The organism is Blattabacterium cuenoti, from assembly GCF_014251795.1.
In the GTDB taxonomy this organism is placed as follows: Bacteria; Bacteroidota; Bacteroidia; order Flavobacteriales; family Blattabacteriaceae; genus Blattabacterium; species Blattabacterium cuenoti_AB.
This window is the reverse complement of the sequence record NZ_CP059201.1, coordinates 575,986-626,488: the sequence shown is the minus strand read 5'-3', so window position 1 is coordinate 626,488 and position 50,503 is coordinate 575,986. Positions and strand designations below refer to the sequence as shown.

General features: G+C 24.6%; 49 protein-coding genes and 4 tRNA genes (1 of these 53 cut by a window edge). 35 read left to right on the top strand and 18 right to left on the bottom strand.

Annotated features, from left to right (window positions below):
• Positions 1–169 precede the first annotated feature (169 nt).
• From H0H55_RS03085 to H0H55_RS03015, 15 genes are all read left to right on the top strand, one after another.
• Positions 170–1,462: a mechanosensitive ion channel family protein gene (locus tag H0H55_RS03085; protein WP_185861272.1), complete on the top strand. Its 1,293-nt coding sequence runs from the start codon at positions 170–172 to the stop codon at positions 1,460–1,462.
• The gene (locus H0H55_RS03080) at positions 1,456–2,178 is read left to right on the top strand and encodes a pyridoxine 5'-phosphate synthase (protein ID WP_185861271.1); all 723 of its coding nucleotides are present in this window, start codon (positions 1,456–1,458) and stop codon (positions 2,176–2,178) included. The genes H0H55_RS03085 and H0H55_RS03080 overlap by 7 nt, the downstream gene beginning before the upstream one ends.
• A gap of 20 nt (positions 2,179–2,198) precedes the next feature.
• The gene (locus tag H0H55_RS03075) at positions 2,199–2,969 is read left to right on the top strand and encodes an alpha/beta fold hydrolase (protein ID WP_185861270.1); all 771 of its coding nucleotides are present in this window, start codon (positions 2,199–2,201) and stop codon (positions 2,967–2,969) included.
• Positions 2,970–2,996: 27 nt separating this feature from the next.
• A complete protein-coding gene (locus H0H55_RS03070; protein ID WP_185861269.1) occupies positions 2,997–5,243 on the top strand; it encodes an aconitate hydratase in 2,247 nt (748 codons plus the stop codon).
• A gap of 30 nt (positions 5,244–5,273) precedes the next feature.
• Positions 5,274–5,495, top strand: a complete 222-nt coding sequence (yidD, locus tag H0H55_RS03065) for a membrane protein insertion efficiency factor YidD (RefSeq protein ID WP_185861268.1) — start codon at positions 5,274–5,276, stop codon at positions 5,493–5,495.
• Positions 5,496–5,501: 6 nt separating this feature from the next.
• Positions 5,502–6,392: a prolipoprotein diacylglyceryl transferase gene (gene lgt, locus H0H55_RS03060; RefSeq protein WP_185861267.1), complete on the top strand. Its 891-nt coding sequence runs from the start codon at positions 5,502–5,504 to the stop codon at positions 6,390–6,392.
• Positions 6,393–6,430: 38 nt separating this feature from the next.
• Entirely contained in the window at positions 6,431–6,919 is a 489-nt protein-coding gene (locus tag H0H55_RS03055) for a DUF192 domain-containing protein (protein ID WP_238784160.1), read from the top strand.
• Between the two features lie 49 nt (positions 6,920–6,968).
• On the top strand, positions 6,969–7,298 hold the full coding sequence (locus H0H55_RS03050; RefSeq protein WP_185861265.1) for a HesB/IscA family protein: 330 nt from the start codon (positions 6,969–6,971) through the stop codon (positions 7,296–7,298).
• Complete coding sequence (gene sufB / locus H0H55_RS03045) at positions 7,298–8,740, top strand: Fe-S cluster assembly protein SufB (RefSeq protein WP_185861264.1); 1,443 nt, start codon at positions 7,298–7,300, stop codon at positions 8,738–8,740. Before H0H55_RS03050 ends, sufB begins: the two co-directional genes overlap by 1 nt.
• Before the next feature lie 11 nt (positions 8,741–8,751).
• Positions 8,752–9,504: a Fe-S cluster assembly ATPase SufC gene (gene sufC / locus H0H55_RS03040; RefSeq protein WP_185861263.1), complete on the top strand. Its 753-nt coding sequence runs from the start codon at positions 8,752–8,754 to the stop codon at positions 9,502–9,504.
• Positions 9,505–9,531: 27 nt separating this feature from the next.
• Positions 9,532–10,842, top strand: a complete 1,311-nt coding sequence (gene sufD / locus H0H55_RS03035; protein WP_185861262.1) for a Fe-S cluster assembly protein SufD — start codon at positions 9,532–9,534, stop codon at positions 10,840–10,842.
• A gap of 7 nt (positions 10,843–10,849) precedes the next feature.
• Positions 10,850–12,085 (top strand): SufS family cysteine desulfurase, encoded by a 1,236-nt coding sequence (locus H0H55_RS03030; protein ID WP_185861261.1) that lies wholly within the window; start codon positions 10,850–10,852, stop codon positions 12,083–12,085.
• Between the two features lie 2 nt (positions 12,086–12,087).
• A complete protein-coding gene (gene rplU, locus H0H55_RS03025) occupies positions 12,088–12,423 on the top strand; it encodes a 50S ribosomal protein L21 (protein WP_185861260.1) in 336 nt (111 codons plus the stop codon).
• A 1-nt stretch (position 12,424) separates the two neighbouring features.
• Positions 12,425–12,694: a 50S ribosomal protein L27 gene (gene rpmA / locus H0H55_RS03020; RefSeq protein ID WP_185861259.1), complete on the top strand. Its 270-nt coding sequence runs from the start codon at positions 12,425–12,427 to the stop codon at positions 12,692–12,694.
• Positions 12,685–12,759 (top strand) — tRNA-Arg (locus tag H0H55_RS03015). Before rpmA ends, H0H55_RS03015 begins: the two co-directional genes overlap by 10 nt.
• Before the next feature lie 14 nt (positions 12,760–12,773).
• Here the strand turns inward: H0H55_RS03015 and H0H55_RS03010 are convergent.
• Positions 12,774–12,847: transfer RNA gene (locus tag H0H55_RS03010), tRNA-Ile, on the bottom strand.
• Between the two features lie 109 nt (positions 12,848–12,956).
• Here H0H55_RS03010 and H0H55_RS03005 point away from each other — a divergent pair.
• The gene (locus tag H0H55_RS03005; RefSeq protein ID WP_185861258.1) at positions 12,957–13,280 is read left to right on the top strand and encodes a ribosome-binding factor A; all 324 of its coding nucleotides are present in this window, start codon (positions 12,957–12,959) and stop codon (positions 13,278–13,280) included.
• A 3-nt stretch (positions 13,281–13,283) separates the two neighbouring features.
• A complete protein-coding gene (locus tag H0H55_RS03000; RefSeq protein ID WP_185861257.1) occupies positions 13,284–14,477 on the top strand; it encodes an ABC transporter permease in 1,194 nt (397 codons plus the stop codon).
• Here H0H55_RS03000 and H0H55_RS02995 read toward each other — a convergent pair.
• Positions 14,468–15,385, bottom strand: coding sequence for a ribonuclease Z (locus tag H0H55_RS02995; protein WP_185861586.1), 918 nt, complete (start codon positions 15,383–15,385; stop codon positions 14,468–14,470). The two genes, H0H55_RS03000 and H0H55_RS02995, sit on opposite strands and share 10 nt — an antisense overlap.
• Before the next feature lie 25 nt (positions 15,386–15,410).
• Positions 15,411–16,217: a CPBP family intramembrane glutamic endopeptidase gene (locus H0H55_RS02990; RefSeq protein WP_185861256.1), complete on the bottom strand. Its 807-nt coding sequence runs from the start codon at positions 16,215–16,217 to the stop codon at positions 15,411–15,413.
• 159 nt (positions 16,218–16,376) lie between these two features.
• On the opposite strand from H0H55_RS02990, the gene H0H55_RS02985 reads away from it, so the two are divergent.
• A complete protein-coding gene (locus H0H55_RS02985) occupies positions 16,377–17,549 on the top strand; it encodes a M14 family zinc carboxypeptidase (protein ID WP_185861255.1) in 1,173 nt (390 codons plus the stop codon).
• Between the two features lie 6 nt (positions 17,550–17,555).
• Here the strand turns inward: H0H55_RS02985 and rpmH are convergent, their stop codons facing one another.
• Positions 17,556–17,705 (bottom strand): 50S ribosomal protein L34, encoded by a 150-nt coding sequence (gene rpmH, locus H0H55_RS02980; protein ID WP_185861254.1) that lies wholly within the window; start codon positions 17,703–17,705, stop codon positions 17,556–17,558.
• Between the two features lie 535 nt (positions 17,706–18,240).
• Between rpmH and fabZ the strand changes: the two genes are divergently transcribed.
• From fabZ to gap, 8 genes are all read left to right on the top strand, one after another.
• The gene (gene fabZ, locus H0H55_RS02975; RefSeq protein ID WP_185861253.1) at positions 18,241–18,741 is read left to right on the top strand and encodes a 3-hydroxyacyl-ACP dehydratase FabZ; all 501 of its coding nucleotides are present in this window, start codon (positions 18,241–18,243) and stop codon (positions 18,739–18,741) included.
• Positions 18,742–18,762: 21 nt separating this feature from the next.
• Positions 18,763–19,002 carry a hypothetical protein gene (locus H0H55_RS03120; protein WP_238784159.1) on the top strand — a complete coding sequence of 80 codons (240 nt, stop codon included), beginning with the start codon at positions 18,763–18,765 and terminating at the stop codon, positions 19,000–19,002.
• Entirely contained in the window at positions 18,995–19,345 is a 351-nt protein-coding gene (locus tag H0H55_RS03115) for a hypothetical protein (RefSeq protein WP_238784158.1), read from the top strand. Before H0H55_RS03120 ends, H0H55_RS03115 begins: the two co-directional genes overlap by 8 nt.
• A gap of 5 nt (positions 19,346–19,350) precedes the next feature.
• Complete coding sequence (sucD, locus tag H0H55_RS02965; RefSeq protein WP_185861252.1) at positions 19,351–20,226, top strand: succinate--CoA ligase subunit alpha; 876 nt, start codon at positions 19,351–19,353, stop codon at positions 20,224–20,226.
• Entirely contained in the window at positions 20,227–20,808 is a 582-nt protein-coding gene (gene pth / locus H0H55_RS02960) for an aminoacyl-tRNA hydrolase (RefSeq protein WP_185861251.1), read from the top strand.
• A gap of 49 nt (positions 20,809–20,857) precedes the next feature.
• Positions 20,858–20,930 (top strand) — tRNA-Arg (locus H0H55_RS02955).
• 30 nt (positions 20,931–20,960) lie between these two features.
• Positions 20,961–22,751, top strand: coding sequence for a translation elongation factor 4 (gene lepA, locus H0H55_RS02950; RefSeq protein ID WP_185861585.1), 1,791 nt, complete (start codon positions 20,961–20,963; stop codon positions 22,749–22,751).
• Between the two features lie 25 nt (positions 22,752–22,776).
• Positions 22,777–23,781, top strand: coding sequence for a type I glyceraldehyde-3-phosphate dehydrogenase (gene gap / locus H0H55_RS02945; protein ID WP_185861250.1), 1,005 nt, complete (start codon positions 22,777–22,779; stop codon positions 23,779–23,781).
• 5 nt (positions 23,782–23,786) lie between these two features.
• Here the strand turns inward: gap and H0H55_RS02940 are convergent, their stop codons facing one another.
• On the bottom strand, positions 23,787–24,221 hold the full coding sequence (locus tag H0H55_RS02940; RefSeq protein WP_185861249.1) for a type I restriction enzyme HsdR N-terminal domain-containing protein: 435 nt from the start codon (positions 24,219–24,221) through the stop codon (positions 23,787–23,789).
• Between the two features lie 64 nt (positions 24,222–24,285).
• Between H0H55_RS02940 and trxB the strand changes: the two genes are divergently transcribed.
• Complete coding sequence (trxB, locus tag H0H55_RS02935; protein WP_185861248.1) at positions 24,286–25,239, top strand: thioredoxin-disulfide reductase; 954 nt, start codon at positions 24,286–24,288, stop codon at positions 25,237–25,239.
• Positions 25,240–25,251: 12 nt separating this feature from the next.
• A complete protein-coding gene (locus H0H55_RS02930; protein WP_185861247.1) occupies positions 25,252–26,694 on the top strand; it encodes a glycine--tRNA ligase in 1,443 nt (480 codons plus the stop codon).
• 2 nt (positions 26,695–26,696) lie between these two features.
• On the opposite strand, the gene pheT is transcribed toward H0H55_RS02930, so the two are convergent.
• The 3 genes from pheT to H0H55_RS02915 all read right to left on the bottom strand — a co-directional run bounded on the left by pheT (position 26,697) and on the right by H0H55_RS02915 (position 29,975).
• Entirely contained in the window at positions 26,697–28,763 is a 2,067-nt protein-coding gene (gene pheT, locus H0H55_RS02925; RefSeq protein ID WP_185861246.1) for a phenylalanine--tRNA ligase subunit beta, read from the bottom strand.
• Complete coding sequence (locus tag H0H55_RS02920) at positions 28,760–29,884, bottom strand: DNA polymerase III subunit beta (RefSeq protein WP_185861245.1); 1,125 nt, start codon at positions 29,882–29,884, stop codon at positions 28,760–28,762. The genes pheT and H0H55_RS02920 overlap by 4 nt, the downstream gene beginning before the upstream one ends.
• Before the next feature lie 17 nt (positions 29,885–29,901).
• A tRNA-Met gene (locus H0H55_RS02915) sits at positions 29,902–29,975 on the bottom strand.
• 52 nt (positions 29,976–30,027) lie between these two features.
• Between H0H55_RS02915 and pdxH the strand changes: the two genes are divergently transcribed.
• Positions 30,028–30,684, top strand: coding sequence for a pyridoxamine 5'-phosphate oxidase (pdxH, locus tag H0H55_RS02910; RefSeq protein ID WP_185861244.1), 657 nt, complete (start codon positions 30,028–30,030; stop codon positions 30,682–30,684).
• A gap of 47 nt (positions 30,685–30,731) precedes the next feature.
• Here the strand turns inward: pdxH and H0H55_RS02905 are convergent, their stop codons facing one another.
• Both H0H55_RS02905 and fmt read right to left on the bottom strand, forming a co-directional pair.
• Positions 30,732–30,998 (bottom strand): HU family DNA-binding protein, encoded by a 267-nt coding sequence (locus H0H55_RS02905; protein WP_185861243.1) that lies wholly within the window; start codon positions 30,996–30,998, stop codon positions 30,732–30,734.
• Positions 30,999–31,086: 88 nt separating this feature from the next.
• A complete protein-coding gene (gene fmt, locus H0H55_RS02900) occupies positions 31,087–32,160 on the bottom strand; it encodes a methionyl-tRNA formyltransferase (protein WP_238784157.1) in 1,074 nt (357 codons plus the stop codon).
• A gap of 26 nt (positions 32,161–32,186) precedes the next feature.
• On the opposite strand from fmt, the gene H0H55_RS02895 reads away from it, so the two are divergent.
• The 3 genes from H0H55_RS02895 to H0H55_RS02885 all read left to right on the top strand — a co-directional run bounded on the left by H0H55_RS02895 (position 32,187) and on the right by H0H55_RS02885 (position 36,380).
• Positions 32,187–32,420 (top strand): DUF2795 domain-containing protein, encoded by a 234-nt coding sequence (locus H0H55_RS02895; protein ID WP_185856722.1) that lies wholly within the window; start codon positions 32,187–32,189, stop codon positions 32,418–32,420.
• A gap of 69 nt (positions 32,421–32,489) precedes the next feature.
• Positions 32,490–35,774, top strand: coding sequence for a preprotein translocase subunit SecA (gene secA / locus H0H55_RS02890; RefSeq protein WP_185861242.1), 3,285 nt, complete (start codon positions 32,490–32,492; stop codon positions 35,772–35,774).
• A 90-nt stretch (positions 35,775–35,864) separates the two neighbouring features.
• Complete coding sequence (locus H0H55_RS02885) at positions 35,865–36,380, top strand: SanA/YdcF family protein (protein WP_238784156.1); 516 nt, start codon at positions 35,865–35,867, stop codon at positions 36,378–36,380.
• 11 nt (positions 36,381–36,391) lie between these two features.
• On the opposite strand, the gene menD is transcribed toward H0H55_RS02885, so the two are convergent.
• The 6 genes from menD to prfB are packed head-to-tail and all read right to left on the bottom strand — an operon-like array spanning position 36,392 to position 42,898.
• On the bottom strand, positions 36,392–38,074 hold the full coding sequence (menD, locus tag H0H55_RS02880) for a 2-succinyl-5-enolpyruvyl-6-hydroxy-3-cyclohexene-1-carboxylic-acid synthase (protein ID WP_185861241.1): 1,683 nt from the start codon (positions 38,072–38,074) through the stop codon (positions 36,392–36,394).
• A 17-nt stretch (positions 38,075–38,091) separates the two neighbouring features.
• Complete coding sequence (fabG, locus tag H0H55_RS02875) at positions 38,092–38,826, bottom strand: 3-oxoacyl-[acyl-carrier-protein] reductase (protein WP_185861240.1); 735 nt, start codon at positions 38,824–38,826, stop codon at positions 38,092–38,094.
• Positions 38,823–39,524, bottom strand: a complete 702-nt coding sequence (gene cmk / locus H0H55_RS02870; protein ID WP_185861239.1) for a (d)CMP kinase — start codon at positions 39,522–39,524, stop codon at positions 38,823–38,825. The genes fabG and cmk overlap by 4 nt, the downstream gene beginning before the upstream one ends.
• Complete coding sequence (speB, locus tag H0H55_RS02865; RefSeq protein WP_185861238.1) at positions 39,517–40,398, bottom strand: agmatinase; 882 nt, start codon at positions 40,396–40,398, stop codon at positions 39,517–39,519. The genes cmk and speB overlap by 8 nt, the downstream gene beginning before the upstream one ends.
• Positions 40,395–41,786 carry a type III PLP-dependent enzyme domain-containing protein gene (locus H0H55_RS02860; protein WP_185861237.1) on the bottom strand — a complete coding sequence of 464 codons (1,392 nt, stop codon included), beginning with the start codon at positions 41,784–41,786 and terminating at the stop codon, positions 40,395–40,397. The genes speB and H0H55_RS02860 overlap by 4 nt, the downstream gene beginning before the upstream one ends.
• 14 nt (positions 41,787–41,800) lie before the next feature.
• Positions 41,801–42,898, bottom strand: a complete 1,098-nt coding sequence (prfB, locus tag H0H55_RS02855) for a peptide chain release factor 2 (RefSeq protein ID WP_185861236.1) — start codon at positions 42,896–42,898, stop codon at positions 41,801–41,803.
• A 94-nt stretch (positions 42,899–42,992) separates the two neighbouring features.
• On the opposite strand from prfB, the gene clpB reads away from it, so the two are divergent.
• Complete coding sequence (gene clpB, locus H0H55_RS02850; RefSeq protein ID WP_185861235.1) at positions 42,993–45,617, top strand: ATP-dependent chaperone ClpB; 2,625 nt, start codon at positions 42,993–42,995, stop codon at positions 45,615–45,617.
• A 12-nt stretch (positions 45,618–45,629) separates the two neighbouring features.
• Positions 45,630–46,520: a GTPase Era gene (gene era, locus H0H55_RS02845; protein WP_238784155.1), complete on the top strand. Its 891-nt coding sequence runs from the start codon at positions 45,630–45,632 to the stop codon at positions 46,518–46,520.
• A 2-nt stretch (positions 46,521–46,522) separates the two neighbouring features.
• Here era and tyrS read toward each other — a convergent pair whose 3' ends face one another.
• Both tyrS and H0H55_RS02835 read right to left on the bottom strand, forming a co-directional pair.
• Positions 46,523–47,797: a tyrosine--tRNA ligase gene (gene tyrS / locus H0H55_RS02840; RefSeq protein WP_185861234.1), complete on the bottom strand. Its 1,275-nt coding sequence runs from the start codon at positions 47,795–47,797 to the stop codon at positions 46,523–46,525.
• Positions 47,798–48,222: 425 nt separating this feature from the next.
• Positions 48,223–49,632 carry a hypothetical protein gene (locus tag H0H55_RS02835; protein ID WP_394798760.1) on the bottom strand — a complete coding sequence of 470 codons (1,410 nt, stop codon included), beginning with the start codon at positions 49,630–49,632 and terminating at the stop codon, positions 48,223–48,225.
• Between the two features lie 280 nt (positions 49,633–49,912).
• Here H0H55_RS02835 and H0H55_RS02830 point away from each other — a divergent pair, with 280 nt between their 5' ends.
• Positions 49,913–50,503 carry the start of a 2-isopropylmalate synthase gene (locus tag H0H55_RS02830; protein WP_185861232.1) on the top strand. Its footprint extends 630 nt past the window's final position, so the window shows 591 of its 1,221 coding nt (coding positions 1–591); its start codon is at positions 49,913–49,915; the stop codon falls past the right edge of the window.

Below are 50,503 nucleotides of genomic sequence, written 5' to 3'. Positions count from 1 at the left end.
AAATATAAAATTTAAAAAATTGAATCAAAATTTTTATCTTATCTTTCTAAATAGATTCAATATCTATTATATTATTCAATCTACAAAAGAAAAAACAAAAATTTTAAAATTGAAAATAACTCAAAATACAGTTAATTATTCAATTTGATAAAGGAGAATTCTGGTTTTTATGGAATTATTATTAATATTTTTAAAAGAAATAGGAACAATTATCTTTCATATTCAAGTTCAAAAAATATATGAACTTATGTATAATTTAGATCTCAAAAAATGGGGAACTGTAACTCTTATTATAATTGGAAAAATATTATTTTTTACTATACTATTAATAGTTCTAAAATTTATTTTTAATAGAGGAGTTCGTTTTATAGGTAGAAGGATCGTAAGTTCGACTCATTTTGTTTGGGATGATATTTTGTATGAAAATAAAGTTTTTGATAGTTTAGCTCATTTTTTTCCATTATCTATTGGGTTAATACTAATCGAACCATTTTTTAATGGCTATCATACTATCATCATTTATTTAAAAAAAATATTTGATATATTATTTGTTCTAATTGTTTTACAATTTTGGATTAGAATCGTGAATTCTATTATGAGAATAGCTACAAGTGAAAATAATCATCAAACAATAGCAGTTCGTTCTTTTTCAGAATTATTAAAAATTATATCCATCATATTTTGTATTTTAGTTATTATTGCTATTTTAACAAAAAATGATCTTATCACTATTTTAACCAGTTTAGGAGCTATAACGGCATTTGTAATCTTAGTATTTAGAGATACAATACTAGGATTTGTTTCAGGAGTACAAATGGCATCTACTAAAATGATAAAAGTAGGAGACTGGATCAGAATTCCTAAATATAGTATAGAAGGAACAGTTATTGAAATTAATTTAACTTCAGCTAAAATAGAAAATTTTGATAAAACTATAACTAGTGTTCCTACTTACGATTTAATTTCTACAGCTGTTACTAATTTTGAATTCATGCGTGAAAAAAATATACGTAGAATTAAAAGATCTATTTTATTCAACATACAATCTTTTCATTTTTGTAATTCAGATCAATTAAACAAATTTCAACATGTTTATTTAATAAAAAATTATGTACAAAAAAAACAAAAAGAAATAGATCTTTTTAATCAAGAAAAAAACATTGATATAAGTATTAATATTAATGGAAGAAGATTAACAAATATTGGTTTGTTTCGTCAATATGCATTAGAATATTTATCACAACATCCAAAAATATCACAATCAGAAACTTTAATGGTTAGACATTTAGAACCAACTCCTTATGGTTTACCTGTAGAATTATATTGTTTTACAAACACATCTGAATCTATCAAATATGAACAAATACAAGCTAGTGTTTTTGATCATTTATTAACAGTTTCTAAAGAATTTGATTTAGAAGTAACACAAGTAACTAAAAAAGAAATCATAAAAAAATGGTAAAATTAAGTGTTAATTTAAATAAGATAGCAACATTAAGAAATGCAAGAGGAGGGAATATCCCTAATGTTTTACAGGTCGCAATAGATGTTCAAAAATTTGGATGCAATGGAATAACTATACATCCTCGTCCTGATGAAAGACATATTACATATAAAGATGTTTATGATATTAATTCGGTAATAACTACCGAATTAAATATTGAGGGAAATCCTATTGAAAAATTTATGAAATTAGTATTAGAAGTCAAACCTTCACAAGTAACTTTAGTTCCTGATTCTGAATATGCAATAACGTCTAATTGTGGATGGAATACTTTTTTATATCAAGATTTATTGACTCATAAAATTAATAAGTTGAAAGATTGCGGAATTCGTACTTCCATTTTTTTAGATCCGAAACCGGAATTAGTTTCATATGCCGCTAAAACAGGAGCAGATAGAATAGAATTATATACTGGATATTTTGCTATAGGATATGCTAATAAAAAATGGAATTGTATTGATCCTTACATTAATACAGCAAAAATGATTGTTAAAAATCATATGTTGATTAATGCAGGACATGATTTGAATTTAGATAATATTTCTTTTTTGATAAGAAAAATACCAAACATATCAGAAGTGTCAGTTGGACATGCTCTAATTCATGAATCACTATATATGGGATTAGAAAATACAATACAAAGTTATTTAAAAAAAATTCATCAAAATAAGTAAAAGTAAATTTTAAAATTAAAATGATATTGAATTCTAATATTTACGGGTCCGGTTATCCTATTTTGGTTTTTCATGGTTTATTTGGAAGTGGAAAAAATTGGGTTTCTTTTGCTAAAGAATTTGCAAGTATTTATCAAATTCATTTGTTAGATATTAGAAATCATGGAAATAGTTTCTATTCCGATAAAATGAATTATGAAATCATATCAGAAGATATATTAGAATATATTAATTATTATAAATTAAATCATCCTATATTATTAGGACATTCTATGGGAGGTCGGGCAGTTATGAAATTTTCGATTAAGTATCCTATCATTCCAAAAAAAATAATAATTGTGGATATAAGTCCTAAAGCTTATTCTAACACAGATCAAGAAAAAATAATTCGTATTTTAAAAAAAGTTGATTTCAATATTATTAACACTAGAAAAGATCTTGATTTTTTTTTAAAAACATGGATTTATGATTTAAAGATTAGATCATTTTTCTCTAAGTGTACTAATAGACAAAAAAATGGAAAATTATGTTTTTATTTTTCTTTATCGAATATTGAGAAAAATTATAATTTTTTAATTAATCAAGAAATAAAAAATGGTTTATACCATGGACCTGCACTTTTTTTGCGAGGAGAATATTCAAATTATCTTTCTTATGAAGATTGCAATGACATACGAAAGTTATTTCCAAAATTTAAAATTTGTACTATTAAAAAATCTGATCATTGGATTCATATAGATAATCCTTATGAATTTTACAAAAAAATAAATGTCTTTTTAAAAAAAACATAATTTATGTATATTATTTAAAAAATCAATATGGTTTTTGATCTTGATATGATTCGGAATTTTTATTCAAATTTTTTACATAAAATTGAAAAAATAAGAAAAGTGATAGATCGTCCTATGACTTATTCTGAAAAAATTTTATATTCTCATTTAGTCGGAGATTTAAAAAGGAATTTTAGAAATTCTTATATAGATTTTTTACCTGATCGTATTATAATGCAAGATGCAACAGCTCAAATGACTTTGCTTCAATTTATGCAAACTAAAAAATATAAAACGGCCATTCCTACTTCTATTCATTGCGATCATCTCATATTGGCTAAAAATGGTTCTTATTTAGATTTAAAAAATGCTACGAAACAAAATAAAGAAATTTATACTTTTTTGAGATCTGCATCTCATAAATATGGAATAGACTTTTGGGGTCCTGGATCAGGTATTATCCATCAGGTTTTTTTAGAAAATTATGCATTTCCTGGAGGAATGATTATAGGAACAGATTCTCATACACCTAACGCCGGAGGTTTGGGGATGCTCGCAATAGGAATTGGAGGATCAGATGCAGCTGAAGTTATGTCTGGATCATTACTTGAGCTGAAATTTCCTAAAATAATTGGAGTCTATTTAAAAGGAAAAATTAGTGGATGGACTTCTCCCAAAGATGTCATACTAAAATTATCTGGAATGATTGGAGTTTCAGGAGCTACAAATCATATTATTGAATATTTTGGAAAAGGAACAAATAGCATTTCTTGTGTTGGTAAAGCTACCATATGTAATATGGGAGCAGAAATAGGAGCTACTGCGTCTTTATTCCCTTATGATATTAATATGAAAAATTTTTTGAATAAAAATGGAAGGGATCAGATATCTGATATGGCAGAAAAAATAAAATATTTTTTAAAAGCAGATCCAGAAGTTTATCAAAAACCATGCAATTATTATGATAAAGTAATAACAATAGATTTAGATATTTTAGAACCATATATTAATGGACCTTTTACTCCAGATAAAGCAACACCTATTTCTAAAATGAAAAAAGAAGCATATAAAAATAATTGGCCAACTAAAATTGAAGTAGGATTAATTGGTTCATGTACAAATTCTTCTTATGAAGATTTTTCAAAGGCAATCTCAATCATTCAACAAGCAAAAAAGAAGAAATTGAAAATTAATTCAGAATATATGATTTCACCTGGATCCAAAAGAGTTCTTTCTCTTATAAAAAAAAAAGGTTTTTTATCTCTCTTTAAAGAAATTGGAGCTAAAATTTTTTCTAATGCTTGTGGGCCTTGCATAGGACAATGGATTAGAAAAGAAAATAAAAAAAATTCAGAAAATACAATAGTTCATACTTTCAATAGAAATTTCTCATCTCGTAATGATGGAAATCCAAAAACACATGCTTTTATAGCTTCTCCAGAAATTGTTACCGCTTTAGTTTTTTCTGGAAATTTAACATTTGATCCTAGAAAAGATATGTTAAAAAATGAAATAGGCGAATATGTAAAATTCGAAGAACCTAAATCAATGGAAACTCCTACGAGTAATTTTGATATGAAAAAATTAGGATATGAAAAATTTTCAAAAAAAGAAAATATATCCGTTATTATAAAAAAAAATTCTAAACGATTACAGATTTTACCAAAATTTTTTCCATGGGATGGGAATCATTTTATGAACATTAGACTTTTAATAAAAACTAAAGGAAAATGTACGACCGATCATATTTCTATGGCTGGATCATGGTTAAAATATAGAGGAAATCTTAAAAAGATTTCCGAAAATTTGTTAATGGGAGCTGTGAATGCCTTTAATAATGAAAAAAATAAAATAAAAAATATTATAACAGGGAATTATGAAACAATCTATAATGTGGCTAAATTTTATAATTCAAAAAACATACAAACCCTGATTGTAGGAGAAGATAATTATGGAGAAGGTTCTTCAAGAGAACATGCAGCAATGGAACCTCGTTTTTTAGGAGTACGTGTTGTTCTTGTTAAATCTTTTTCTCGAATACATGAAACGAATTTAAAAAAACAAGGAATTTTAGCTTTAACTTTTTTAAATTCTGATGATTATTATAAAATACAGGAAGAAGATTCATTTCATTTTTATATAAAAAATATATGTTATAACAATGAAAATATAGAAGTAGAATTAATTCACAAAAATAAATTTCAAGAAAAAATTATAGTTTGTCATTCTTATAATAAGAGACAAATTCAATGGTTCAAAGCCGGATCTTCCTTAAATTTTATTAAAAACCATTAAACTAAACTAAAATTGATACAAACAATAGTTATGAAAACTATAAAAATATTTTTGATAAAAATTATAAGATTATACCAAATAGGTATATCTCCATGGATAGGGAATAACTGTAGATATATACCAACTTGTTCAAGTTATATGATTTCATCATTAAAAAAATGGAATCTTTTCAAAGCAATTTTTATAAGTATGATAAGAATTTTCAAATGTAACCCTTGGGGCCCATCAGACTATTATTCTAAAAAATCATAACATATAATGAAAACATTAGAATATATTAACTGGGATCCAGTTTCCAAATTTAATTTATGGAAAGGTTTTTCTATTCATATTTATAGTCTAATGTTTATAATTTCTTTTTCATTAGGATGGTATATTATGAAATATATTTATAACAATGATAATGTACATAAAAAATATTTAGATTCTTTATTTGTCTATACTTTTTTTGGTTCTTTTTTAGGAGCAAGGGTCGGTCAAATTTTTTTTTATGATTTATCATATTTTTCAGATCATTGGATTGAAGCTTTTCTTCCGATTAGACATAATAAACATAATATTTTGTTAGGATTTATAAAAGGTTATGAATTTGTTGGTTACAGAGGATTATCTAGTCATGGAGCAACTGTAGGAATTATTTTATCTAGTTTCTTTTACAGTAAGAAAATACTAAACAAAAAATCTTTTATTTGGTTATGTGATCGATTATGCATTCCTGTATCAATATCTGCAGTTTTTATTAGAATCGGAAATTTTTTTAATTCTGAAATAGTAGGAAAACCATGTAGTGATCAACTCCTTTGGGGGGTCAAATTTTCAAAAATGGATACAGAATATGGTGAAATTGTTCCTAGGCATCCTGCACAAATTTATGAATCTATTGGTTATTTATCAATTTTTTTATTGATTTGGTATTTATATGAAAATCGAAGAAAAAAGTATGAATATGATGGATTCTTATCTGGAATTTTTTTTATTTTACTATGGTCTGTACGTTTTTTAATAGAATTTATAAAAGAACCACAAGGAGAAGAAGTTATTAATTTTTTATCTCTGAATACAGGACAATGGTTGAGTATACCTTTTATTATTTTTGGATTTTTACTTTTTAATTTGTCAAAAATTAGAAAATATTTTTTCTTTTTATGAAAAAAATTAACGTTTTTTTTTATTTGATAATAATAATTATGTGTTTTTTCATAAATTCTTCTGAGAGAATTCCTTACGATTCTGATCTTTTTTTAGATATTGGAAATTTATTAGAGATAAAATTTATTAAAGATGGAGAATTGTATTTTACAAATAATAATTATATCATAAAAAAAATAGATGTGGAATTGGCACATCGAGATACAGATAGAAGAAATGGATTGAAGTATAGATCTATTTTAAAAAAAAACAGAGGAATGTTGTTTTTATTAAAAAATAAAGAGGAATATAAAAAAATAAATATGAAAGATGTTCGAATTCCTTTAGATTTTGTATATATCAATCAATTTGATACTGTTATTTATTTGGATAAATACGTGAGTCCTATGAAAGATATAGAAATAATAAACTTTCCTTCAACTATAAATATAAAATACATTTTAGAGATTAATGCTGGAATGTCTAATGAATGGGGAATAAAAGAAGGAATAACAAAAATTGCTTGTTTTTTTAAATTGAACAATTAATTATGTAAAAAAACTATCTTTATTGTGTAATTAAAAAATTGTGAATATTATGATTTTTATATCTGAAAAAGCTAAAAATAAGTTAATTTCTCTCATGAAAAAAGAAGGACTTTCTCATAATGTTTCTTTCGTGAGATTTGGAGTTAAAACTGGAGGTTGTTCAGGAATGTCTTATGAATTAACTTTCGATAAAAAAAAACAAGAAGGAGATCGTCTTTTTCAACAGAAAGAAATGAAAATACTTATAGATCAAAATAGTATTCCTTATTTAGAAGGAACAACATTAGAATATTCAGATGGATTAAATGGAAAAGGATTTTATTTTAATAATCCTAAAGCGAAACACACTTGTGGATGCGGAAAAAGTTTTTCATCATAATGAAAAAAAATAATAAAATACTGGAAAATTTTACAAATTCTGAATATAAATACGGATTTTATACTCCAATAGAATCAGATAAAATTCCAATTGGTTTGAATGAAGACGTTATTCGTAAGATAACAGAAAAAAAAAAAGAACCTAAATGGATGCTAGATTGGAGGTTGGAATCTTTTTATATATGGAAAAAAATGGAAACCCCAAAATGGGCAAATATCAAATATCAGGTTCCAGATTTTCAAAAAATAAGTTATTATTCTGCTCCAAAAAAAAAAATAGATTTAAATAATTTGGAAGAAGTAGACCCAGAATTAATAGAAACGTTCAATAAATTAGGAATACCTATAGAAGAAAGAAAAATTTTTTCAGGTATAGCAACAGATATAGTGCTAGATTCTGTTTCTTTAGTTACTACATTTCAGAAAAAATTAAAAGATAAAGGGATTATATTTTGTTCTATCAACGATGCTTTAAAAAAATATCCAGATATTGTCAAAAAATATTTAGGTTCAGTTGTATCAAAAAAAGATAATTTTTATGCAGCTCTAAATTCAGCTGTTTTTTCAGATGGTTCTTTTTGTTATATTCCAAAAGGGGTTCGTTGTCCCATGGAATTATCCACATATTTTCGTATTAATGAAAATAATACAGGACAATTTGAAAGGACTTTAATTATCGCTGATCGAGATTCCTATGTTAGTTATTTAGAAGGATGCACAGCTCCACAAAGAAAAGAAAATCAATTACATGCAGCTGTAGTCGAAATTATAGCTTTAGAAAAAGCTGAAATTAAATATTCTACGGTTCAAAATTGGTTTCCTGGAAATAAAAAGGGTATAGGAGGTGTTTTTAATTTTGTAACAAAACGTGGTTTATGTGAAAAAGAAGCAAAAATATCTTGGATACAAGTTGAAACAGGTTCTTCAATTACCTGGAAATATCCATCTTGCATTCTGAAAGGAGATTTCTCTATAGGAAAATTTTATTCTTTAGCTTTAACAAAAAATTTTCAACAAGCAGATACGGGAACTAAAATGATACATATAGGAAAACATACTAAGAGTGTTATTATATCAAAAGGGATATCTGCTGGGAAAGCTCAAAATAATTATAGAGGATTAGTTAAGATAGCTTCTCAAGCAATTCATTCTAGAAATTTTTCTCAATGTGATTCTTTATTAATTGGAAATCAATGTGGAGCTCATACTTTTCCATATATTCATGTGTATAATTCTAATTCAAAAGTTGAACATGAAGCAACAACTTCAAAAATAGGAGAAGATCAGATTTTTTATTGTAATCAAAGAGGAATAAATACAGAAAAAGCAATTTCTATAATTGTACATGGCTTTAGTCATGAAATATTAAAAAAACTTCCTATGGAATTTGCAGTGGAAGCAAAAAAACTTTTGGAAATTTCTTTAGAAGGATCTGTAGGATAATCAAAAAAATTATGTTAAGTATAGAAAATTTACATGCGTCTATAGCAAATAAAAAGGTCCTCAGAGGAATTAATTTAGAAATAAAAGAAGGTGAAAATCATGTGATTATGGGTCCTAATGGTTCAGGAAAAAGTACTCTTGCGTCTATCATAGCAGGTAAAAAAGAATATCAAATAACTGAAGGAAATATTTATTTTTTTAATCAAAATTTAAAAGATTTTTCACCAGAAGAACGAGCCCATTTGGGAATTTTTCTCTCTTTTCAACACCCAATAGAAATATCAGGAGTTACTATTGTAAATTTTATTAAAACAGCAATCAATTCAATTTTTGAAGCAAAAAATATAAAAAAAATGTCTTCTAAAGATATTTTATTAAAAATAAAAAAAATATCTTCTTTATTAAATATTGAAAAAGATTTTTTTTATCGTTTTTTGAATGAAGGATTTTCGGGTGGAGAAAAAAAACGTAATGAAATATTTCAAATGATGATGTTAGATCCCTTACTATCTATTCTAGATGAAGTTGATTCAGGTTTAGATATAGATGCTTTACGTGTAGTAGCCAAAGGAATTAACACTTTTAGAAATGATAAAAATTCTATTTTAATTATTACTCACTATAAAAGATTATTAGATCATATTTTTTCAGACTATGTTATACATATTTTATATGATGGAAAAATAGTTCAATCAGGAGATAAAAAATTAGCTGAAAAATTAGAAAAGGAAGGATATGATTGGATAGTGAAAAATCAAGTATAAAAAAGAATTATTTAACTTTATAATTAAATGCAGTTAAGAGAAAAAATAACTTTATTAATTAATAAATTTTCTTCTGCATCTGCAAAAGAAAAAACAGAAGATTCTTATATATCTTTTTTACAAAAGCAACATTCCTCTTTTTTATATAAAAGAGGTTTTCCTACTTCTATAAATGAAGAATGGAAACATACGAATATAGAATCAATTATTGATAAAGATTATAATATTTTTTGCGAAAATTTAAAAGAAAAAAGGATAGAATTTGAAAAAATCAGAAAATTAGTTTTTTTAAAAAAAAAAGAATCTTATGTTTTAATTTTCATAGATGGGAAATATCATTCTGATTTATCTTATATTGATGCAAGCAATGTTATTATATCAAACATAATATCATTAGAAGAAAATGAAATTAAAAATTATTATGGAAAATTATCATATCAATATGATGCATTTTATACTTTAAATACAATCTTGTCAAAAGATGGTGCATATATTTATATTCCTGATCATGTAATTTTAGAAAAACCCATAGAAATATTACATATTTCTACAGGAATAGAATCTAAAATTATGTTAAATAATAGGAATTTGATTATAGTAGGAGAACATTCCCGTGTTAAAATTATAGAACATTATAAATCTTTAAAACACCATTTTGTTTTTATGAATTCTGTTAGTGAAGTTTATGCTATGAGTCATAGTATCATTGAGTACTATAAAGTACAAAATGATTTAGAAGAAACTTCTATAATAGATAATACATTATTCAAACAAAAAAATAATAGTAAATGCACTGTTTACACTTTTTCTATTCAAGGAAATTTTATAAGAAATAATTTAAAATTTTATTCTGATGGAAAGAAAGCTTATTCTTATTTATATGGAATTTCTCTATTATCAGGAAAACAATTAGTAGATCATCATACTATGATAAATCATTTATGTTCGAATTCTTATAGTTTTCAATTATATAAAAATATTTTATGTGAAAAATCTAAAGGAATTTTTAATGGAAGAATCATTGTGAACGAGTTGATAAAAGAAATAAATGCTTTTCAAAAAAATAACAATATAATTCTTTCTAACGAAGCATGTATATATACTAAACCTCAGTTAGAAATTTATTCTGAATATGTAAAATGTTCACATGGTTGTACCGTAGGTAATATTCAAGATTCTGAGTTATTTTATCTACAATCAAGAGGGATTACTGAAAAAGAAGCGAAAATGTTATTGTTATTATCTTTTTTAGAAGAAATATTGATTCCTATCCATATTTTTGAATTAAAAAAATTTATACGTAGAAAAATAAATAAAAAATTATATAAACATTTGTGATATATATATGTTTTCAGAAAAAGAAATACAAAAAATAAGAAGTCAATTTCCTATTTTGAAAAAAAAAATATATTCTAATTATTTAGTATATATGGATAATGCAGCTACGACTCAAAAACCCTTGCAAGTCATTCAAGCTTCACAAAATTATTATTCGACTATGAATTCTAATATTCATAGAGGATTACATTATCTCAGTCATCAAGCTACTTTGTGTGTAGAAAACGTTAGAAAAAAAATTCAAAAATTTATTCATGCAAAATATTCTTCTGAAATTATATTTACAAAAGGAACTACAGAATCAATTAACTTGGTAGCTTCTAGTATAGAAGCTATTATAAAAAAAGGAGATGAAATTATCATTTCTTGTGTTGAACATCATTCAAATATTGTTCCATGGCAGATTCTTTGTAAAAAAAAAGGTGCTGTTTTAAAAATCATATCCATTTATGAAAATGGTTTTTTTCAATTAAAAAATTTTGAATCTTTTTTTTCAGAAAGGACAAAAATCGTATCTATTAGTCATATATCTAATGTTTTAGGAATTATTAATCCGGTTAAGTCTATTATACAAATAGCTCATAAATATGATGCTTTAGTTTTAATTGATGGGGCTCAAGTTCCTTCTAATCTCGATCTAAATGTGCAAGATTTAAATGTTGATTTTTATGTTTTTTCTGCACATAAAATGTATGGTCCTACTGGAATTGGAATTTTATATGGAAAAAAGAAAATATTAGAAAAGTTAGATCCTTATCAATTTGGAGGAGAAATGATTAAAAATGTAAGTTTTGATCGAACAACTTATTCAGATTTACCGTTAAAATTTGAAGCAGGAACCCCAAATATAGAAGGGATTATTGTATGGGGATCCGCCATAGATTTTGTCAAAAAAATGGGGATATCAAATATTCAATCTTATAAAAAGAAACTTTTAATGTATGCTGTAAAACATTTAAATTCAATAGACGGAATTCAATTGTATGGAGATATTATGGACTTTTCTAAAAAATCCAGTATTATTTCTTTTAATTTAGATGAATTACATTGCTTTGATGTTGGTTGTATTTTAGATCGTTTGGGAATTGCAGTTAGAACTGGACATTTATGTGCACAACCTCTTATGAATTTTTTCAAAGTTTCAGGAATGATTCGTGTTAGTTTTTCTGTATATAATACTTTTCAAGAAATAGATTATTTACTAGAAGGAATTTTAAAAGCAAAAAAGATATTATTAAAATAATTATGACATATGCTATTGTTAATATAAAAAATAAACAATTTAAACTTGTTCAAAATAAATATATTTATGTTCCTCATATTTCAGAAAATATAGGAAAAAAAATATTGTTGGATCAAGTTTTTTTGTTTTATAAAGAAGGAGTTCTTTTTTTAGGAAGTCCTTTTTTAGAAAAAATTAATGTTGAAATTGAAATTATGCAACATATAAAAGGAAAAAAAATTCTTATTTTTAAGAAAAAAAGAAGAAAAGGATATAAAGTTAAAAATGGATTTAGACCTTTGTTTTCGAAAATAAAAATAATTTCTTTTATAGAAAAGAATATTAAAAACTTAGATTAATATGGCTCATAAGAAAGGTTCTGGAAGTTCTAGAAATGGGAGAGATTCAATAGGAAGAAGGTTAGGCATTAAAATATATGGAAATCAGTATGTAAATTCTGGTAATATCATAATTCGTCAACGAGGTACGAAACATCATCCTGGAAAAAATGTAAGAATAGGAAAAGATCATACTTTATATGCAATTAAAAACGGTTATGTTTGTTTTAAAAAAGTAAAGAAAAATAAATCAATTGTTTCCGTTGTGGATACGAAGATTAAGACTGGGTAGTTCAAATAGGATAGAACAACAGTTTCCTAAACTGTGAGTTGTGGGTTCGAATCCCTCCCCGGTTACAAAAAAAATAAAATGGTCCCAGCTGGACTTGAACCAGCGACTACCTGATTATGAGTCAGGTGCTCTAACCAACTGAGCTATGGGACCTATAAAAATAAATGTGGACTGTGCAAGTTTACAATATTATTTTACCTATTACAAATTTTTGTTCAGGTTTTTTTCATTTTTTATTTTAAATAAATTAATGAATACAATTATGAAAGAAATAAACTTAATTAAAAATGAAAAATTATCTTCGATATTTTTTATAGAAATAGCAAAAATATTTAATGAGGAGATTCATCACAATAAAAGTAAGAATAAATTTTTAGTTACTTTGATTAAAGTATGCGTGACTCATGATATGAATTTAATAAAAGTGTATATCAATATTTATCCTTTTTTAAACAAAAATATATTGAAATCTATTCGTTCTAAATCTAAATTTTATAGAAAGTTGCTTTCTAAGAGACTTAGATATCGTGTCAAAAAAATTCCTAAATTGGATTTTTATTCAGCTGAACAAAATTTAATAGTTTAATTTTTGATAACTTCATTTTATATATCTGTACGTTATTTTTTTTCTAAAAAAAGAATTAACGTTGTTAATATTATTGTATTTTTGTCAATTTTATCTATTGGAGTTTCCACATTTTCTTTATCTACAATTTTATTTGTTTTTTCTGGATTAGAAGATTTAAATAAAAAATTTTATCGAATTCATTATCCAGATATTACTATTTCTTATGGAAATCAGAAAGATTTTATTATTGATGATAATATTTTAATAAAAAAAATAAAATATATACAAGGAATTGTGGCTTATTCTAAAACTATGGAAAAAAAAGTTTTTTTTCATTATAATAATCACGAATATTTTATTTTTTTAAAAGGAGTAGACACAGAATATGAGAAAGTTATGAAAAAATTTAAAAGAATAAATTTAAAAGATAAAAAATTTGATTCTTTAAATATATATGTCGGATGGTTTTCTATAATTTCATACTTTCCAGTATTACTATCTCATATCAAAAATATTCCTTTACAAATACTTATTTTAGATTGTAAAAAAAATAATTCAGATTCGTTTTTTATGAGAAAAAAAGTTTTTGTAAAAGGAATTTTTCATTTTAGTTATCAAATGGATAAACAGTATTTATTTTGTGATTTGCACGAACTTCAAAAGATAATGAAAAACAAAATTTTCCATACATTAGAAATTAAGATTCATGATGAAGCGAACATTCAAAATTTAAAAAACATTTTAGTCAATAAGTTAGGACCAAAATTTAGTATAATAACACGAACAGAAAGAGAAAAATTTTTTTATCAGGTTTTAAATACAGAAAAAGTATTTTTATATTTTTTATTTATACTAATGATACTAATCACTGGATTTAACTTATTTAGTGCTATTTTCATTTTACAATTAGATAAAATTAAAGAACTTTTTATATTATGGAGTCTGGGTTTTTCTTTATATAGAATTAAGATGATATTTTTCTATATGGGATTGATGATGACTTTATTTGGTTGTTTGAGTGGCTTATTTTTTTCTTATGTTATTTCTTTGATACAAGAAAAATATAAAATATTTCAAATTACAAAAAAAATCCCTTTTCCTGTAAAAATTACAGGAATGGATCTGTATATAATCGTATGTGTTATTCTAATAACAGGATCAATTATATCTTTTTATTCTTTAAAAAGAATTAATAATATGATTTATTATAAATAATACGTTCTTAGAGGGACTGAAGCTTCTACATTCAAAAATATTTCTTTTGCTTCATTTTCAAATTCTTTAATATTCGGAAATCTATTAGAATAATGTCCTAATAATAACTTTTTTACTTTTGCTTTTTTAGCTATATATGCGGCTTGGTTTGCTGTTGAATGACCTGTATTAATAGCTCTATTTTCTTCTATTTTTAGAAATGTAGATTCATGGTATAGTAAATCTACATATTTGATATGATCAACTATTGGTAAATAAAAAGAAGTATCTGAACAAAAAGCATAAGATAGTATTTTAGGAGGATCAAATGTTAATTGATAATTAGGAATAATTTTTCCATCATGAGTTTGAAAATCTTTTCCTAATTTCAAATTAGGATAATCTACTATTTTAATATCGGGTATTTTTTTAATTTCTTCCATATTTAATTTTCTTTTACTAGGTTTCTCTTTAAACAGAAATCCATTTGCATAAATTCTATGTTTCAATGGAATGGAAAAGATTTCTATTTTTTCATTTTCCATAATTTTTTCTAACTTTTTTGATGATAATTCTATATGATCTATACAATATTTTAATCTTGTGTAAGACCATTTAAAATGAACATCTATGATTTCTTTTAATCCTTTTGGCGCGTAAATACTTACTGATTTCTCTCTACCTAATAAATGGAATGTAGATAACAATCCAATTAATCCAAAAAAATGATCCCCATGCAAATGAGATATGAATATATGTATTATTTTGTTAAATTTTATTTTTGCTTTTCTTAATTGAACTTGTGTTCCTTCTCCACAATCAATAAGAAAATAAAAACCTTTCATTTCTAATATTTGAGCGGTAGGATGGAACCTATTTGTAGGTATAGAAGAATGACATCCCAAAATGGTTAATGAAGGTTTTCTCATCATACAAAGTTTTAAAAAAATTGAATTATATTTCTTTTCTTTTTTTTTTTAAAAGGAAAATACCACCACTAATTATTATAGTCAAAGCTATTGTTAATATGAATATGGATTCAATATTCATCTCAACTTCTTTTGATAGGATAGGTATTTCATTTTTCATAAAGAAGAACATGCTAAATACAGCAAAAGCATTATTAAATATATGTAATAATATGCAATCTATAATCGAACAAGTTATGAAATAAACAAATCCTATGAAACTTCCAATGATTAGACCTCCTATAAATTGCCAAGGATTCATATGAGTTAATCCAAATAAAAATGAAGAAAATAGAATCGCTTTAATGGGATGTATTTTATTTTTTAACATTCCATTTAAAATAATGCCTCTAAAAAGAACTTCTTCACATATAGGAGCTAGTAATACTGTAGTAGAAAAAAAAGGAATTGGATTTTTTATTTCTTCTTTTAGAAATTCTTCAATTTCTTTATACATATTTCCTAATATTGGCCCTTCTATTGGAACTAGTGAAGAAATATATTCATTGATAATGATCATACAAAACATCATGAAAAAAATAATAAAATAAATATACCATGAAGATAATTTCATGGATAAATCTATGGTAAGATTTTTTTTTTGTGCTTGATGAGAAATAAAAATAAATAAAAAAATAAAAGGGATAGTGTATGATATTGAGAATATCATACTTTCTGGTAATTTAATAAGAATCAACGATTTTTTAATAATGATATTGAAAAAATTTAAAGCAGTAAATCCCACTATTAATAAAATCGATTCGATATAATTTATTTTGAAATAATTCTTCATATGTTAAAAATTCGTCTTTAATTTGATATTTTATAATTGTTTTCTTAATTTCATGTTCATAATTTTTCAATGAAAATCTGTTACATCTGTTACAAAAGATAAAAACAATTTTATTAAAATAATAAATTTCTTTTATTGTAAGATAAAATTAAAATTATTATGTTTTTTTTCGATATTTTATATTTGTTTCGTAATTATGAATCATTTAAAGATGGGAGCATTGGTCATTCAAAAGTTTTTAAATATTCTGATTTATTGAAGATTATAAATAAATATAAAGATATATGCACTATTGTTCCTATAGGATTATCTATAGAAAAAAGAAAAATTTTTAAAATCACATGGGGGATCGGAAAAATAAAAATATTGGTATGGTCTCAAATGCATGGAAATGAAACTACAGGGACAAAATCGATGTTTGATATTTTTCATTTTTTTTTAATGGAAAAAAATTGTGATTTAGTTAAATTTTTAAAGAAAAATTTAACCATTTCATTTATTCCTATGTTAAATCCTGATGGATCAGAAATATTTCAAAGAAGAAATGCTATCAACATAGATTTAAATCGGGATGCTATTCGTTTACAATCTCCAGAAATACAGACTTTATTTCAAGAGATAGAAAAAAGTAAGCCTAATATTTTATTTAATTTACATGATCAAAGAAGCATTTTCAATGTTGAAAATAAAATTTTTAATCCTGCTATTCTATCTTTTTTATCTCCTTCGATATCTATGAAAAAAAATATTGCTTCTATAAGCAGGAAACAATCTATGGGAATTATAAATTTTATTGTAAAAGAACTTTATAAAATTTTACCTAATATTGGATCAATAGGAAGATTTTCTGATGAATTATATCCTACTGCAACTGGAGATAGGTTACAAAAATTAGGTTATCCTTGTATTCTAATCGAGTCAGGAAATTATCCTAAAGATTTTCAAAAAAAAATTATTAGAAAATATAGTGTATTATCTATTTTTGCGGGAATTTATTTCATTTCTTATAATAAAGGAGAAAATCTTGAAAAAAATTACGAATCTTATTTTTCCATTCCAGAAAATAAAAATATATTATTAGACAAAATATATAGAAAAATACAAATACAAAGAAATCAAAATAAATTTTTAGTAGACATAGGACTAATGAATTTTGAAAAGTTTGATTTCATTAAAAATGATCTTTTTATTTTTTCTAAAATAGTAGATGTAGGAGATTTATCCTATCTTTTTGCATATGAAGAATTTTTTGTTTTAGGTAAAAAATTTTATGGCAAAAAAGGAGAAAGTTTTCCGGAAATTGGAAATACAGAATGTTTTAAAATTTTATAAATCATTTTATTTTTTGAAATTAGATACTGCAAGTTTTTTTCGTCCTTTTTTTCTTCTTCTAGATATAATTATGCGTCCAGTTTTTGTACTCATTCGTTTCATAAATCCATGAACATTTACTTTTTTTCTATTTGAAGGTTGATATGTTCTTTTCATATGATAATCAAATCGTTTATTTTTTTAAAATGAGAAAAATATTTTTTTTCTTTTATTATTTTTTTATTTTTAAGATTCAGTAATTTTCTTTGAAAGTTGTAGGAAAAAAGAAATAATATTATAATACCTACAATAAAACCTGTGAAAAATAAAATCATACGTTTTGATAAACTCATGATATAATAAAAATTATACATTTCGAACAAAAATTACATAAAATTTTCTATTTTTCTTGTATTTTATTTCACAATAAATTTGTATTCAAAATGATTTATAAATAAATTAACTACTTGACTATTGTCAAAAAATTTTTTTTAGGATCCTAAAAAAAAGGAATTGTAATTTTCAAAATGGATAAGATTTATCCATAACTTTATGATAAGTTTTAAATATTTTTTGTAGTATGATTCAAAATTTTGAATAAAAAAGCGGAATAACGAGCGAAATAAATGAATATTTGATCATAGGTTTGAGACTATTAATTTAACGAGAACTAAATTAAAAGGTAAATTCATTTTTTATAATCCAAATTTTAATGAATAAAATTAAAAAATTTAAAAAAAATGACATTCCTAAATTTGATTTAAAAAAGAAACCTATTTTGGACATAAAAAACATTATGAAGATTTTACCTCATAAACCTCCATTTCTCTTAGTTGATAAAATAATAGATTTGACACAAAATAGTATCGTAGGAATTAAAAATGTAACAATCAATGAATCTTTTTTTATAGGACATTTTCCTAGAGAACCGATTATGCCCGGAGTATTGCAAATAGAAGCTATAGCACAAGTTGGAGGTTTATTAGTATTAAATAAATTAAGTAATCCTGAATTATATTCTACTTATTTTTTAAAAATAGATAAAGTGAAATTTAAATATAAAATAGTTCCTGGAGATGTGGTTATTTTTCAAGTTTATTTGTTAAAATCTATGAAAAGGGGAATTGTTCATATGCAAGGAAAAGGTTATGTTGGTAATAAACTTGTAGTAGAAGCAGATGTCATTGCAAAAATAGTTAAGAACTCGTTATAATATATAATAAATTATAAATAAATGAATATTAGAAAAGGTTTGCATATAGAATGGAATAAAGAAATATACAAAATTATTGATTTTATTCATGTTAAACCAGGAAAAGGTTATGCTTTTTTGAGGACTAAATTAAAAAATTTAATAACAGGACATGTTTTAGAAAATAATTTTTCAAAAAAACAAAAATTAAAAGAAGTTAAAATAGAATCGAATTCATATCGGTATTTATATAAAGAAAGAAAGATTTTTTTTTATGAGTGAAATTACTTATGATCAGATACAAATAGAAGAAAAATTAATAAAAAACAAAAATATAGAATTATTAAAAGAAGGGATGAAGATCAACATTTTTTTTCATGTTAAAAATAGAAAAGAAAAAAATTTTCTATTTTTAAAAATTCCTACTACATTGATTTTAAAAGTGGAAAAAACAGAATCTGTTAAAAAAGGAGATACAATTAATAATACTAATAAAATTGCGGTTTTAGAAACTGGAACTAAATTGTTAGTTCCTTCTTTTATTAAGATAGGAGAATTTGTGAAAATAAATACGGAAAATAGATCTTATATAGAAAGAATCAGAAAATATAATTCAAATTTTTAAAAATCATGAGTATTTTGATAGATCAAAACATTAAAGTTCTTGTGCAAGGATTAACTGGAAAAGAAGGACTATTTCATACTGAACAAATGATAGATTATGGAACTCCTATAGTAGGAGGAATCACACCAGGAAAAGGTGGTTATATCCATTTAGGTATTCCTATTTTTAATACTGTAGAAGAAGCAGTTAATCATACAGGAGGAAATGTAAGTGTGATCTTTGTTCCTGCCACTTTTGCTTCTGATGCTATTTTAGAATCTATTTACATGAATATACAAGTTATTGTCTGTATAACAGAAGGAATTCCTGTTTCAGATATGATTCGAGTTAAGCATTTTTTAAAGGGTAAAAAATCTTGTTTAGTAGGACCTAATTGTCCTGGTATTATTTCTCCAGAAAAGTCTAAAGTGGGAATTATGCCAAATTCAGTATTTAAAAAAAAAGGAAATGTAGGTATTATTTCCAGATCAGGTACTCTAACTTATGAAGCAGCAGATCAAATTGTAAAATTTGGTTATGGAATTTCCACTGCTATTGGTATAGGGGGCGACTCTATTATTGGAATTGATATGAAGGAAGTTATTAGGTTATTTTTTCATGATCCTGATACAGAGTGTATTGTTATGATCGGAGAAATAGGAGGACAATTAGAAATTGAAGCTTCTGAATGGATGAAAAAACTAGATAATAAAAAGCCTGTGATTGGTTTTATAGCAGGACAAACAGCGCCAGAAGGAAAAACAATGGGTCATGCTGGAGCTATTATAGAAAAAAAAATAGAAACAGCACAAGAAAAAATGAAAATAATGGAAAAAAACGGGATATATGTTGTCCAATCTCCAGCAAATATAGGGAAAGCTGTATATGAAGTTTTTCATTAGATGAGTATAAGTGAAGAGAAATTTTTGATAATTGGACTAGGAAATCCAGGTTTTTTATATAAAAAAACTAGACATAATTTAGGATTCCTAATTTTAGATCAAATATCTAAAAAATATTTTTTTTCTTTTTCAAAAAAAAAACTAGGTTTTATTTCTAAATTTATGTATGAGAATAAATTACTTTTTTTTTTAAAACCTTCTACTTATATGAATCGTAGTGGAATAGCAGTTAAATATTGGATGATAAAAGAAAAAATTATGTTAAAAAATATTCTTATAATATCTGATGATATTTATTTGAATTTTGGTAATTTTCGTATTAGAGGTAAAGGAGGAAGTGGAGGCCATAATGGCTTAAAAAATATAGAAAAAGAAATAGGGACATCTCATTATGCACGTCTTCGTTTTGGTATTAAACAAAACTTTTTTAATAAGAAAATAGATACTTATGTATTAGAAAATTGGAAAAATGAAGAAATAGAGGATCTATTTTTAAAAATAAATATAGGCATCAAAATAATATTTTCATTTGTAAAAAATGGATTAGAAAAAACAATGAATTTGTTTAATCATTATCCATAAATATAATATTTTAGTAATAAATCAAGCAGTCAAAATTTTATGTAAAAATAGCCTTGTAGTTTAATAGGAAAGAATATAGGATTCCGATTCCTATGGTATGGGTTCGATTCCCTTCAAGGTTATTTGATTATTTTTCAAACCAATTAATTATGATTCATTATATTCGTAATTTTTGTATTATTGCACATATAGATCACGGAAAAAGTACATTAGCTGATCGTTTATTAGAATTTACAAAAACAATTTCAGAAGGAGAGCGGACCCAACTATTGGATGATATGGATTTAGAAAGAGAACGTGGAATTACTATTAAGAGTCATGCTGTACAAATGGAATATAAATATAATAGTCGAACATATATTTTGAATTTAATAGACACCCCAGGACACGTTGATTTTTCATATGAAGTATCACGTTCTATTGCTGCTTGTGAAGGTGCTTTACTTGTAGTTGATTGTACAAAAAGTGTTCAAGCACAAACGATATCTAATCTTTCTTTAGCATTAAAGAATAATTTGGTTATTATTCCAATTTTAAACAAAATTGATTTGTGGGAAGTCATTCCGGAAAATGTTATAAAAGAAATAATAGAATTAGTAAAATGTAAAATGGAAGATATTATTCCTGTTAGTGCAAAAAACGGATTAGGAATTAATGATGTTTTAAATCAAATAATAACACGTATTCCTGCTCCAAAAGGAGATCCAAAAGCACCTTTACAAGCTATTATTTTTGATTCTTCATATAATCCATTTAGAGGAATTGAAGTTTTGTTTAGAATTAAAAATGGTTGTATACGAAAAGGACAAAAATTGCAGTTTATGTCAACAGGAAGAATATATTCGGCATATGAAATAGGAACTTTGAAAATCAAACATATTTCAAAAAATCAAATCAACACAGGAGATGTAGGTTATGTAATTTCTGGAATCAAAAATACAAATGAAGTCAAGGTAGGAGATACCATAACAGACGCAAAAAATCCAGCAGAAAAAGCAATACAAAAATTTAAAGAATTTAAACCCATGGTTTTTGCGAGTATTTATCCAGTAAGTACTGATCAATATGAAGAATTACGGTCTTCTATGGAAAAATTACAGTTAAATGATGCAGCGCTTTCTTTCAGTCCTGAATCTTCTACAGCATTAGGATTTGGATTTCGTTGTGGATTCCTGGGTTTTCTTCATATGGAAGTAGTAAAAGATCGTCTGGATCGTGAGTATGGGATTTCTGTCATCCTTACTATTCCTAATGTTTCTTATAGAGTTTATATGAAAAATGATCAAAATATTTTGATCAATAATCCTTCAGACTTTCCGGAAACGGAAAAGTTAAAAAGAATAGAAGAACCATACGTTTTAGTTTCTATTTTTACAAAAGTCATCTATATAGGAAATGTTATAACATTATGTATAGAAAAACGAGGAGTTATGATTGAGAATCAGAATTATCAAACAGAAGAAAGAATCGAGATGATATTTGAAATGCCTTTATCAGAAATTATATTTGATTTTTATGATAAATTAAAGACTATTTCTAATGGATACGCTTCTTTTGATTATAAATTTATTGGTTATAGAAATTCAGATTTGAAAAAAATTACTGTGTTAATTAATTACGAAAAAATAGAACCTTTATCTCTATTAGTTCATAAAACTAAAGCTTTTTTTTTGGCAAAAAAAATATGTCAAGAATTATCTATGTTAATTCCAAAACATCAGTTCAGTATTCCTATTCAAGTTTCTATATCTGGAAAAATTATAGCAAGAGAAACAATTAAAGCTTTAAGAAAAAATGTTACAGATAAATGTTATGGAGGTGATATTTCTAGGAAAAAAAAACTTTTGGAAAAACAAAAAAAAGGAAAGAAAAAAATGCGTCAAATAGGAAAAGTTGAAATACCATCATCTGCTTTTATTACTTTTTTAAAAGTTAAAAATTAATATAAAAAAATAAAAATTTTTGAATATGTCTATAAAAATAGGAATTAATGGGATTGGCAGAATAGGAAAGTTAGTTTTATTATCTGCTTTAAATAGAGGTAATTTTAAAGTAGTATCTATTAATGATTTAGCATCTATAGAATATTTAGCTTATATGTTAAAACATGATTCTGTTCATGGTTCTTTTAAAGGAAATATTCGTATTGAAGATCAAAATTATTTAATTTTAAATGAAAAACGGATTCAAGTTACCAATGAAAAAAATCCTGAAAAACTGAATTGGGGTAAATTAAATGTAGAATGTGTTGTTGAGTCTACTGGACTTTTTCTAACAAAAAATTTAGCTAGTGCTCATTTAAAATCAGGTGCTAAAAAAGTGATTTTATCAGCACCTCCTAAAGATGATATTCCTATGTTTGTTATGGGAGTTAATCATAAAAATATAAAAAAAGATCAAGATATTGTTTCTAATGCATCTTGTACTACAAATTGTCTTTCTCCAATTGTTAAAGTTTTAAATGATAATTTTGGAATATCTGAAGGATTAATGACAACTATACATGCTACTACTGCAACTCAGAAAGTTGTTGATTCTATTTCTTCTAGAGATTGGAGAGGTGGAAGATCTGCATTGGTTAATATTATACCGACATCGACAGGTGCAGCTAATGCAGTAGGTCACATCATTCCCAGTTTAAATGGTAAATTAACAGGAATGGCTTTTAGAGTACCAATATCAAATGTATCTGTATTGGATTTTACGGTCTCTTTAAAGAAGAGTACTAATTTTGATAAAATCAAATATTGCATGAGTCAGGCTTCTAAAACTACATTAAAAAACATATTAGGATACACAGAAGATGCTGTTGTTTCATCTGATTTTATAGGAGATGAAAGAATTTCTATTTTTGATGCAAATTCTAGTATTATGTTGAATTCAAATTTTTTAAAAATAATTTCTTGGTATGACAATGAAGTTGGTTTTTCTGTAAAATTGTTAGATATTATTAATTATATGCATTCTTTATAATTATTTTATGGAATATTTTTTAAAAATAGAAAATTTTTTTTATACTTATTTACTTGAAAAATGAAATTTTTGATTCCATTACTAATCATTAAAAATGGAGCATTTATGCTTTGATTGTACATGGAAATTTGATCGAAAGTTTTTTGTGTTATAGATATTTTTGGTATTTTACATTCAACAATGATATGAGGTCTTTTATTTAAATGAACTAAAATATCTAATCGTTTGTTTAACTTGTTTATTTGAAAAGGGTATTCTACCCATATATTGGAGTTTTTATAATTTTTTATTTTCTTTAATAAAAAAATTATATATTGACGTATCATTTCTTCTTGAGTCAGGATATAAAATTTTTTTCTGATTACGCAAAATATATGGATTTTATTTTTTATTTTTTTTAAATGCAAATGATTTTTGATAAAAAAATTGAAATGGGGCATAACTTTGTTAAGTATGTTTAATTTAAGAACATTAATGTAAAATAAAATAAATTATGTTTTTAATATGTTTTTAAAATTAAAAAAAAAACAAATACAGGATTGTATTATTATTGGATCTGGACCTGCTGGATATTCTGCTGCTATATATGCATCAAGAGCAGACATGAATCCTATTATTTTTACTGGTTCTCTACCGGGAGGACAATTAACTACTACTACTGATGTAGACAATTATCTTGGATTTCCAGAAGGAATTAATGGAAATGATTTTATGAAAAATTGTAAAAAACAAGCAGAACGTTTTAATACTAAAATAATTCATCAATCAGTGACTCGTGTGATTCTATCCAATCAAAAAGGAGGAATTCATCGTATTTTTTTAGATAACAAAAAATGTATAGAGAGTAGAGGGGTGATTATTGCTACGGGTTCTCGTCCTAAATTTTTAGGAATTAATAAAGAAAGAAAATTCATGGGTTTAGGAGTTTCTTTTTGTGCTACTTGTGATGGTTTTTTTCATAAGGAAAAAGATGTAGCAGTGATAGGAGGTGGAGATTCTGCTTTAGAAGAAGCTAACTATTTATCAAAAATTTGTCAAAAAGTATATTTGATAATTAGAAAAGATTATTTTAGAGCTTCTAAAATTTTACAAGATAATATTTCAAAAAAAAATAATATTCATATTTTATTTGATTCTAATGTAACGGAAATTATTGGAAATAATTTTTTAGAAGGTATTAAGATTTTCAATCATAAAAATAAAACTAATAAAACTATTTTCATTAGTGGTTTATTTATTGCAATAGGTCATATTCCTAATACGGAAATTTTTTTAAATGAACTCGATTTAAATGATCGAGGATATATTATGGTAAAAAAAGGAAAAACCATAACTAGTAAACCTGGAGTGTTTGCATCAGGAGATGTTCAAGATCCTGATTATCGTCAGGCTATTACTTCTGCTGGAACTGGATGTATGGCAGCACTTGATTTGGAAAAGTATTATCTATCTTTATAATCAATATGAAAAATGAGTAATCATTTTTTTGAATTTTTAATTTCTCATGCAAAAGTTTATGGTTTCATTTTTCCTTCTAGTGAAATTTACGGAGGATTAAATGCTACTTATGATTATGGACCACATGGAGTGGAATTAAAAAATAATATTAAAGAATTTTGGTGGAAATCTATGACTCTACTTCATGAAAATATAGTAGGAGTCGATTCTTCTATTCTTATGCATCCTGATATTTGGAATGCATCCGGTCACATTGATAAATTTAACGAATTATTAATTGACAATAGAGATTCTAAAAAAAGATATCGTCCTGAAATTTTAATTCAAGAATATGTAGAAAAAAAATTTCTAAATAATTCAGAAAAAAAAGAAAAAATATTATCTCGTTTATCTCAATCTTTGAAAAAAAATGATTTAATTGATGTCAAAGCGTTAATTGATGAATTATGTATTTGTGATCCCATTGAAAAAACAAAAAATTGGACAGATATTCGTCATTTTAATATGATGTTTAAAATTAAAAATGAAAGTGAAAAAGATTTATATCTTAGACCTGAAACAGCTCAAGGAATATTTTCTAATTTTCAGAATATTAGAAAGTCGAATAGGATGAAAATCCCATTTGGGATTGCACAAATAGGAAAATCATTTAGAAATGAAATTTTTGCAAGAAAATTTATATTTAGAATGCGAGAATTTGAACAAATGGAAATGCAATTTTTTATTCTTCCTGAAGAAGAAATCAAATGGTATGAATATTGGAGAAAAATACGATTCAAATGGCATTTAGAATTAAACTTAGAATATAAAAAATATTATAAACTATCTGACCATGATAGTTTATCTCATTATGAAAGTGCAGGATCAGATATAGAATTTTATTTTCCTTTTGGATTTCAAGAAATAGAAGGAATTCATTCTAGAAGAGATTTTGATTTAAAAAATCATGAGTTTTTTTCGAAAAAAAAATTCAGAATTTTTGAATATAAAAAAAATTATATACCCTATGTTATAGAAACATCATTAGGGTTAGATCGTCTTTTTTTAGCTCTATTATCTTCATCTTTAAAAAAGGAAAAATTAAAAAATGGAAAAATACGTATCGTGTTAAAACTTCCCTATTATTTATCTCCAATTAAAGGAGCTATATTTCCATTAGTACAAAAAGATGGATTACCGGAAATCGCAAAAAAGATATTTAATGAGATAAAAATTCATCATCGATTAGTTTATGATCAAAAAGAGTCTATTGGGAAATTATATCGAAGACAAGATGCTATAGGAACACCATTTTGTTTTACGGTAGATTATGATACGATAAAGACAGATACAGTTACCATGAGAAATAGAGATACAATGAAACAAAAAAGAATTCATATAAAAGAAATATCAAGAATTATAGAACAAGAAACTGGATTAAAAAAAATTTTATTGAAATTATCTTGTTTTACATAATTTTATTTTTTTCTTATTTCAGCTTTTAATTCTTTTTTTAAAAAAAATTCAATCTCTTTCATTGAATCATTAATTATTTCTTCAGTTAATGTTTCTTTTTTGCTTTCAAAAAAGAAACTTATTGTGTAAGATTTTTTTGATGTAGGGAAATTTATCCCTTTATATAAATCATATATTTCAACTTTTTTAATGATATGATTTTCTCTTTTTTTAATTAATTGATTTATTTTTTCGAAAGAAATCGTTTGATCTACGAATAAAGATAAATCTCTTTTTGAAGTAGGATATTTAGATAATGGAATATAAATTATTTTTTTTTCTTTAATAATAGATATTAAATACTTCCAATCAATTTCTGCATAAAAAATTTCATTTTTTTTTAAAATAGTTCTTTTAAACTTTCCTATTTCAATTAAATTTTTGTGATTATATAATATAGAAATTCCATTTTCTAACAATGGATGTTCAGAAAGTATTTGAGTATAATTGTATATTCCACTTTTTTGCAAAATTTGTTCAATAATTCCTTTTAAATAAAAGAAAGAATAATAATTATATTCAGTTTTTTCTTTTTTTGATATTGCTATAGCTATTCCAAGATAGGGTTTTTCTAAAAATTTATCATTCTTTTTATAGTATATTTTTCCTAATTCAAAAAACTTTATATAAGATTTTATTCGATTATTTTTATAATTATATTCAATACAATCTATCATGCTAAATAATAAACTAGATCTCATAAACTTATAACTTTGATTAACTGGATTCATAACCTGAATCTCTTTCCTTTTCAAGAAAGAATTGAAAAAATAAGAGTATTTTTTTTCATTTATCATGGTAGATGAAATAATTTCTTGAAAACCATAATTAATCAATTGTTCAAAAAGTATTTTTTGTATCTCATATTCTGTTTTTTCAAAAAACTTGATATGTGTAGAAATTTTTACTTGATTATTATATATCGGTATTTTATGTATACCATAAATTCGTAATATTTCTTCTATAACATCTATTTCTCTTTTAACATCTGTTCTATAAGAAGGAACTTCAATAAATAAATATTTTTGATTTTCATAATCAATTTTCATTTCTAATAATGACAAAATTTTTTTTATGTTTTTTATTGATATTTTTTTCCCTAAAATATTTATAATTTTATTGTAACGAAGTTTTATTTTTGAAAAATATATAGGATTAGGATAAAAATCTATTACATTCGAACATACTATTTTATTTCTTATGATTTCTTTTATGAGAAAAGCTATTCTTTGTAAAGCGTATACAGTTTGATTAGGATCTATATCTTTTTCAAAAAAATAAGGATATTGTGTTTTTATTTTTTTTGAATATTTTTTTTTTATATTTCGTATAATTGTAGAATGCCAACAAGCACTTCCTACAAAAATATTTGTAGTTTTAACATTTATGTTAGATTCAACATGATTAATTATCCCCCCTATAGATAATGGATGTGCATTATCATAAATAACTAAATCTTCTTTATCAAGTTTGATTTTAATATTATCTGAATATTGAAAATGTGTATTATTTTCTGCATTTTTTATTACAATTTTAACATCCTTTATTTGATTCATGTTAAAAATATGAACTGGTTGACCCAATTCATACATGACAAAATGCATTATATCTATAATATTATTTATAGATCGGATTCCTATAGATTCTAATTGAGAAATTAGCCAATATGGAGATTTTTCTATTTTTATTCCTGAAATAAATATTCCAGAATATCTTATACATTTATCATATTCTTGAACAAAAATTTTTATATGTGACTGATAACAATAATCTTCATTTATTTTTGGTTTGAGCAAATGAACTTTATATCCACGAAATCTTAAAACAGCATATAAATCACGTGCTATTCCATAATGACTCATGGCATCTGTACGATTAGGTGTGATTTCTATATCTAAAATAAAATCATTATTTACGTTATTAATAGCTTTTACTGTTAATCCAATATCAGTTAATATGTTTGATATTTGATTTTGATTCATATTAATAGGAAACACATATTTTTTAATCCAGTTTAATGATACTTTCATATTTTTATTGTAGACATAATCAATATAAAAATTGATTCTTCTTTTTTTAAGGATTTTAAAATACCCATTTTATCATAGAATTCGAAATAAATAAAATCTTCCAAAGAAGATAAGATTTCAATTAAAAATTGAGAATCAAAACCTATTTTCATTCTTTTAATATTGTTGATCACAATTTTACATTGAATTTCTGAAGTAGGAATATTAATCGTTTTTTGATTACAGATTTTTAGTTTATTATTGTTAAAATGGAAATCAATAAAATTATTTTTTTTTTCAGAAAAAAGAAAAATTCTTTTAATAGTATTTAATAATAATAATTTATTGATTATGATAGAAATTTTACATTTTTTATGAGGAATAATATAATGATAATTTGGATATTTTTCATTGATTAATTGACATAATAAAATATGATTTTTAAGACGAAAAATTATATTTTTTTGATCATAATATTCAATAACAATATGACTTTTTTCTTTTTCCTCTTTAAGAATTTCTTTAATTATGTTGAGATATTTTCTAGATATAATAAATTGTACATTTTTATTGATTTGAAAATTTTTGATTGTATATTTTACTAGTCTATAAGTATCTGTTGATATAAAATTCGCTTCATGAGAAAGAAATTGAAACAAAACTCCATTTAACACAGGTTTCAATTTTTCTCTTACAGACATAAATAAAGTTTTGTTTAATATTTTTAATAGTATATCTGAAGATAAATCAATTTTTATAAAATGACCTTTACATATTTGAATAAAACTTTTATAATTTTGATTTGAATCAAAACAAATAGGGATTTCATAAATCCCATACTGGGAATAAATATTAAGTGTATTTTTTTCCTTTTTTATAAAAAGATTTTCATTTGAAAACGTAGTTAAAACATCTATTATGAATTTGATAGATATGGTTATTTTTTCTTTAGTGTATTTCTTTACATTGATTTTCATGTATGTCTGAATTAGATTTTTTGAATCTAATCCCCATGTAATTTGTAATTGATTTTTTTTATCGATTTCAAAAATAATCAAATTCGATAAACCATGAATATCTATAATTTTATATAAAGCATGTAATTTTCTTAATAAAAAAGAACTAAAAATAGAAAAATACATATTCTATAATTTTTAGGTAGCGTGAGGGGGATTTGAACCCCCGACCTCTGGGTTATGAATCCAACGCTCTAACCAACTAAGCTATCACGCCATATATATTGATAAAGTTAGTATATTTTATATTAATTATAATATTACATGTTATGACTGTTGACTTGAGTAATTTAAGAAAAAATTATACAAAAAATCCTTTGTTGGAATCTCAAGTTCCAAAAAAACCTTTTCTTTTATTTGACAATTGGTTTCAACAAGAAAAATCTTTTCATAGCGAAAAAGATAACGAAGAGATTAACGCTATGTCTATTTCTACTATAGGAAAAGATGGAGGACCAGAAACTAGAATTGTTTTATTAAAAGAATATTCAGAGGATGGATTTATTTTTTATACAAATTATTATAGTTTTAAAGGAAGAGCAATTCAAAATATTCCAAAAGTATGTATTTCTTTCTATTGGAAAAAAATGGAAAGACAAATTATTATTAAAGGAATAACATCAAAAATTAAGAAAAAAAAGTCAGATGAATATTTTCGGAATAGACCTAGAGGAAATCAAATTGGTAGTTGGGTTTCTAGACAAAGTCTGATTATTTCGTCAAAAGAATATTTATTAAAAAAGTACGAAAAATGGAAAAAATTTTTTCAAAAAAGAACTATAGAACGGCCTTTTGATTGGGGAGGCTATATTGTAAAACCATATAGGATGGAATTTTGGCAAGGTCAACCTAATAGACTTCATGATAGACTAACTTATATCTTGGAAAAAGATAAAAAATGGATTTTGTATAGATTATCTCCATAAAAAAAAAGATAAAGTTTGCAGGCGATAAACTTTATCTTTTTTTTAAATCACAATTTTGTTAATTCTGCTCCTATTTTAAATTTAGCTACTTTTTTTCCTGGAATATGTATTTTTTTTCCTGTTCTAGGATTTACTCCATTTCTAGGATGTCTTTCGACTACAGAAAAGGTTCCAAATCCTACTAGAGTTACTTTATCTCCTTTTTTTAAAGACTCAATCACGGTTTCAATAAATGCATCTGTAATGTTTTTAACTTTTATTTTTGTTATTCCAGTTTTTTCAGCTATTGAATTAACCAATTCTGTTTTGTTCATGAATAATTAATTTAATTTTAGTTAATTATAAAATAAATCATTTTATAATTCACGATAGCAAATATATAATATAAATAAGTAAATTTTTTTATCGAACAAAAAGATTTTCTCTTATTTTCAATCCGTTAATTAAATTTTTAATATGCATTTTTTTTTTCCCCTCTATTTGTCCTTCAATAATAGATATAAAACCTTCTTTAACAGAAATATTCATTTCACAAGATGAGACAATGAATATCAAACCGGGAGAAAACATATGTGTTTTTTTTATTTTTTTCACGATAAAAATTTTAAATCTAACAAATTTATTCTTATTAAAAAATAAAAAAGTCCATGCTGTCGGATAAGGGCTTAATCCTCTGATTTTATTATAAATAGATTCTATAGAAGGATTTTCCCATTGTATTCTACAATCTTGAGTAGATATTTTTGGAGCATATTTTAATAAAGAAGAATGAATCCTATTTTGAGAAATAGGTTTTATTTTATGATTAATAATATTTTCTAAAGTTTTAATGAGTATAGGAGTACTCATTATTTTTAATCTTTTTTCTAATTCTCCTGAAGTTTCTTCTTTTCTTATTTTTATTTTTTCTTGTAAAATAATTTCTCCAGAATCTATTTTATCTTTTATAAAAAAAGTAGTCAATCCTGTTTTATTTTCTCCATTAATAATTGCCCAATGAATAGGAGCAGCGCCTCTGTATTGAGGAAGAAGAGACGCATGTAAATTTACAGATCCCATTTTAGGAAAATTCCATACTTCTTTAGGAAGCATTCGGAATGATACAACAATTTGTATATCTGCATTCCATAATCTTATGGTTTCTAAAAACGAATAATCTAAAAGATTTTTAGGTTGCAAAAAGGGAATATTATTTTCTAATGCATATATTTTAACAGGAGTAAAAGCTTTTTTTCCCTTTTTTTTTAAAAATGAATTATCAGGACTTGTAATTATTCCAATGATATTATATTGTTTGATATGCAATTCTTTTAAAGTATAAAGAGAAAAATGATTTGAACCTATGAATACAATCTTTGGAAACTTTTTCATATAATTTATTTGTAATTTAAATCCACTAATTTTATCTTGTGACTTTATATGAAAAAGTTCATTGATTTTCAAAATCAAATATAAAAATAAAATATCATTTATCATTTTTTTTTAAATATCAATAATATATTATGTATTGGACTTTAGAATTAGCTTCTCATTTAGAAGATGCACCATGGCCCGCAACAAAGGAAGAATTGATTGATTTTGCTATTCGTACTGGAGCTCCTTTAGAAGTTGTTGAGAATCTTCAACAATTGGAAAATGGAGATGGAGAAGTTTTTGAATCTATAGAAGATATATGGGCAGATTATCCACGAGACGATGAAGATTTTTATTGGAATAGAGATGAATATGAACTTTAAATTGTTTATTTTTCTTACTTATGATTCCATTCCATAATAATATATACTTTAATAATATATACTTTTTTCATGAGTTTTATCAGAAAAATTTTAAATAAATTATTAGTAAATAAAAATGATAAGGACCTTAAAGAGATTCAAAAATTTTTATTTCAAATTAAAAAAGAAGAAAAAAAAATATTTTTATTATCTGATGAAGAATTAAGAAATCAAACTAAACATTTAAAAAATATTGTCAAAAAATCGACAAATAAATTTCATGATAAAGAAAAGAAACTTTTCAAAAAAATACAGGAAAAATTTTGTTCTATTAGTGTCTTAGAAAAAATATACTCAAGTATAGAAAACATTCAAGAAGAATGTTATCAAATGGAACAAAAAGTATTAATAAATATTTTACCTCAAGCTTTTTCTATAATTAAAGAAACAGCTAAACGTTTAACAGAAAACAAAAAACTCATTGTTACTTCTACTCCTTTTGATGAAGAATTATCAAAAATCAAGTCTTATGTCCATTTAAAGGGAAATCAAGCAATTTGGAAAAATGAATGGAATGCATATGGAAAAAGTATAATTTGGGATATGATTCATTATGATGTTCAGTTAATGGGAGGAGTTGTTTTACATCAAGGAAAAATAGCGGAAATGGCTACAGGAGAAGGTAAAACTTTTGTAGCAACTTTATCAGCTTATTTAAATGCATTACCTGGAAGAGGAGTACACATTGTTACAGTAAACAATTATTTATCTAAAAGAGATACAAGTTGGATGGCTCCTTTAATGGAATTTCATGGATTGAAAGTTGATTGTATTGATAACTATTTGTCTTCTGATGTGTATATGCGAAAAAAAGCTTATCAAGCAGATATTACTTATGGGACAAACAATGAATTTGGTTTTGATTATTTACGTGATAATATGGCTTCTTCCAAAGAAGAATTAGTTCAAAGAGAATTGAATTATGCTATTATAGATGAAATAGACTCTGTATTAATAGATGAAGCACGTACTCCTTTAATTATATCAGGGCCTGTTGATTCTAAAAAAGATAATAAAGAGGAATTTGAATTATTTCAAAATAAAGTCAAAACTTTAGTTAGCAAACAAAACGTAATAGTTAATAATTTTTTGCAAGAAGCAAAGAATTTAATACGAAATGGAGATAAAAAATTAGGTGGATTCAAATTATTTCAATCGTATCGTGGATTGCCAAAAAAAAAATCTTTAATTAAGTTTTTAAGTGAAAAAAATATTCGTTTGATTTTACAAAAAATTGAAAGTCAATATTTTCAAGATTATGGTAGAGAAATATATAAAGTAGATAAAGATCTTTATTTTGTTATTGATGAAAAAAATAATACTGTAGAATTAACAGATAGAGGAATTGAATTTTTATCAAAAAATGTAGAAGATATAGGTTTTTTTGTTTTACCAGATGTTAATCTGGAATTAACTGAAATCGAGAAAAAAAATTTTTCAAAAGAAAAAGAAATAAAAGAAAAAGAAAAAATTTTGAAAAATTTTTCTATAAAAACCCAAAGAATTCATACTATTAATCAACTACTTAAAGCTTTTACTTTATTTGAAAGAGATGTAGATTATGTGGTTATGGAAGGTAAAGTCAAAATAGTAGATGAACAAACTGGTCGTATAATGGAAGGAAGACGTTATTCTGATGGTTTACATCAAGCTATAGAAGCTAAAGAAAATGTTCAAATAGAATCTTCCAGTCAAACTTTTGCTACAATAACCTTACAAAATTATTTTAGAATGTATAGAAAAATATCTGGAATGACAGGAACTGCAGAAACTGAGGCGGGAGAATTTTGGCATATTTATAAATTAGATGTAGTAGTAATTCCTACACATAAGAAGGTACAAAGAAAAGACTTACAAGATCTTGTTTTTAAAACTAAACGAGAAAAATATAATGCGATTATAGAAAAGATTATTTTTTTATCTAAAAATGAAAAACGTCCTGTTCTTGTTGGAACAACTTCTGTTGAAGTTTCAGAATTTCTAAGTAGAGCTTTAAAATTTATAAAAATATCACATAATGTATTGAATGCTAAATTACATGAAAAAGAAGCTGAAATTATAGCAAAAGCAGGATATCCTAGTTCTGTTACTATAGCAACGAATATGGCTGGTAGAGGAACGGATATTAAACTATCAGAAGAAGTTATTCAAAACGGAGGATTAGCTGTTTTAGGAACTGAACGGCATGATTCTAGAAGGGTGGATAATCAGTTAAGAGGAAGATCAGGTCGTCAAGGAGATCCTGGTAGTTCTCAATTTTATGTATCTCTAGAAGATAATTTGATTCGTTTATTTATTGATTCTGAAAGACTTTCTAAACTTATGGATAGATTTGGACATAAAGAAGGAGACATAATACAACATCCTTTATTGACTAAATCTATTGAAAAAGCACAAAAAAAAATAGAGGATAACAATTTCAGTATACGAAAACGTTTGTTAGACTATGATGATGTGATTAATAAACAAAGAGAATTTATTTATAAAAAACGAAGAAATGCATTATGTGGAACTGAATTAAGTTTAGATATTTCTAATATGGTCTATATTTTGTTAGATTTCATGATAACTATAAATAAATCTCTGAATGATTTCAAAAGTTTGGAATATGAATTTTTCCAAATTTTTGGAATTAAATTTCCGATACAAGAAAACGAATTTCTATCTTATAAAGAACGTGATTGCGTAAACAAGCTTCATGATATAATTATTGATTTTTACGAGAAAAAAAAAGAGAAAATGATTCATCATGATATCAAATCCATCATATCTAATATTGTAGATAAAAATTATGAGTATTATCAAATACGGGTTGTTTTAACAGATGGATATCAGAATATAATTTCTGTATCAGACTTAAGAGAATTTTATGATACAAAAGGGAAATCTTTATTATCCATGTTTGAAAAAAAGACTATATTATGTTTCATGGATGAAAAATGGAAAGAACATTTACGTGAAATGGATAGTTTACGTTATTCTGTACAAAATGCTGTTTTTGAGCAAAAAGATCCTCTGATTGTTTATAAACAAAATGCTTTTAATTTATTTCAAGAAAGAGTTTATGATATAAACAAAAAAATTATTTCTTTTTTACTTAAGTCTACTATCCTGAGAGGAGATATTTTGTTCTTTCCAAAAAAAAATTTAAAAAAAAATCATTTGATGAAAGTAAAAGATAAAAAAAAACTAGGGAGAAATAATAGAATTAATATTCGTCATTTAATTACGGGAGAAACTAAAAATATTAAATTTAAACAAATTGAATTTTTTTTGAAAAAAGGAGAATGGGTAATAGAGAATGATTCCGTTTAGATTTTTTTGTGTTAATTAACAATAAAACGTATACTCTCTTTTTTTATTTTATTCATTATATTTTGTTATTCTGGAATCAGTTTATGGTCAGTGAAAAAGAGCTATGATGACGATTCTATCAATTATATTCCATATAATACATTTGGTGTAGTTTTGGGAACTTCTAAATATTTGTATGGAGGGGGAATTAACGCTTATTTTAAGTATCGAATAGATGCAGCTTGTTCTCTTTTTTTTCATAATAAAATACGTTATATCATTGTAAGTGGAGATAATAGAGAAAAAAATTATAATGAACCAAAAATGATGAAAAAAGAATTAATAAAAAAAGGGGTTCCTCCTAATTTTATATATGAAGATTTTTATGGAATTAATACTTTATATTCTATTATTAGGGTTAACAAAATTTTCAATCAAAAAAAATTTACGATTATATCTCAAAAATTTCATAATGAAAGAGCTATTTTTATTGGTAATTGTTTAGGATTAGATGTAATTGGATTCAATGCCAAGAGTCTGACTTTTGATAGCAAAACACAATTTAGAGAAATTTTCGCAAGAATTAAAGCTTTATGGGATATTATTTTATCTTTTCAGGTTTTATGATCTAATAAAAATCAGGATAGATAATCTAAATATTTTTTTAGAATTTCAGCATTATTATATTTTTTAGTGTTTATTTCTAATAAATAAGGTTGATTCGATTTTTTCCAAAAAAATGATAAACTATTTTTTAAAACATATTGATTGGATACTTTTTTGTATTTCCAATTATGCATTTTACATATATTTTTTGCAGAAAAAATATGTTTTGTTTCGAAAAAATTGAATGTTTTTTCTGGTAACTTTTTTTCTGAAATAAATCTAAAAATATTTCCTCCTCCGTTATTAATAAGTATTATACGAAAATTTTTTGGAATATAATCATTCCATAAAGCATTACTATCATAAAAAAAACTGATATCTCCAATAATCAATGTCACAATTTTTTTCCTTACTGTAGCGCAACCTACAGCTGTTGAAACACATCCATCTATTCCTGAAGTTCCACGATTACAATAAGATTTAATAGAATATTTTTTTTCATAAAAAAGTTGATAATATCTTATTATCATGCTATTTCCTAATTGTAATATAGTATTATTAGGAATAGTTTGAAAAACAAAAAATAAAACTTTTAAATCTGAAAAACTTTTTTCTTTTTTTAAAAAAGATTTATGTTTTTTTATTTTTTCTTCTCTTAATTTTTCCCATTTATTTCTATAATCTGAAACTAAAATATTATTAGAATTATCATGAAGAAAAATTTGAAAAAATGATTCTGGATTGATAGGCCAATAAGTGGTTAATTTATAATAAGTATCCGGATAACTTTCATAATGTTCCCCTATATGCCAATGATATGTTGGTGGATCTTTTCTCAAAAGAAATTTGATTTTTTTAGATATAATATTTATTCCAACGGTTAATAAAATATGAGGTTTAAAAATTTTCCAATTTTTATAATTCATATTAAAAATAAGTTGGTCTATACTTGAAAAAAAAAGTTTTCCATATATATGAGATGTTGTTTCTGTAAAAATTACAATAGAGGAATCTAAACTTAATTTCCTTAAAATTTTTTCCATATTTTTTTCTGGATAATGTAATCCGAACAGAATCATTTTTTTTTCACATTTTTTCCATATATATTGTTCTTTTTTATAAGTTTTAATATATTTTTTAACAGGTATAGTTTTTATAATTTTAGGTCTGACTTGTAAATGATTTGTAGTATTATAAAGTGGTTCTGAAAATGGTATATTAATGTGTATCGGTTTATTTTTTAAAATACACTTGTTTATTGATTCATTTATAAGTTTGTCATTATACCATATACCAGATTCGGATTCATCTTCTATCAATTGGATAGAAGTTTCTACATGTTTTTGAAAAATATTCTCTTGATAAATTGATTGTCCTTCAAATACATCTATAATTTTTTTTGGTCTATCTGCAGTTAGTAAAATAAGTGGAATATTTTGATAAAAAGCCTCAGTCACTGCAGGATAAAAATTTACAACTGCAGATCCAGAAGTGCAACTAATAACTACAGGTTTTCTAATTTGTTGAGCTATTCCTAAAGCAAAGAACCCTGCACATCGTTCATCTACAATACTGTAAGTATGAAACATCTTTTGTTGAGTAAAATTTATAATGATTGGAGCATTTCTAGATCCTGGAGATATGATAATATGAAATATAGATTTTGCTTTTAAAATTTCACCAAAACTTTGTACAACTTTTTTACTTGAATACATTGATAATTTAAGATAATTTAAATTAATCCTCCATTTACATTTAATACACAACCAGTAATATAATTTGATAAATCTGAAGCAAGAAATAAAGTTGAGTTTGCTATATCTTCAGGAGTTCCTGCTCTTTTTAATGGAATGTTTTTTATCCAATTTTCTTGAACTTGAGATTTCAAGTGAGAGTTCATTTTTGTTATGATATATCCAGGAGCTATAACATTGCAACGTATATTTCTTTTTCCTAATTCTCTCGATATTGATTTTGTGAAACCAATAATTCCTGCTTTAGATGCAGCATAATTAGATTGTCCAATATTTCCCGTTAATCCTACAACAGAACTCATATTAATAATACTTCCTTTTTTTTTTTTCATCATAGGATGAATAGCATGTTTTGTCAAATTAAATATAGAATATAAATTAGTTTTAATCACATTATCCCAATCATTTTTCGAGATTTTTAGTAAAAAATTATCTTTTATAATACCTGCATTATTTACTAATATATCCAAAGTTCCATATTTTTTTATAACTTTTTGTACTAAATTTTTTGATGATTGAAAATCTGAAAGATCTATTTCATATGCTTCTACAAAATTTTTATATTTCAATTCTAATTCTTGTGCTTTTTTTTTTGATGAAAAAAATGTAAAAATCACATTGGCTCCATGTTGTACAAAAGTTTTAACTATAGATTGACCTATATCACCTGAACCTCCTGTAACTATAGCTATTTTTCCATTTAATAGTTTCATGATAATGATGTAGTTATTTTTTTGTTGATTAATTTAAAAATGAGATTTAGTTGTTCTTCTATATTTAAAAATGTATTATCTATTTCTATAGAATCTGTAGATTTTTTAAGTGGAGATATATCCCGTGAAATATCCATCATATCTCTATAAATTATATTTTTTTTGACTTTCTCATAAGAAATCTCGTTTCCTCTTTTTTTTAGCTCTTGATATCTTCTGTAAGAACGAATTTCTATAGATCCTTTCATAAATATTTTTAACTCTGATCTTGGAAACACATGATTTCCTATATCTCTTCCATCTATAACTATTCCTTTATTTTTTCCAATATTTCTTTGCATAATGGTTAATTTCTCTCTAATTTCTGGAATTTGAGCTATTAAACTTACTTTATTTGATACTTTTTCCGATCTAATCTTGTCTTGAATATTTTCTCCATTTAAAAAGATATCCGTTTGATTATATTTTTTATTCCATTTTAATTTTAAATTGATTTCTTTCAAAACAGGGATAAAATTTTTTGTATTATAAAAATGACTATCAAAAATTTTTTTTCTGATTGCAAACAAGGCTATACATCTATACATAGCACCAGTATCTATATATTTATATTTTAGTTTTTTAGAAATAGCTTTAGCTAAAGTACTTTTTCCTGATGAAGAATATCCATCTATAGCTATAATAATTTTTTTATTCATATGAATTTATATTGATGTATTTATATGACAATAATTTATAGTAAAGTTTGACAGTAAGGAAATCTGTAGAAGATTCTTTTTTATTCGGTAAAAGTTCTACTATGTCAAATCCTATTACATTTTTTTTTTTAAAAACTTTTTTTAAAAATTCTAAAGTTGTATACCAAGATAATCCACCTGGTTCTGGAGTTCCTGTAGAAGGGGCTATACTAGGATCGAAAACATCTATATCGATGCTTATAAATACATTTTTAGATAATTTATAAATAGCATCTTGCATCCATAAATCATTTTTGTAAATCTGATGCATATAAAATATATTTCCTTTTTGAATATATTTTTTTTCTATAACATCCATACTACGAATTCCTATTTGTATGAGTGGGTATTTTTGTGATGCTTCATGCATGGAACAAGCGTGATTATAAGGACTTCCTTTGTATACAGGACGTAAATCTGTATGGGCGTCCATATGAAGAATACTTAAGTTTGTATATTTTTCTCCAAAAGCTCTAATGCTCCCTATTGATATAGAATGATCTCCTCCTATAAATGTGAGGAATTTTTTTTTATTAAGATACTTTTTTGTAACATGATATACTTTTTTAATCATTTTTTTTGTAGAAAATGAAGAATTGATAATAGGGGGGGCAATAAAAATTCCTTTTTTATAGACTTCTGAATTAGTTTCTATATCATATAATTCTATATGTTCTGCTGCAGCCAAAAAAGCTTTAGGTCCTTTTTTAGAACCTTTTTTCCATGTTTGAGTATAATCATATGGAACTGTAATGAGAACAGTTTTAGCTTTATCAAGCGTTGCATATTTTTTTGGGATTCCCGCAAAAGTTTTTTTTCCGTGATTTAATTTCAATAACCTAATATTTTTAAAATTTCTTTTGGATTTTGTGATTGTCTAAATATTTTATAGACAAAATTTTTTTTTTCATCATGATCTATTAATATGTGAATAGGTTGAGGAATTAAACAATGATGAACCCCTCCATATCCACTAATTGTATCTTGATAAGCTCCTGTATTGAAAAAACCAATATAAAGTGGAATTTCTTTATGAAAACAAGGAAGATATATTGCGTTCATATGTTGTTCTGAATTATAATAATCATCGCTATCACATGTTAATCCTCCTAAAAAAACTCTTTCATAACAATCATTCCAACGATTAATTGCCATCATAATAAATCTACGACTGATTGCCCAAGTATCAGGAAGTGTAGTCATAAAAGAACTATCTATCATATTCCATTTTTCTCTATCATTCTGACGTTTTTGATTAAGTATTTGATATAAAATACCTCCACTTTCTCCCACTGTATAAGCACCAAATTCTGTGTATATATGAGGTTCTGAAATATTTTCTTCCTGACAAAATTTTTTTATTTGATAAACAATTTCGTTGGTCATATATTCATAATCATATTGAAAAGACATGGAGGTTTTAATGGGGAATCCTCCTCCTATGTTTAGGATTTCTAATTCTGGAGCTATTTTTTTCAATTTTGCATAAATATGTAAACATTTGAAAAGTTCATTCCAATAATAAGCAGTATCTTTTATTCCTGTATTTATGAAAAAGTGCAACATTTTTAATTCCACTTTAGGATTATTTTTTATTTTATTTAAATAAAAAACAATAATATCTTTATATCCGATTCCCAACCTTGAAGTGTAAAATTCAAATTTAGGTTCTTCTTCAGAAGCTATACGTATTCCTAATTTAAAAGGATAATTAATGATCAAACTTAATTTTTCCAATTCGTCCGAATTGTCCAATATTGGTATTGTATTATAGAATCCGTTATTAATAAGTTCTGATATATTCTCAATATAATTTTTCGGTTTAAATCCATTGCATATAACTTCAATACTTTTGGTAGTTTTTCCTTTTTTATAAAGATTTTTTACAATTTCTATATCATAAGCATATGAGGTTTCAATACTAATGTTATTTTTTAAAGCTTCTTCTAATACAAAAGAAAAATGAGAACTTTTTGTGCAATAACAATAAGTATATTTGTTGTTATATTGATTGGATTGAATAGCTTTTTCAAACCATTTTCTTGCCTTTCGGATATTTTGAGATATTTTTGGCAAGTATGTAAATTTTAATGGAGTTCCATATTTTTTTATAAGATTCATTAATGGAATTCCGTGAAATTCTAAAAAATTATTTTTTATAGAAAATTCCTCAGTTGGAAAATCAAAAGTTTGATCAATCAGATCGGAATAACGGATTTTCATTTAAAAATAAAAAATTAATTTTTGTTTTTATTTTCTCTGTTATAGATTAAAAATTTTTTTAAAAAAATATCTATTTCACCATTCATAACAGATTGAATTTTTGTAGTTTCATAACCGGTTCTTAAATCTTTTACTAATTTGTAAGGATGCATAATATAATTCCTAATTTGAGAACCCCATTCTATTTTTTTTTTTGTAGATTCTATTTTTTCTTTTTTTTCATTTTTTTTAATCATTTCAATTTCAAATAATCTAGATTTCAATAGTTGCAAAGCTTTTTGTCTATTTTGTATTTGAGAACGAGATTCGGTATTCTCTATAGTAATTCCTGTAGGATGATGACGTAATCTTACTCCTGTTTCAACTTTGTTTACGTTTTGTCCTCCAGATCCACTAGAACGAAAAGTTTCCCATTGTAGATCTGATATTTTGATATCTATGTCAATCTGATCATTGATCATGGGATAAACATATACAGAAGAAAAAGAAGTATGACGTTTTGAATTACTGTCAAAAGGAGATAGACGAATCAATCTATGCACTCCATTTTCTCCTTTTAAATAACCAAATGCATAAAGACCATTAATTTCTAAAGTAACAGATTTGATACCAGTAATATCTCCATATACATGATGGATTTTCTTTACTGAAAAATTTTTTTTTTCTGCCCACATGGAATACATTCTCATTAACATGGAAGTCCAATCACAACTTTCAGTACCTCCAGCGCCAGAAGATATTTGTAATATAGCATTTAAAGAATCTTCTTCTTCCGAGAGAATATTTTTCAACTCTATATTTGAAAGTAATTTTTTTGTTTTATACAATTGAATTTCAAATTCTTTTTCTACATTTTCTTCTTTAGAAAAAGAAAATATTATTTCTAATTCTTCGAAAGCATTTTTTAATTCCGTAAAATCTTTGATATATGCTTTCATATCATGCATATATTTTATATAATCTCTCGATTTTTTATAATTTTTCCAAAAATTTGGATTTAATGTTTTTTTTTGTCCTTTATTTATATATTCCTTTATTTCATCTATTTTTAGAATATTATAAATTTTTTGAATTCTTTCCGATAAAGATTGTATTTCTTCTTTTCTTATCATAAATGCGAAAATAAATATTTTGAAATAATTAGTTTTTCAAACTATACTGATCATAAATTTTTTTATATTATAAAAATATAAATATCATTTTCACATGAATTATAATAAGTTTACTATTAAATCACAAGAAGTGATACAAAAGGCGCAGTATATTGCCTTTAAAAAAAATCAACAATCTATCGAAAATGCACACATTTTAAAATCAATATTTGAAATTGAAGAAAATATAATTCCCTTTATTTTAAAAAAATTACAAGTTAATTCACAATTAATAATCATTGGATTAGATCGAATTATTTCATCTTATCCAAAAATTATTAGTGGTTCTTTAACTCAACATTTTAGTTTACATGTAACAAAAATGTTAAATATAGCAGAAAATTATGCAAATCTATTGAAAGATGAATTTATTTCTGTAGAGCATATTTTTTATGGAATTTTTATGAGTATGGATCATACTTCGCAATTATTAATAGATCAAGGAATAAAAGAAAAAAATATAAAAGAAGTTATTGAAAGTATGAGAAAAAAAAATGGAAAAATTATATCTTCTACAGAAGAGAATATCTTCAATGCTTTAGATAAATACGCTAAAAATCTAAATGAATGGGCTGATAAAGGAAAATTAGATCCCGTCATTGGACGGGATGAAGAAATACGTAGAGTTTTACAAATATTATCTAGAAGAACAAAAAATAATCCAATTTTAATAGGAGAAGCAGGAGTCGGAAAAACAGCTATAGCTGAGGGATTAGCACATCGTATTATTAGTGGAGATATTCCAGATAATTTAAAAAATAAACAAGTATTTTCTTTAGATATGGCTTCTATAATTGCGGGAGCTAAATATAAAGGAGAATTTGAAGAACGTTTAAAAGCTGTAATAAAAGAAGTAACCTCTTCAAATGGAGAAGTCATTTTATTTATTGATGAAATTCATACCCTAGTTGGGGCAGGTGGGGGTGAAGGTGCCATGGATGCCGCAAATATTTTAAAACCAGCATTGGCTAGAGGTGAACTGAGAGCTATAGGAGCTACAACTTTAAATGAATATCAGAAATATTTTAGAATAGATAAAGCTTTAGAAAGAAGATTTCAACAGGTGTATGTAGATGAACCTTCTATTTCTGATGCAATATCTATATTACGTGGAATTAAAGAAAAATATGAAAGCCATCACAAAGTCAGAATAAAAGATGAATCTATCATTTCTGCTGTAGAATTATCTAAACGTTATATTAACGAACGTTTTTTACCAGATAAAGCAATCGATCTTGTGGATGAAGCTGCTTCTAAATTAAGAATGGAAATTAATTCCAAACCTGAAAAATTAGATGTTTTACATAGAAAAATTATGCATATGGAAATACAAATCGAAGCTTTAAAAAGAGAAAATGATGAAAAACAGTTAGTTCCTTTAAAAAAGGAATTGTCTAAATTGAATGAAGAAAAAATGCAATTACAAGCTCAATGGCAAAACGAAAAAGATCTGGTTGAAGGAATACAAAAAGCGAAAGATAAAATAGAAAATTTTAAATTTGAAGCAGAACAAGCTGAAAGATCAGGTGATTATGGAAAAGTAGCAGAATTAAGATATGGGAAAATAAAAGAAGAAGAAAATAAAGTAAAAATATTAGAAAATGAATTGAAAAAACAAGAAGATCAAGGTAAAAAGATGATACAAGAAGAAGTTTACAGAGAGGATATAGCTCAAGTGGTATCTAAATGGACTGGAATTCCGGTTACTAAAATGTTGCAAAGTGAAAGAGAAAAATTATTATTTTTAGAAAAAGAATTACACAAAAGAATTGTAGGACAATATAATGCTATTCAATCTATCGCAAATGCTATTCGACGTTCTAGAGCAGGATTGCAGGATGAAAAAAAACCCATAGGATCTTTTCTCTTTATGGGGAGTACAGGAGTAGGGAAAACAGAACTCGCTAAAACTTTAGCAGAATATTTATTTGATGATGAAAATAATATGCTTCGTATAGATATGAGCGAATATCAAGAGCGTCATTCTGTAAGTCGATTTATAGGAGCTCCTCCAGGATATATAGGTTACGATGAAAGTGGACAATTAACAGAAGCTATACGTAGACGTCCTTACAGTGTAATTTTGTTGGATGAAATAGAAAAAGCTCATTCAGATGTTTTTAATATACTTTTGCAAGTTTTGGATGATGGAAGATTAACTGATAACAAAGGAAGAACAGTTAATTTTACAAATACTATAATCATTATGACTTCCAATATAGGATCAGACATTATTCAAGAAAGTTTATATCAAGAAATTTCTTCTAATAGAATAGAAGCTACAAAAAAAGCTTTAATAGATTTATTAAAAACCATTGTCAGACCTGAATTCATTAATCGTATAGATGAAATTATTCTATTTAAACCTCTTTCTAGAAAAGAAATAAAAGATATTGTTAAATTACAAATGAAAAAATTAGGAAAAATGCTATACAATAAAAAAAATATTTGTATAGAATCAACTAATGAAGCTATAGAATATTTATCTGAAAAAGGATATGATCCTCATTTTGGAGCTAGACCTTTGAAAAGAGTTATTCAACATGATATTTTAAATAATCTTTCTAAAGAAATTATAAAAGGGGAAATCCAAAAAAATCATAGAATTTTAATAGATTTTTTTAAAGAACAAGGAATTGTGTTTAGACAATCAAAAAAAATTGAAAATATTAAGATTTAAAAATTTGAATAAGTGATTCATAAATCTGGTTTTGTTAACATTATAGGATCTCCTAACGTAGGAAAATCTACTTTAATCAATTCTCTTGTAGGAAAAAAACTTTCTATCGTAACACATAAACCACAAACTACTCGTCATAGAATATTAGGATTTATAAATAAATCGAATCTTCAGATTATATTTTCTGATACTCCAGGAATTATTAGTCCTGTTTATACCATGCAAAAAATTATGATGCGAGATGTCAAAAAATCGTTAGAAGATGCAGATATTATATTACTTCTTACAGAAGTAGGGAAATTTGAAGATGTCTCAATATTCAATTATATTAAAAAAATAAAAAATAAAGATGTACCTATTATTATATTAATTAATAAAATAGATCAAATAAAAACACAATCTAGAGTAGATACATTGTATGATACAATGAATTATTGGCATAGATCATTTCCTCATTTAGAAATATTACCAATATCTGCATTAAAAAAAATGAATCAAGATCTATTAATGAATAAAATTATATCTTTATTATCTGAACATCCAGCTTATTATCCTAAAGACTATTTAAGTAATAAACCTGAATATTTTTTTGTAAATGAAATAATTAGGGAAAAAATATTTTTTTTATATAAAAAAGAAATACCTTATTCGGTAGAAATACAGACAAAATTTTTTAAAAAACAAAATGCTTTCATACATATATTATCATATCTATATGTAGAACGAGATTCTCAAAAAGGGATATTAATAGGAGAGAGGGGAAGTGTTATTCAAAAATTGAAACTTATTTCTACAAATAGTATAGAACTTTTTTTCAAAAAAAAAATAAAATTAATATTTTATGTAAAAGTTTGTAAAAACTGGCGACATGATTATAAAAAATTAAAATATTTTGGATATTAAATTTATTCAATTTTTATAATGAAAAATTCTTTTTTTCCAAATTGGAATAAAATATATTTTTTTCCTATTATGTTTTTTTTTGTAATCAAAATATTTTCTTTTATCAAAATTTTATTTAAGTGAATTGAATTCACTTTTAAAGCACGATTAACTTCACTTTTTGAAGAAAAAAAACTACTTTTTTTTAAAATATCTAATAAAAAAATTCCTTTTTCAAATTCTTCACAAGATATAACCATATGTGGAATATGATTATATATAGAAATCAAAATCTTATCATCCAATGATTGATAAGATTCATTTCTTTTTTCAAATAACACATTTGTGATTTCCATTATTTTTTTGGAAATTTTTTTTCCATGAACCCATTCAGTTATTTCATTAGCTAGTTTTCTTTGTAACAATCTTTTATTTGGATGTTTTCTATGTTGAAGAATTAAATCTTCAATTTCTTCTTTTGAAAAAAAAGTGTATATCCTCATGTATTTTTCAATTTCTACATCAGAAATATTCATCCAGAATTGATAAAATTTGTATGGGGAAGTTTTTTTTTCATTTAACCATATATTTTTCCCTTTATCACTTTTACCAAATTTAATTCCATTAGGTTTTATAATTAAAGGAAAAGTAATTCCATATGCTTTTTTTCCTGTTTTTTTTCGAATTAGTTCGATCCCTGTAGTGATATTTCCCCATTGATCAGATCCTCCTATTTGTAATTGACAATTTTTTACTTGATTTAAATATAAAAAATCATATCCTTGTATAAGAGAATAAGAGAATTCAGTGAAGGATATTCCGTTTTTTTGATTATGAATTCTTTTTTTTACAGAATCTTTAGATATCATATAATTTATAGGAAAATGTTTTCCTATTTCACGAATAAAATCTATAAAATAAATGTTTTGAATCCAATCATAATTGTTTAATAATTCTATTTTTTCTGAATAAAACTTCAAAAGCTTTAATATTTGATTTTTTATAGATTCCGTATTTTTTTGCAAAATTTCTTTACTTAAAAAGATTCTTTTATCCTTTTTACCGGAAGGATCTCCTATAAATCCAGTTGCTTCACCAATTAATGCTAAAGATTTATGTCCCTTTTTTTGAAAATGAATTAACATGATAATAGGTAAAAGATTTCCTAGGTGTAAAGAATCAGATGTAGGATCAAAACCTATATACATTGTAGTAGGTTTTTTTAATAAATTTTCTATACCTGGTACTTTATTTTTAATTAAACCTCTCCAATAGAGTTCATTCATGATATCATTCATAGAACAAGAATAAATGATAAAAATAATTTTAAATTATTCAATTATGACAAATAAATATGATAAAAAAAATTGCAACATATAATTTATTCACTTTTTTTTTTAGTTTAATTCATATCATGTTTTGCACTTTTTTTGTAAAAGACAGTTTTTCTTTTACATTAAAAATATATATTTTTTTATTGCCTATAAATAGTTTATTTTTTCTATTCTTATTAAGAAATAAAAAAAATAAATGCAAGTATACTACACATGTTTATATATTATGTGTAATAATGAGATTATTTTTTAGCATCTTTATTTTTTTTTATTTAATTACTTATGATGTTTCAAATATTTCTTTTTTTTTGAAATATTTAATTCATTTTATTTTTTCATATTTTATGATTGTTTTTTTTAATATTATATTTTTATTAAATTAATTTCAATTATTTTTGATGATTTTTTAAAAATTTTTCTTTTATAATCAATTCTACAGATTTATTCTCTATCTTAGAATTTAACCAAGAAATGATATCTAAATATAAAAAAGTTCTTTTTTCATAAGGGTGGTCATTATATTTCACTAATTTATCTCTTAATTTTTTAAATTGATTTCTAATTTGGTGTGGATATACATTCCCTAAGTTTTTAAAAAAATGAATGATTTTCTTTTGTACAATATACCAATCATCCATTTGGATAAAAAATTTGTATGCAGATTGAATTTTTTGATCCATATTTTCGTCTAAACCACTTTCATAACAAGCAATTAAGTGTAAAAGTCTAGCAAAACATTGTAAATCTTGTCGTAAATTTTTTTTTTTATTTTCCATAATTTTTGACAAATACCGAATGGTATTTTGATTATCTCCACTTCCAAAATATAAACAAGCAATTTTGTAGTAAAGAACCATGATATAATGAGAATCCAAGTAATTAAAAATTTTTTTTAATTCTATAAATAGTGGTGGAATTACTTTTTTAATTCCTTCCGAAAAGCTTCCTTCCATATAATGTTTATTAATACGGTTAGTATATGTGTACATAAAAATTAATATTTTAGTATTTCCATTTATCAAAATTTCTCCATTTTTCACTTCTTGTTCAAACTTTTGAAGAACATCAACAAATTTTGAATAATGATTTAAATAAAATAAGGTATCTAATAAATAATGATATCCTTTTAAATAACTGACAGGTGCTATTTTTTTTGCTTTTGTATGATTTTGAAATAACTCTACCCATTTATAAGATGATCTATAGCACATTATGAAATCTTGTCTGATATAATGATACCATACTTGAGCTTGATATAGGAATAATTTTTCGTAAAAATTAAGTTTATCAATATCAAATTTTGGAAGATTTGTACGAAAATATGTTTCTATAAATATTTTATCTTTTTCATTTCTAACATATCCTACTTTTAGATATAAACCATATAATTCTAGAGAAAGACTAGATAATGCATTATTACATTGAATTTTTTCAATTAATTCTTGTGAATCAGCGGATAATTCTCCAGATCTAGAATAAAGACTTCTAGTTATATGTTGAGATTCTATCATTTTTTCAAATTCTACTATTTCTAATAAAATGGTATTAGATTCATAACATCTAGCAACAATTTTTGCTTTTCCTAAAAATTTTAAGCTTTGTATATATAAACCTTTATTGTATAAAATTTTAGCAAAATCTAAATACTCACGTATTTGTATATCATAAGTATGTTGCAATTTTTTTAGACTAATCAAAATTTGATTATATAAATGAGCTTTCATATTAGATAATTGTTCTTTTTTTATAAGTGTATTATTCAATATTTTTTGCTCATTATAAGAATTTATTTTGTTCATGATTTCAAATAGTTTCATGAACTTAGCTTTTTTGTTTCTTTTGATGCGATTGGCATAAAGTCTAAAATTTCTTTTTTCGGATTTCGATAAAGTTTGAATTAATAAAAAAAGATGATCCGATTTATTTTTGTAATTAGACATTGTAATTTTATGACGATATTTTATTTGATTAATAGAATAATATAAAATAATTTTATTAATTAGATCTTGTAAGTCTTACAATAATTAATTTCTATTTTCTTTTTGGAAAAAATAGTTTTGATAAAACTAATCCAATCTTATGGGAAAAAATAGAATACAAATTTTTGATACATCTTTGCGAGATGGTGAACAAGTACCAGGATGTAAATTGAATGCTAAAGAAAAAGTCATAATAGCTAAAAAATTAGAAGTTTTAGGAGTTGATGTGATAGAAGCTGGATTTCCCACTTCAAGTCCAGAAGATTATAAATCGGTTCAAGAGATTTGTAGATCGGTTTCAAAAACTATAGTTTGTGCCTTATCTAGAGCTGTAGAAAAAGATATAGAAATGGCAGCATTGTCATTAAAATATGCCAAAAAACCTAGAATTCACACTGGAATAGGAACTTCAAATTGTCATATCCGTTATAAATTTAATAGTACTCCAGAAAAAATTATAGAACAAGCTATCCATGCGGTAAAATATGCAAAAAAATTTGTAGAAGATGTAGAGTTTTATGCTGAAGATGCAGGACGTACAGAAAATGAATTTTTAGCAAAAGTTTGTGAAAATGTGATCAAATATGGAGCTACAGTCATTAATATTCCGGACACTACAGGTTATTGCTTGCCAGAAGAATATGGAAATAAAATACGTTTTTTAAAAGAAAATGTAAAAGGAATTCATAAA

Excerpts from the sequence above, each read along its gene's own strand:
- H0H55_RS02985 (WP_185861255.1), top strand. The coding sequence starts at position 16,377 with ATGTTTTTTTTCGATATTTTATATTTGTTTCGTAATTATGAATCATTT.
- H0H55_RS03050 (WP_185861265.1), top strand. The coding sequence starts at position 6,969 with ATGATTTTTATATCTGAAAAAGCTAAAAATAAGTTAATTTCTCTCATG.
- H0H55_RS03030 (WP_185861261.1), top strand. The coding sequence starts at position 10,850 with ATGTTTTCAGAAAAAGAAATACAAAAAATAAGAAGTCAATTTCCTATT.
- clpB (WP_185861235.1), top strand. The coding sequence starts at position 42,993 with ATGAATTATAATAAGTTTACTATTAAATCACAAGAAGTGATACAAAAG.
- lgt (WP_185861267.1), top strand. The coding sequence starts at position 5,502 with ATGAAAACATTAGAATATATTAACTGGGATCCAGTTTCCAAATTTAAT.
- sufD (WP_185861262.1), top strand. The coding sequence starts at position 9,532 with ATGCAGTTAAGAGAAAAAATAACTTTATTAATTAATAAATTTTCTTCT.
- sucD (WP_185861252.1), top strand. The coding sequence starts at position 19,351 with ATGAGTATTTTGATAGATCAAAACATTAAAGTTCTTGTGCAAGGATTA.
- H0H55_RS02990 (WP_185861256.1), bottom strand. The coding sequence starts at position 16,217 with ATGAAGAATTATTTCAAAATAAATTATATCGAATCGATTTTATTAATA.
- H0H55_RS02930 (WP_185861247.1), top strand. The coding sequence starts at position 25,252 with ATGAGTAATCATTTTTTTGAATTTTTAATTTCTCATGCAAAAGTTTAT.
- cmk (WP_185861239.1), bottom strand. The coding sequence starts at position 39,524 with ATGAATAAAAAAATTATTATAGCTATAGATGGATATTCTTCATCAGGA.
- pdxH (WP_185861244.1), top strand. The coding sequence starts at position 30,028 with ATGACTGTTGACTTGAGTAATTTAAGAAAAAATTATACAAAAAATCCT.
- H0H55_RS02995 (WP_185861586.1), bottom strand. The coding sequence starts at position 15,385 with ATGAGAAAACCTTCATTAACCATTTTGGGATGTCATTCTTCTATACCT.
- H0H55_RS02895 (WP_185856722.1), top strand. The coding sequence starts at position 32,187 with ATGTATTGGACTTTAGAATTAGCTTCTCATTTAGAAGATGCACCATGG.
- fabZ (WP_185861253.1), top strand. The coding sequence starts at position 18,241 with ATGAATAAAATTAAAAAATTTAAAAAAAATGACATTCCTAAATTTGAT.
- H0H55_RS03055 (WP_238784160.1), top strand. The coding sequence starts at position 6,431 with ATGTGTTTTTTCATAAATTCTTCTGAGAGAATTCCTTACGATTCTGAT.
- H0H55_RS03070 (WP_185861269.1), top strand. The coding sequence starts at position 2,997 with ATGGTTTTTGATCTTGATATGATTCGGAATTTTTATTCAAATTTTTTA.
- pth (WP_185861251.1), top strand. The coding sequence starts at position 20,227 with ATGAGTATAAGTGAAGAGAAATTTTTGATAATTGGACTAGGAAATCCA.
- H0H55_RS03085 (WP_185861272.1), top strand. The coding sequence starts at position 170 with ATGGAATTATTATTAATATTTTTAAAAGAAATAGGAACAATTATCTTT.
- trxB (WP_185861248.1), top strand. The coding sequence starts at position 24,286 with ATGTTTTTAAAATTAAAAAAAAAACAAATACAGGATTGTATTATTATT.
- H0H55_RS03080 (WP_185861271.1), top strand. The coding sequence starts at position 1,456 with ATGGTAAAATTAAGTGTTAATTTAAATAAGATAGCAACATTAAGAAAT.
- tyrS (WP_185861234.1), bottom strand. The coding sequence starts at position 47,797 with ATGAATGATATCATGAATGAACTCTATTGGAGAGGTTTAATTAAAAAT.
- H0H55_RS02860 (WP_185861237.1), bottom strand. The coding sequence starts at position 41,786 with ATGAAAATCCGTTATTCCGATCTGATTGATCAAACTTTTGATTTTCCA.
- sufC (WP_185861263.1), top strand. The coding sequence starts at position 8,752 with ATGTTAAGTATAGAAAATTTACATGCGTCTATAGCAAATAAAAAGGTC.
- pheT (WP_185861246.1), bottom strand. The coding sequence starts at position 28,763 with ATGAAAGTATCATTAAACTGGATTAAAAAATATGTGTTTCCTATTAAT.
- menD (WP_185861241.1), bottom strand. The coding sequence starts at position 38,074 with ATGTATTCAAGTAAAAAAGTTGTACAAAGTTTTGGTGAAATTTTAAAA.
- H0H55_RS02940 (WP_185861249.1), bottom strand. The coding sequence starts at position 24,221 with ATGCCCCATTTCAATTTTTTTATCAAAAATCATTTGCATTTAAAAAAA.
- H0H55_RS03120 (WP_238784159.1), top strand. The coding sequence starts at position 18,763 with ATGAATATTAGAAAAGGTTTGCATATAGAATGGAATAAAGAAATATAC.
- gap (WP_185861250.1), top strand. The coding sequence starts at position 22,777 with ATGTCTATAAAAATAGGAATTAATGGGATTGGCAGAATAGGAAAGTTA.
- fmt (WP_238784157.1), bottom strand. The coding sequence starts at position 32,160 with ATGATAAATGATATTTTATTTTTATATTTGATTTTGAAAATCAATGAA.
- H0H55_RS02905 (WP_185861243.1), bottom strand. The coding sequence starts at position 30,998 with ATGAACAAAACAGAATTGGTTAATTCAATAGCTGAAAAAACTGGAATA.
- fabG (WP_185861240.1), bottom strand. The coding sequence starts at position 38,826 with ATGAAACTATTAAATGGAAAAATAGCTATAGTTACAGGAGGTTCAGGT.
- H0H55_RS02920 (WP_185861245.1), bottom strand. The coding sequence starts at position 29,884 with ATGTATTTTTCTATTTTTAGTTCTTTTTTATTAAGAAAATTACATGCT.
- H0H55_RS03075 (WP_185861270.1), top strand. The coding sequence starts at position 2,199 with ATGATATTGAATTCTAATATTTACGGGTCCGGTTATCCTATTTTGGTT.
- H0H55_RS02835 (WP_394798760.1), bottom strand. The coding sequence starts at position 49,632 with ATGAACAAAATAAATTCTTATAATGAGCAAAAAATATTGAATAATACA.
- secA (WP_185861242.1), top strand. The coding sequence starts at position 32,490 with ATGAGTTTTATCAGAAAAATTTTAAATAAATTATTAGTAAATAAAAAT.
- rpmH (WP_185861254.1), bottom strand. The coding sequence starts at position 17,705 with ATGAAAAGAACATATCAACCTTCAAATAGAAAAAAAGTAAATGTTCAT.
- sufB (WP_185861264.1), top strand. The coding sequence starts at position 7,298 with ATGAAAAAAAATAATAAAATACTGGAAAATTTTACAAATTCTGAATAT.
- rplU (WP_185861260.1), top strand. The coding sequence starts at position 12,088 with ATGACATATGCTATTGTTAATATAAAAAATAAACAATTTAAACTTGTT.
- rpmA (WP_185861259.1), top strand. The coding sequence starts at position 12,425 with ATGGCTCATAAGAAAGGTTCTGGAAGTTCTAGAAATGGGAGAGATTCA.
- H0H55_RS03005 (WP_185861258.1), top strand. The coding sequence starts at position 12,957 with ATGAAAGAAATAAACTTAATTAAAAATGAAAAATTATCTTCGATATTT.
- prfB (WP_185861236.1), bottom strand. The coding sequence starts at position 42,898 with ATGATAAGAAAAGAAGAAATACAATCTTTATCGGAAAGAATTCAAAAA.
- yidD (WP_185861268.1), top strand. The coding sequence starts at position 5,274 with ATGAAAACTATAAAAATATTTTTGATAAAAATTATAAGATTATACCAA.
- H0H55_RS03115 (WP_238784158.1), top strand. The coding sequence starts at position 18,995 with ATGAGTGAAATTACTTATGATCAGATACAAATAGAAGAAAAATTAATA.